Source organism: Metapseudomonas otitidis, from assembly GCF_900111835.1.
In the GTDB taxonomy this organism is placed as follows: Bacteria; Pseudomonadota; Gammaproteobacteria; order Pseudomonadales; family Pseudomonadaceae; genus Metapseudomonas; species Metapseudomonas otitidis.
This window is the reverse complement of sequence record NZ_FOJP01000021.1, coordinates 53889-99855: the sequence shown is the minus strand read 5'-3', so window position 1 is coordinate 99855 and position 45967 is coordinate 53889. Positions and strand designations below refer to the sequence as shown.

The window sequence follows — 45967 nt, the reverse complement described above, 5'->3', positions numbered from 1 at the left end:
TGACCGGGGGCACGAATTCGCCGCCGATGTAGTTGCCGTAGCGGTCCTTGAAGGAAACGACGGCGCCGGGGGTGCCGGGTTGTGCGTAACGCATGGTCTATCTCCTTGGCTCTTGTGCTTGTTGGTGGAGGACGCGCCGAAGCGCTGTGAGCAGCATAGAGCAAGGGGCGGGCCAGGCCAGCGCAAGCCCCGGCCGGCGTGGCCTGCGGCCATTGCCGGGGATATCGCGTCGGTGTGGCTGTGGCAGGGCTGGTACAGGCCGGGTGACAGTTTGTCACGCATCTGGCACAGCCCGATGACCCGTGGGTCATCCGGGCGTTGCAAAGGGCGTGGCGCTGGAGGATGCTGCGGCGACGTGGGTGCCCGTCCTGGGCGCCGGGCTGCCTCCCGGACCCCCGCTGCGGAGAACAACAAGACATGCACGACCACCTGAGCCGCCATGCTCAGCAAGTGCTGACCCTGGCGCAGGGCAAGGCCCAGTCGAGCGGGCCCGCTGCCGACCCTTCCATCGCCCGCTCCTGGCTGCGTTGCCTGGAAGACTACAACCTGGACCCGGCCCTGCCGCGCCCGCCTGCCGTGCTGGAGCACGCGCGGATGCTGGAATGCCGCGAGCGCATGCAGCAGGTGCTGGAGATCGCCAACGGCGAGATGAACAGTCTCTATCACCAGCTCTCCGGCACCGGCCACGCGGTGCTGCTGACCGATGCCCGTGGGGTGATCCTCAACTGTGTGACGGCCGCGGCCGAGCGCAACGCTTTCGAGCAGGCCGGCTTGTGGCTGGGCGCCGACTGGAGCGAGGCCCGCGAGGGCACCAACGGCATCGGCACCTGCCTGGTGGAGCGCCAGGCGCTGACCATCCACCAGGACGAGCACTTCCGCAGCCTGCACACCGGGCTGACCTGCTCGGCGAGCCCGGTGTTCGACCCCCATGGCGAGCTGCTGGCGGTGCTCGATGTCTCCTCGGCGCGGCGTGCCATGTCCCGCCAGAGCCAGTTCCACACCATGGCGCTGGTCAACCTCTCGGCGAAGATGATCGAGAGCTGCTACTTCCTGCGCCGCTTCGAAGGCGAGTGGCTGCTGCGCTTCCACCTGCAGGCCGAGTACGTCGGCCTGTTCAGCGAAGGGCTGATGGCCTTCGACGGCGAGGGGCGCATCCGCGCGGTGAACCAGGGCGCCATCAACCTGCTGGACAGCAGCCGCGAGCGCCTGTTGGGCACCACGGTGGAGGCCTGTTTCGACTGCCGCCTGGACGACCTGCTGGCCCGCGCCCAGCCCCAACCCAATGCCAGCTGGCCGCTGCGGGCACGCAACGGCCGGGTGCTGCATGCGGCGCTGCGCGGCCAGGCGCCCCGGCCGATGCCGGTGGCCCCTCTGGTGGTGGAGCGCCCGGCGGCACCGGGCCTGTGTTTGGGGGATGCGGCGCTGCAGGCGGACTTCCGCCGGGCCGTGAAGGTCTACGAGCGGGACGTGCCGTTGCTGGTAAACGGCGAGACCGGCTCCGGCAAGGAGGCCTTCGCCAAAGCCGTGCACCGGGCCAGCTCCCGGGCCGAGCGACCCTTCATCGCGCTGAACTGCGCGGCGATCCCGGAATCCCTGATCGAGAGCGAGCTGTTCGGCTATCGCGGCGGCAGCTTCACCGGTGCCCGCAAGGAAGGCATGCGCGGCAAGCTGCAGCAGGCCGACGGCGGCACGCTGTTCCTCGACGAGATCGGCGACATGCCCCTGGCCTTGCAGACCCGCCTGCTGCGGGTGCTGGAGGAGCGCCAGGTGGTGCCCATCGGCGGCGAGGCCCAGGCGGTGGACGTGCGCATCATCAGCGCCACCCACCGTGCCCTGGAGGCCCGTGTGCAGGCCGGCGACTTCCGCGAAGACCTGTACTACCGGCTCAACGGCCTGGTCATCGACCTACCGCCGCTGCGCGAACGCAGCGACCGGGAACCGCTGCTGGAGCACCTGCTGCGGGAGGAGGCGCGCGGCCAGGTGGTGCGCCTCGACGATGCCGCCCGCCAGGCCCTGCTGGCGCATCCCTGGCCGGGCAACGTGCGCCAGTTGCGCAACGTGCTGCGCACCCTGGTGGCGTTGTGCGAGGACGGGGTGATCCGCCTGGCCGACCTGCCCCGGGACATCCGCGAGCAGGCTGCACCGGTAACGCCGGCCAACCCGCTGGACGATGCCGAGCGCGCCGCCCTGCTGGGCGCCCTGGAAAGCCAGCGTTGGCACATGACCCGCACCGCCGAGCAACTGGGCATCAGCCGCAACACGCTGTACCGCAAGCTGCGCAAGCACGCTATCGAGACCCGCAGCCTGTGACACGGCCTGCGTAGCCCGGGCTTCAGCCCGGGAACCTCCCGCACGTGAAGAACCCGCCGATTGGCGGGTTCGTTCATTACCGGGGTCACCTGGGGGCAGGGGGATGACGCGCTGTTCATCCACCAGGTGATGCCGCCGGGGGAGTCTCTGCGAGGGCCGCCCCTACGGGTGCCTCGACAGGGGCTTCAAACGGCCTGTGGCATTTCCCCTCGTGCCAGCCGGGCGTTGATGGTGTCGATCACCTTCGGCAGGTCGGCGATGGTGTCGATCAGGTAGTGCGGGCGGGCGCCTTCGAAGAGCTGGCCGATGCGCTGGCGCGCCCGCTCCAGTTCCGTGGGCGAGAGGGCCTTGAACTGGTCCCAGGTCAGGCCCAGGGCGTTGCCGGAGCAGGTGAGGGCCACCGTCCACATGCCGGCCCGGCGGCCTTCGAGGATGCCCGGCCAGGTGTCGTCCACCTTCACGCAGGCGGCCACGTCCTCGATGCCGAGGGCGATGACGTTGGCCAGGGCCTGGGCCGGGTGCGGGCGGCCGTTGGGCACTTCGTCGGTGGCCACCACGTGGTCGGCGATGTAGCCGTTGCCTCGGGCCAGCTCCACCACCTTGTCCATCACCGCCTTGGGGTAGCCGGAGCAGGAGCCGATCTTCAGGCCGCGCTGGCGCAGCGCGGCGATGGCCTCCAGGGCGCCGGGGATGAGCGCCGAGTGGACGCCGATCTTCTCGATCTGCAGCGGCATGAAGCGTTCGTAGATGGCCGTGACGTCGTCGTCGGTCGGCAGCCGGCCGAAGGCGGCGCGGTAGCGTTCGGCGATGGCGGGCAGGTCGCAGAGGGTGCGGATGTGGTCCCACTTGCCCATGCCCATGGGGCCACGGGCTTCTTCCAGGGAGACGGCGACGCCGAACTCGGCGAAGGCTTCGACGAAGATCTGCGTCGGGGCGAAGGAGCCGAAGTCGACCACGGTGCCGGCCCAGTCGAGTACGGCGGCCTGCAGGCGGGTGGGGTGTTGGTAGTTCATGGCGATTCTCCGTCGGGGTTCAGGTTCGGGCGTTGGCCAGGCCGCCTGGGAGCGGTATGGCAGGGGGTGTTTCGGGTTGCGGCCGGCTGTTCCAGAACGGCACCAGCAGCAGGCTGGCCAGCAGGGCGGCGAAGGTGAAGGCGAGGAACACGGTGGTGGTGTCGAAGTAGCCCGGCAGCAGGCCGCCGAGGATGGCGCCCACCGAGCCGCAGCCGTTGACGAAGCCAGCGGCGGTGCCGGCCGCTTCCTGGGTGCCGAAGTCGACGGCGGCGGAGCTGCTGATCATCGAGTCCGGGCCGTAGAGGGTCATGCCCATGAGGAACAGCAGGCCCACCACCAGGTACAGGCTGCCGCTCTGCATGGCCGGCACGAACAGCGCGAGGCACAGGGTGAGGGCCGCCAGGCTGAACACGCAGGCGGGCATGCGGCGGGCGCCGAAGAGCTTGTCCGAGGCGATGCCGATGAGGATCGGCCCCACCAGCCCGGCCACTTCGAACGCCGTGGGGACGATGGCGGAGGCCACCTTGCCGATGGCCGGCATGCGTTCGTAGACGATCACCGGGCCCCACAGGAGGATCGCGTAGCGCGCCGGCTTGAGCAGGAAGTAGGCCAGGCCCAGGGCCAGCACCGGGCGGTTGGCCAGCACCTTGCGCAGCACCCGCCAGTGCCCGGGGCGCACGGCGGTCGGGTCGGCGGCCGCTGCGCTTTCCAGCGGTGGCAGGCCGACGTCCTCCGGGCGGTTGCGCTGCAGCAGCCAGAACAGCACGGCCACGCCCAGCACCACCAGTGCGCAGGAGACGAACGCCGCGCGCCAGTCGTGGAACACCTCGTAGGCCCACCAGCCGGCGAAGGGCGTGGCCACCAGGCCGCCGAAGGCGTAGCAGGTGCTCCAGTAGCCCAGCACTCGGCCGCGCTCCTGGGTGGCGAAGAAGCTGCCGATGTTCTTGCACAGCCCCGACCAGCCGGTGGACTGCGCCAGGCCCTGGACGAGCATGCAGCTGACGAAGATCGGCAGGGTGGCGAAGGTGCCCATGGCCAGGGCCGCCAGGGCCGAGATCAGCAGGCCGCCGAAGACCACGACCCGTGGCCCGAAGCGGTCGGCGAACAGCCCCCAGGTGAACTGGCCCACGGCGTAGGCGCCGAGGTAGAGCGCGTCGAGGTTGGCCATGGCGGCCTTGTCCAGCTCGAAGGTCGGGTCCTCGGCGATGCCGAGCTTGGCCACCGAGAAGGCCTTGCGGGTGAAGTAGAAGGCGGCGTAGGCCAGCCAGGTGATGAGGAAGATCTGGACCCGCCAGCGGTGCAGCGATTGCCAGCCGCGGGCGGTGGAGCCGGGTGAGGTGTGCATGGGTTCTGACCCCTGTGGACAGTGCATGAGGAGAGGTTGTTGTTCTTGTGGTGTGTCCTGGCTGTCTAAACGCCCGGCCTGGTCAGAAGGGCAGCGGTCGGGGCGTCAGGCGTGGGTGGGCTGTGCGCTAGGCAACTCCTCGCCGGCCTGGCCGGCAGTGGGCCGCGCCGGGGCGCGGCCGGTGGGGTTCAGGCCGCCTGGCCGGGGAGGGTGACCTGCATGGCGGCGAGGCTGTCGGCGATGGCGGCCAGCAACTGGCGGACGATGGCCTCGTCGATCTGGCCGATGCAGCCGATGCGGAAGCTCTCCGCCTCGGTGAGCTTGCCGGGGTAGATGACGAAGTGGCGGGCCTTGAGTTCGTCGTAGAAGCGCTTGAAGGCGAAGCGGGGGTGATCGGGGCTGAAGAAGGTGGTGATGATCGGCGACAGCCAGCGGTCCTCCAGCAGCGTGCGGAAGCCCATCTGGCGCATGCCGGCCACCAGCACGTCGCGGTTGCGGGTGTAGCGTGCCAGGCGCCCGGCCACGCCTTCCGCCGCGTGCTGGGCCAGTGCGGCGCGGAACGCCACCACGCTGTGGGTGGGTGGGGTGAAGCGCCACTGGCCGGTGCGCTCCATGTAGCGCCACTGCTCCAGCAGGTCGAGGCTCAGGGAGTGGGCGCGCCCGGCGGAGGCCTCCAGCAGGCTGCGGCGGATGATCACGAAGCCGAAGCCGGGGATACCTTCGATGCACTTGTTGGCCGAGGACACCAGCACGTCGAAGTCCACCGCCTGCACCGTGAGCGGCACGGCGCCGAACGAGCTCATGGCATCGACGATCAGCACCTTGCCGTGGCGACGCACCACGGCGGCGATCTCGGCCAGGGGGTTGAGGATGCCGGAGCTGGTCTCGCAATGGACCAGGAACACGCTGGTGACCTCCGGGTGGTCGCGCAGCAGGGCATCCACTTCCTCCGGCTGGGGCGGCAGGTAGTCGCCCTTGTCGAGGCTGATGTGGGCGCGGCCCAGGTAGTCGAGGATCTTGCCGGCACGCTGGCCGTAGGCACCGTTCATCAGCACCAGGGCCTTGCCGTCGCGGGGGATGGCGGTGGCCAGGGCGGCTTCGACGGCGAAGGTGCCGCTGCCCTGCAGCGGCACGCAGGCGTAGCGGTCGTCGTGCACGCCGGCCATGGCCAGGAGCTGCTGGCGCACCTCGGCGGTGACGCGGTTGAAGTCGGCATCCCAGGAGCCCCAGTCCTGCAGCATGGCCTCCTTGGTGGCGCGGGAGGTGGTCAGCGGGCCGGGGGTCAGCAGGTAGGGCTCGCCCAGCGCCGGAGCGGCCAGCGGGGCATGGGCAGTGGGGAATTCGGCGTGGGTCATGGTCGTCTCCAGCGGATGCGGGGTGGCGGTGCTGAAGGGGATGAGACCCGTTTCAGTGCGATAACTGAAATCGATTTATGGTATTTCACTCAGAAGCTGAGCTTATTTATCGGGGGTGACATGTCGGTTTCCCAGGCCCAACTCAAGGCCTTCCATGCCGTGGCCGTGCACGGCAATTTCACCCGCGCGGCGGAGCAGTTGTTCCTCAGCCAGCCGGCGGTGTCCGACCAGGTGCGCAAGCTGGAAGAACGCTTCGGCATGCTGCTGTTCAACCGCAACAAGCGCTCGGTGCAATTGACCGAACTGGGCGGGCAACTTTTGGCCATCACCCAGCGCCTGTTCGCCGCCGAGCGCGAGGCACTGGAGCTGCTCACCAGCTCCCGCGCCCTGGAGAGCGGCAGTCTGACCCTGGCGGTGGACGCGCCCATGCACCTGCTGCCGCACCTGGCGCGCTTCTGCGAGCGCTACCCCGGCATCCGTGTGCGGCTGGTGACGGGCAACAGCGATGAATCCCTGCGCCGGCTGTTCGACTACCAGGCCGACTTCGCCGTGCTCGGCCGCCCGGTGGACGACGAGCGGCTGATCAGCCACGTCCTTAGCAGCGGCCCCCTGGTGGCCTTCGTCGCCGACAGCCACCCCTGGGCCCACCGCGAGTCCCTGCACCTGGCCGACCTCCACCGCACCCCGCTGGTGCTGCGGGAGGAAGGCTCCATGACCCGGCAGATGCTGGAGGACGAAATGCACCGCGCCGGCCTGGAGGTCCTCCCCGCCATCGAAGTGGAAGGCCGCGAGGCGGTGTTCGAGATGGTCATGGCCGGGCTCGGCGTCGGCATCGTCTCCGCCGCCGAACTCGGCGCCGGGCGCGGCGTGCGTGTCCTGCCCATCCTCGACTTCGAATCGCGCATGACGGAAACGCTGGTGTGCTTGAAGGAGCAGGGGGCGAGGCGGGTGATTGGGGCGTTTTTGGCATCACTTGACCAAGAGGGACAACCGTAGCCGGTCCGCATTCCACGGCGGGCCCCTGTGCTAACCTGCGCCAAGTTTTCCCGGGCCCCGTCGGCCCGTTTCCAGAGGTCATCCATGCATATCCACATCCTCGGCATCTGCGGCACCTTCATGGGTTCGCTGGCGGTGCTGGCCAAGGAGCTGGGCCACCGCGTTACCGGCTCCGATGCGAACGTCTATCCCCCCATGAGTACCCAGCTGGAGGCCCAGGGCATCGAGCTGATGCAGGGCTATGACCCGGCTCACCTGGAGCCGGCGCCGGACCTGGTGGTGATCGGCAACGCGCTGTCACGGGGCAACCCGGCGGTGGAGCACGTGCTGAACAAGGGGCTGCCCTACGTTTCCGGCCCGCAATGGCTGGCGGACCATGTGCTGCAGGGGCGTTGGGTGATGGCGGTGGCCGGCACCCACGGCAAGACCACTACCACCAGCATGCTGGCCTGGGTGCTGGAACACGCGGGCATGAGCCCGGGCTTCCTCATCGGCGGGGTGCCGCAGAACTTCGGCGTCTCCGCGCGCCTGGGCAGCACGCCGTTCTTCGTGGTGGAGGCGGATGAGTACGACAGCGCTTTCTTCGACAAGCGCTCGAAGTTCGTCCACTACCGCCCGCGCACCGCCATCCTCAACAACCTCGAGTTCGACCATGCGGACATCTTCCCGGACCTGGCGGCCATCGAGCGGCAGTTCCATCACCTGGTGCGGACCATCCCCGGCGAGGGGCTGATCATCCATCCCACTGCCGAAAGCGCCCTGGTGCGGGTGCTGGGCATGGGCTGCTGGACCCCGGTGCAGACCACCGGCGAGGGCGGCCAGTGGCAGGCGCGACTGCTCAGCGAGGACGGCTCGCGCTTCGAGGTGCTGTTCGAGGGGCAGGTCGCCGGCACGGTGGACTGGAGCCTCACCGGCCAGCACAACGTGGCCAACGCCCTGGCGACCCTGGCTGCGGCGCGCCATGTGGGCGTGGTGCCGGAGCTGGGCGTGGCGGCGCTGTCGGCCTTCCAGAGCGTCAAGCGACGCATGGAGAAGGTGGCCGAGGTCAGGGGCGTGACCGTCTACGACGATTTCGCCCACCACCCCACCGCCATCGCCACTACCCTGGACGGCCTGCGCAAGCGCGTGGGCAATGCGCCGGTGATCGCGGTGATCGAGCCGCGCTCCAACTCCATGAAGCTGGGCGCCCACCGCGACGGGCTGCCCGACTCGGTGAAGCTGGCCGACCAGGTGTTCTGGTACGCGCCGCCGAACCTTGGCTGGGACCTCGCCGCCACGGTGGCCGGCTCCAGCGTGCCGACCCGGGTGTGCGATTCGCTGGAGGCCATCATCGAGGGCGTGAAGGCACTCGCGGTGCCGGGCACCCAGGTGGTGATCATGAGCAACGGTGGCTTCGGCGGCCTGCACGGCAAGCTGGCCCAGGCGCTGGAGGGCTGAAATGAGCGGCCCTGAACGCGTCACCCTGGCGATGACCGGCGCTTCCGGAGCCCAGTACGGCCTGCGCCTGCTGGACTGCCTGGTGCGGGAGGATCGCGAGGTGCACTTCCTCATCTCCAAGGCCGCGCAGCTGGTGATGGCGACGGAAACCGACGTCACCCTGCCGGCCAAGCCCCAGGCGATGCAGGCGTTCCTCAACGAGTACACCGGCGCCACGCCGGGGCAGATCCGTGTATACGGCAAGGAGGACTGGATGGCCCCGGTGGCCTCCGGTTCCGGCGCACCGGCGGCGATGGTGGTGGTGCCCTGTTCCACCGGCACCCTCTCGGCCATCGCCACCGGGGCCTGCAACAACCTGATCGAGCGGGCGGCCGATGTGGCCCTGAAGGAGCGCCGCCAGCTGATCCTGGTCCCCCGCGAGGCGCCGTACTCCAGCATCCACCTGGAGAACATGCTCAAGCTGTCCAACCTCGGCGCGGTGATCCTGCCGGCGTCGCCGGGCTTCTACCACCAGCCGCAGACCCTCGATGACCTGGTGGACTTCGTGGTCGCGCGCATCCTCAACCTGCTGGACATCCCCCAGGACATGCTGCCGCGCTGGGGCGAGCACCATCGGGTGAGCGATGAATAAAGGCGCACTCGCGCTGTTGCTGGCGCTGGCCCTGCCGGGCTGCGCCAGCGTCACCACCCTCAACGCCGCCAAGCCCGGTGCGCCGATCATCTACTCCGGCACTCGGCTCGATTGGTACGCCCTCCACGACGGTTGTTGCCCCATCGACCGTTTCGGCACCGAACCTCCGGCCTACCCGGCCGTCGACCTGCCCGCCAGCGCGTTGCTGGACACCCTGCTGCTGCCGCTTTCCGTGGCGGCGGAGCTGGGGATAGGGCTGGGGATTCGCGGCGGCAACTGATTGGGCGGGGGGCGTGCTCCCAGGCTGAAGCCCGGGCTACGTCCCTGTCTGGCGCGAGCGTGAGCCGAGGCTCAGGCCAGGTCCTGGCACACGTCCACCCATTGGGCGGCGACCAGGTCGGCCAGGCGTTCGGGGGGGATGCGAACGGCGCTGTGGATGGCGCCGGCGGCGGGGACGACTTCTTCGAAGGCTTGCAGCGAGCGGTCGCAGTAGACCGGCAGCGGGGTGGCCAGGCCGAAGGGGCAGACGCCGCCCACCGGGTGGCTGGTGAGGGCCTCCACGGTTTCGGCATCGAGCATCCGCGCCTTGGCGCCGAAGGTTTCCTTGAACTTGCGATTGTCGATGCGGGCATCGCCGCGGGCCACCACCAGCACGGCATCCTCGCCGACGCGGAACGCGAGGGTCTTGGCGATGCGACCGGGCTCGACACCGTGGGCCTCGGCGGCCAGGGCGACGGTGGCGGTGCTGGTTTCGAGTTCGATGATGGCGATGTCCGGCGCCTTGCTGGCGAAGAAGGCGCGCACGGATTCCAGGCTCATGGGATCGGTCCTTGGTCGTAGGTCAGCACGCCAGGTCGCGGACGTCGGGCAGGCTGTCGGCGAGCCCGTAGCGACCCTTGGCGTCGCGGGTCACCCGGCCGATGGCGACGGCCGGGTCGTGGGTGAAGACCAGGCGGCCATTGCGGGCCAGGAGGTCGGCCAGCAGGGCTTCCTTCTCTTCGATCAGGCCCTCGGGGAAGCGGTCGTAGCCCATGGTGATGGGCAGGTGGACCCAGGGGGCGCCGGGGACCAGGTCGCCGCTGAACACCACCGGGCCGTCGGGCATCTGCACTTCCGGCAGGAGCTGGCCGGGGGTGTGGCCATCGCTCCAGTGGAAGCGCCAGTCGGCGCCGAGGGTGGCGCTCTGTTCGCCGTCTTCCAGCAGCTCCAGCCGCTCGCTGGCCTGCAGCAGCTCCAGCAGTTCGGGAATGTAGGAGGCGCGGTCGCGGGCGTGGGGCGTGCAGGCGCGCTGCCACTGGCGACGGCCGGTGATGAAGCGGGCATTGGGGAACAGCAGGCGCAGCGGCTGGCCGTCTTCCCAGGGGGCGAGCAGGCCGCCGGCGTGGTCGAAGTGCAGGTGGGTGAGCAGCACCACGTCGATGTCGGCATGGTCGAGGCCCACGGCCGCCAGGCTGTCGAGCAGCACGTGGTGGCTCTCCTGCACGCCGTAGCGCTGCTTCAGGTCCGGGGAGAAGAAGGCGCCGATGCCGGTTTCCACCAGCACGTTGCGTTCGCCTTCACGCACCAGCAGGGCGCGGCAACCGAGGTCGATGCGGTTGAGGGCGTCCGGGGCCATCCAGCGTTCCCAGAGGGCGCGCGGGGCGTTGCCGAACATGGCGCCGCCGTCGAGTTTCTGGCTGTTGCCGGTGAGGGTGGTGAGGGTGCGCATGTCGGTCCCTGTCTGCGGGCGGAGCGGGCAAGGCTAACCCGAATGCCGGGGCGCCGGTCAATCCGCCCAGCCGCTGTAGACGAAGGTCATTGGGCGCGGGCCGGGCAGGTAGCGGGTGTTCAGCTCGCCGATGCGGAAGCCGCCGGTCTCGATCAGGCGGGGGATGTCGCGGTCCAGGTGGCAGCCCCCGGCCAGCGGTTTCCACAGCGGGGTGAGGCGTTGCTGCCAGCGCACCACGCCGGGGTCCGGGGCCAGGCCGTGCTCGGCGAAATGCAGGCGGCCACCGGGCTTGAGCACGCGGCGCATTTCCCGCAGGGCGGCGACGGCGTCGGGGATGGTGCAGAGGGTGAAGGTGCAGACGATGCTGTCGAAGCGGCCGTCATCGGCGCGGATCTCGCCCAGTTCCAGGGCGATGGTTTCCACCGGGATGGTGGTGGCGGCTGCGCGCTGCCGGGCCAGGGCCTGCATCTGCGCGGCGGGATCGACGCCGGTTACCCGGCTGACCCGCTGCGGGTCGTAGAAGGCGAGGTTGAGGCCGGTGCCGATGCCGATCTCCAGCACCTCGCCCTCGGCGTTGGGCACCACCTGGGAGCGGGTCTTCATGACGTGGCCCATGCCGCAGGCGTAGTCGATCAGGCGCGGGAGGATGTGGCGGTCGTAGAACTGCATGGGCGTTCCCTTCCTGGGCTGCGGAGCTGTCCACCCTACAGGCGCGGTCGGCTGGGTGTCGCGGGCGTTCCGGCCAAGGCCTGGGGCGCTTCAGCGGCCCAGGCGGCGCAGCTCGTCCGACTCCACCACGCGGGTGCCTTCGCCGGTCTCCAGGGCCAGGCGCCAGAGCGCGCGGGCCAGGGTGCAGGCTTCGATGCCCCGGTACTTGCCGGGGATCAGGCGCATCAGCGGGGCGGCGAGGCGTTCGCCGAGGCGGAATTCCTGGCGCGGGCCGAGCAGCAGTGAGGGGCGGGCAAGGGTGAGTTGCGGCCAGCCCTGGTCGCGCAGGGCGTCTTCCATCTCGCCCTTGACGCGGTTGTAGAAGACCGAGGAGCCCCGGTCCGCGCCGAGGGCACTGATGACCAGGTAGTGCCGTGCGCCCAGCTCCCGGGCGCGGCGGCCGACGGCCACCACCAGGTCGATGTCGATGGCGCGGAAGGCCTCCTGGGAACCGGCCTGGCGGATGGTGCTGCCCAGGCAGCAGAAGGCGGTGTCGACGGGGCCGCCGAGCTGGGGCAGCAGGTTGGTCAGCTCGCCCACCGGGTTTTCCAGGCGTGGGTGGGCGGCGAGTGGGCGGCGCGAGGGGGCGAGCACGCGCTCGACGGTGCGCTCGTTGAGCAGGCGGTCGAGCAGGTGCTCGCCGGTGAGGCCGGTGGCGCCGGCGAGCAGGATGTGCTGGGGCGTCAGGTGCATGGTGGCTGTCTCTCCGCTGACACAGGTACAGCTTAGTGGCTGGCCGGGGTTTTGGCCCCGTCCGCCGGCTTGTCGGCCAGTGCCTGCAGGGCCTGGTTGGCGCGCAGGCGCTTCCAGTGGGCGAGCACGGCCTTGGGGGCCCAGATCTGTGGTTCGGAGGGTTCGAAGTCGTCCTCCTTCTCCCATTTGGCGACTGCCTCCCGGGCGAGCTTGAAGGCGCGCTCGAGGTCGTCGGTCTGGTTCAGGGCGTCGGCCAGCAGGGCGCGGCCGAAGTAGGTGAAGTCGTTGTCGTCGGAGCAGCCGAAGGACACGCGATCGGCGCGGGCGGCGGTCATCACCAGGGTCTTGTCGTCCTTCAGGGCGGGGATGAAGCCGCCGGAATAGCAGGCGGAGATCACCAGCACCTTGTGACGGTCACGCAGGGGGGCGAGGAGGGTGGCCAGGTCGGCGGCGGCGAGGTCGGACAGTTGCAGGCCGGGTTGCTCCAGGGCGAGCTGGTGGTCGGCGGAGCCGTGGCTGGTGAGGTAGATGAACACCAGGTCTTCCGGGCCGGTGCGCTTGGCCAGGGTCTCGACGGCGCGGGCGAGGCTCTCGCGGGTGGCCAGGGGGCGGTCGGCCATGTGATCGCGGTGGTTCACCAGGGTGATGTGGCCACGGGCGGCGAAGCGGTCGCTCATCAGCTTGGCGGCGTAGTCGGCTTCCCGCAGGAACACGCTCTGGCGGCCATCGCCGCCCAGGCTCAGGCTGTACAGCTCGGGGGCCGGGGTGGACGGCGGGACGGCGGCGAGGGCTTCGTCCAGCAGACGCCCCTGTTGCAGCAGGCCGACCTCCAGTGGATCGGGCAGTGCCTGGCCGGCGGCATCCCGCACGCGGCGGCCGTTGCGCCAAGTGCCGCGCTCCTGCTCGCCACTGGCCAGGGTGAGGGTGCCGTCGCCGGCGTAGCGGCCGTTGGCGAAACCGCCGACGTAGTGGCTGCCGTCGGCCAGGCGCAGGTCGCCCTGGCCGTGGTAGCGCCAGGTGCGGAAGGCGCCTTGGTAGTGCTCGCCGTCTGCCCCCTTGTATTCGCCCTTGCCGGTCAGTGCGCCGTTGCGGAACTCGCCGCTCCACACCGCGCCTTCGGCGTTCTGGTAGCGGCCCTTGCCGTTGAAGCGGTTGCTGGCGAAGCCGCCGCTGTAGCGGTCGCCGTCGCTGCCCTGGTAGTCGCCTTCACCGTTCAGCTGTCCCTGCTTGAAGGTGCCGCTGAAGCGGTTGCCTTCGCTGTCGGTGAGCACGCCGGGGCCGTCGGGCTGGCCGTTGCGGAAACGGCCCTGGTGTTCGCTGCCGTCGGGCATGCGCAGGGTGCCGAGGCCGTGGTACTGGTCGTTGCGGAAGCCGCCCTGGTAGACCATCTCGCCCCGTGCGAGGCGGCCTTCGCCGTCGAAGCGGTTGCCCTTGAAGCTGCCTTCGTAGACGGTGCCATCGCGGTAGGTCATGCGGCCCTTGCCGTCGAACAGGCCGTCGCGGAACTCGCCTTCGTACTCCACGCCTTCCGGGCCGTGCCAGCGACCCTGGCCATTGGCCTGGCCGTCCTTGAAGCGGCCTTCGAACCAGGTGCCGTTGGTGTAGTCGAGGCGGCCGGGGCCTTGCAGCAGGCCGTCGACCACCTCGCCCCGGTAGCGGGCGCCATCGGGCAGTCGGGCGTCGGGCGGGGTGATGGGCTCGCCTTCGCCGCAGGCGGCGAGCAACACGGCAAGGCTGAGGGGAAGAAGGGCTTTCATCGGCAGTCCCTGGCTGAATGGCTGCCCTAGTGTGGCGTAAAAAAGCCCGCGTGAGCGGGCTTTTGTAGCGGACGTGCGAGACCGGTCAGGTCCACTGGGTGATCTTGTTGCCCTGTTTGTCGGTGAAGGCGCCGACGATGATCATGATGAAGTCGATCAGGGTCCAGATGCCCAGGCCGCCGAGGGTGACGATCTGCAGGATGGCGGTGCCGATCTTGCCGACGTAGAAGCGGTGGGCGCCGAAGGTGCCGAGGAAGAAGCAGAGCAGGAAGGCGGGCAGGATACGCTTTTCGGTCATGGAACTGTCCTTGTTGACGAGTCGGTTGGGAGTCCCCAGGGCGGGGCGGGCGGCATTCTAGCGAGACGAGACGCTCGGGGCGAGAGGCGCCGGCTGCTTTCGCAGCGGCGCCGGGGGCGTCAGACGAAGCAGAGGCTGAGGGACTCGGCGACGTAGGCCGGCTTGGCCTGGCCTTCGATCTCGAGGGTGGCGCGGGCCTTGATCAGCCACTGGCCGGGGTTCTTCTCGGTGACGTCGAGTACGGTGAGGGCCAGGCGCACCCGCGAGTTCACCGGCACCGGCTGGATGAAGCGGACGCTGTCCAGACCGTAGTTGATGCCCATCTTCAGGCCTTCGGGGAGCACCAGCAGCTTTTCCGACAGCACCGGGATCAGCGACAGGCTGAGGAAACCGTGGGCGATGGTGGTGCCGAAGGGGGTGCGCTTGGCCTTCTCCGGGTCGACATGGATGAACTGGTGGTCGCCGGTGCATTCGGCGAACTGGTTGATGCGTTCCTGATCGATGGTCAGCCACTCGGAGTGACCCAGGTCCTTGCCAATGTAGCTTTTCAGTTCTGCAACAGGTACGAACGGCATGCTTCATCCTCCGTGGACGGTTTTTTTCTTCTTCTTGTGGCGGGCTGGCTCGCCCGGCGCGTTGGCGTAGATCAGCACGGGCCCGGGGCCCGGTCAAGCCGGCATGGCCCCTGCGAATGGCGGGTTATAGCGGGCGGGGCAGGCGTGCCTATAATGGCCCACCCTGGCTCCGGCCCGTCTGCGACGGGCCTGTGGAGACGGAGCGGGGACGGAAGACTGTCTGGAGACCCCTCATGCTGCTGCGTGGCTTGACCTGGCTGGTGCTGTTCCAGTTGCTCGGCACCGGGCTGAACGCCCTGTTCCTGCACATGCTGCCCGGGCCCATTATCGGGCTGGTGCTGCTGTTCGTGTTCCTCGTCGTCCGGGGCGAGGTCGGGGAGCCGCTGACGGTGGCGTCCGGCGCCCTGCTGCGCTACCTGCCGCTGCTGCTGGTGCCGCCGGCGGTGGGGGTGATGGTCTACGCGCGGGCGATCTGGGAAGACGCCTGGGCGGTGGTCGGTGCGCTGGGGCTGTCGGTGTTCTTCTCGTTGCTGTTCGTGGGCTGGCTGATGCAGCGGCTGATCGACCGCCGCGGCGGCGAGGAGGGCAAGGCATGAGCCTGGCATGGCAATCGGCCTGGCAGGCCGTGGCGCACCACCCGCTGTTCGGTGTGGGGCTGACCCTCGCTGCCTACCAGTTGGCCAGCTCGCTGTACGAGCGCTCCCGGCTGATGTTCCTGCAGCCGGTGCTGGTGTCGATGGCACTGGTGATCGCGGTGCTGGTGCCGCTGGGCATCGGCTATGACGAGTACCGCCAGAGCACCACGCTGCTCAACCTGCTGCTGGGCCCCGCCACGGTGGCGCTGGCGGTGCCGCTGTTCCTCAACCTCAAGCGCATTCGCCAGCTGTTCTGGCCGACGTTGCTGACCCTGGCCCTCGGCGGACTGGTGGCGACGGTGATGGGCGTCGGCCTGGCCTGGGCGTTCGGCGCCGAGCACATGGTGTTGATGACCATGGCGCCCAAGTCGGTCACCTCGCCCATCGCCATGCTGGTGGCCGAGCAGATCGGCGGCGTAGCGGCGCTGGCGGCGGTGTTCGTGCTCATCACCGGGGTGATCGGGGCCATGCTCGGCCCGGAGATGCTGCGCCGCATCGGCGTTCACCACCCTGCTGCACAAGGCATGGCGCTGGGCATCACCGCCCATGCGGTGGGTACGGCGCGCGCGCTGCAGGAGGGCGAGGAGTGCGGCGCCTTCGCGGCGCTGGCGATGAGCCTGATGGGGGTGGCGACGGCGGTGCTGCTGCCGTTGGCCGTGGCGATGATCGTGTGAGGGACGAGGGATGGAACTGCCGCTGTTTCCGCTGAATACCGTGTTGTTTCCTGGCTGCATGCTCGACCTGCAGCTGTTCGAGGCGCGCTACCTGGACATGATCGGGCGCTGCATGAAGCAGAGCACCGGCTTTGGCGTGGTGGGCATCCTCGAAGGCGAGGAGGTCGGCAGCGCTGCCCAGCGCATTGCGCCCCTGGGGTGCGAGGCGCTGATCCGTGACTGGCAGCAACTGCCCAACGGGCTGCTGGGCATCCGGGTCGAGGGCGGCCGGCGCTTCACGGTCGAAGGTACGCGTGTGCAGGCCGACCAGCTCACCCTGGGGGATATCGCCTGGCTGGACGACGACGATGCCGACCGGCCGCTGCTGCCGGAGCACGCCGACCTGGCCGCGCTGCTCAATGCCCTGGCCGAGCACCCGCTGGTGAAGGGGCTGGGCATGGGCGGCCTGGCTCACGGCCAGCAGGAGCTGGCCAACCAGTTGGCCTACCTGCTGCCCTTCTCCCTCGACGAGAAGCTGGAGCTGCTGGCCCTGGGCAGCCCGGATGCGCGGCTCGACCACCTGCAGACGCTGCTTAACCGCCTTCAGGGCGACGTCATCGCCTGATCACGCCGGGCGTGGGCCTTCCGCCACGCCCAGGCGCCTATCTATTTGTAGCGATACAGGCTGAAGGCTTCCGGCAGCGCCCAGGTGGCGAAGCCGCCGAGCAGGGCCAGTGCGGCCGGCAGCAACAGCCACCAGACCCGTGGGCTCATCGCCGGCAGCGAGGCCTGGCGCTGGATCAGTGCCAGCCAGCCGGCGCACACGCAACTGGCCAGCAGGGCGCCAGCGATGATGTCGGTCGGCCAGTGCACCCCGAGGTAGACCCGCGACAGCGCGATGCTGGCAGCCGGCAGGCAGGCCAGCAGCATCCAGGTCAGGCGCAGGCGCGGCGGTTGGCCACGGCCTGCCAGCACCCCCAGCACCAGGAAGAAGGCGAACGCGGCGGAGCTGTGGCCGCTGGGGAAGCTGAAGCTGCTCAGCGGTTCGGCCAGTACGTCCGGTCGGGCGCGGGCGAACAGGTGCTTGAGGGCGCCGTTGGCCAGGGCGGTGGTGATCAGCGTGCCCCCGGCGAACAGCGCGTGGCGCCATTGCCGGGCCAGGAGCAGCAGGCCGGTGATCAGCGCGCCGGCGAAGAACTGGGTGCGGAAATCGCCCAGGCGCGTCACCAGCACCGCCAGGCTGTCGAGGGTGGCCTGGCGTTGTTCCTGCACCAGTGCCATCAGGCCCTGGTCGAAGTCATGCAACGACGACCAGCCGAAGAACAGCGCCACCAGCAGCACCAGGCTCAGGCCGGCGGCGAGCGAGGTGGCCCAGCGCTTGTGCCGCAGGCTGCCCTGGACGATCAGGCCGATCATCACCAGCACCGCGACCACCACCACGGCGGCCTCGCTCCAGAACCCTTCCGGCAACGGCAGGCGGAAGGCCGCCCCGGCAGCCCAGCCGGGCAGCAGGTAGGCCACGGACCAGCCGGCCGCCGCCACCAGGCTGACGGCGATGAAGCGCGGCAGCGGCATGTCCAGCATGCCGGCCACCATGGGCAGCATGGGCCGCAGCGGGCCGATGAAGCGCCCCACCAGCAGGCTGGCCACGCCGTAGCGCTGGAAATAGGTCTCGGCCCCGGCCAGCCACTCCGGGTGGTGGCGCAAACCGGGTAGTCGGCGGATGTTCTGGTGGAAGCGCCGCCCCAGCCCATAGGAGATGGCGTCTCCCAGCAGGCCGCCGAGGTAGCCCAGCAGCAGCGTCTCGCCCAGGCCCAGGGCGCCGCTGCCGGCCAGGGCCGCCACGGCGAACAGCAGCACGGTGCCGGGCACGATGATGCCGGCGATGGCCAGGCATTCGACGCAGGCGATGGTGAAGATGGCCAGGCCCAGCCACTGCGGGTTGGCGCTGAGCCAGTCGGTGATGGCGTGCAGCCATTCGGTCATGCGGGCGTTCCTTCGATCAGGTGGTAGTGCTCGCCTTCGACCTGCCCCCGGCGCAACGGGTTGCGCGTGCAGTGGCGGGCGTAGGTGGCGTCGACGAAGCGGTAGGGCAGGTGCTCGTCGCGGCCGCTGGGGATGCCGAGGCGGCTGGTCTGGATGATGACGGTGGGGCGTGCGCCCGTGTCGTCGACGAACAACCGGGCGGGGGCGAAGCGTTGCGCGTCCCAGTCCGGCACCTTCAGCCCCAGCGCCTTGCACAGCAGCGTCTGGCCGTTGCAGAGGCGCTCGGGCGGGCGCGGGCGACCCTGGGCATCGGGGTTGTTGGCCTGCATCACGGCCAGGGCCTCGGGGCCGGACACGGCATCCACCCAGGGGTAGGCGGATTTGATCAGCACCGCGTTGCCGGGCCCCTTGGCGCTGAAGTTCAGCGAGTCGCCACCCCGGGCGTAATACATGTAGATGTGGCCGCCATCGAGGAACAGCGCCCGGCGCTTCTCGGTGTAGCCGAGGGAGGCGTGGCTGCCTTTCTCGGCCAGGTAATAGGCTTCGGTCTCGATGATGCGGGCCGACAGCCAGCGCCCGTCGACGCGGTGGCGGATGACCTTGCCCAGCAGCTCGCGGGCCAGCAGTTGGGCATCGCGGTCGAAGAACCCGTCCGCCAGGGGGCGGGCGCCGGGCCAGGGCAAACTTAGGGTGGGATCGTCGGGCATGGGCTGTTGGTGGGCTATGGCTCGGAATAGGCTGGCGATTATACGGAAGCCCCGCTTGATCGAAGCTGAACGGCGGGGCGGGAACACACCCAGAAAAACAATAAGAGCCTGCCATGCCCCGAGCCGTTCGCGCCGACAGCGCCCATATCACCCCCAGTGCCCATTACACCGGCTATGTCTGGTACCGCCATCGCCTGGCCGAGGCGCCCTTCGCCACGGCGTTCGGGCGCTGGGTCCACGGCGCGCTCAGCCCCATCGCCTGGGGCGCGCGAGCGCTGTTCGGGCTGGACATCGAGCAGTTCCTGCTGCAGCGCCACCTGCTGATCGACGCCCGCCTGGAGCGGGCGATCCGCGACGAGGGTGTGGTGCAGGTGGTGGAGATCGCCTGCGGGCTGTCGCCCCGGGGGCGGCGCTTCTGCCTGCGCCATCCGCAGTTGCGCTACCTGGAGGCGGACTTGCCGCCGATGGCCGCGCGCAAGCGCCTGCTGCTGCATGCCGAAGGCTGGCTGAACAGCCGTCACCAGGTGCGTGCGGTGGACATCCTTGCCGGGGAGGGCGCCCAAGGGCTGGAGGCGCTGTTCTCCGGGCTGGATACCGGGCTGCCGGTGGTGGTGATCACCGAGGGGCTGGTGAACTACTTCCAGTTGCCGGTGATCGAGGGTTTCTGGCAGCGCCTGGCCGAGCAGATGCGCCGCTTCCCCCGCGCCACCTACCTCACCGACCTCTACCCGGACCTGCGCGAGCACCCGCGCTACCGCCAGGTGCGCTGGGGCGTCGGCCTGGTGGGGCGGCTCACGCGTGGGCACTACCCGCTGCACTACCGCAGTGCCGAGGCCATCGTCGAGGGTTTTTCGGCATGCGGTTTCGACCGGGTCTCGGTGCTGGACCCGGCTGAACAAGGGGCCGGGCTTGGTTTGCCCCCCGGGCGCTGGCCTGCCCTGGTACGGGTGGTGGAGGCCCGCACCGGGGCCTGAGCCCCGGTGGCCTACCCGTCAGGCGGCGGCCGCCAGTTGCGCCGGGCGAACGTGCTCGGCAAGGGCGGTGCTGGCGGCGGCGTCCATGTGGGTGAACACCAGGGACAGCGCGTCACCGGCCTGGCGCAGGGGCAGCAGGTCCAGCGCCGGCAGGCCCTCCAACGCCAGTTGCCAGCCCCGCACCGGCAACCCCGTCGGGAATGCGGCCTGCAGGCGGGCACCGAAGAAGCCCAGCTCCTGAACCTCCACCGAGAGGCTGCCCAGCTCGGCGTGGTGCAGCCGACCGGCACGCTGGGCCGGCGCGAGCCGGGGCTCCTGGCGGCGCTCCACCTCATTGAGGCGGCTGCGGGCCAGACGGGTCGCGCCGATGGGCGCGGCTGGCAGCGCCTGGTCGAGGAAGAAGGGTCGGTACAGCTGGGCGCAGGCGTCGCGTCGCTCGAACTGGGCGAGGTGGTCGCCGTTGTGGATCAGCGCGCAGTCGGCTTGGGTGCAGGCGGCGGCGAAGGCGGCGTGCTCCCAGGGCTGGGTGAAGTGGTCGAACTCGCCGGCCAGCACCAGGGTCGGGCAACTGGGGTAGTGCGTGAACCCGGCGAAATCCAGTAGGCGGCGGCTGTTCTGCCGGTAGCGCTCGCGCTCGGCGCCGGTCAGGCGTTGCAGCTGGCGCAGCATGGCCTTGCGAAAGCCGGGGCTGATGCCGGTACGTTCCAGTCGCAGCGGGTTGATCAGGCCGGTCAGCGAACCCTGGGCGAACTCCGCCAGGCGCTCTTCTTCCAGCAGGCGCAGGCTCTCCTCCAGCAGGGCGCGGGCGCCGGGGCGGCCGAAGGTGGTCACGCCCGCCAGCAGCAGGCGTGCACAGCGCTGGGGATGGCGGCTGGCGAACAGCGCCGCCAGGGCCGATCCGTAGGACAGGCCGATGGGCATCAGCGGCGGCAGCGCGAGGGCCTCGGCGAAGTCGGCGATCAGGTCGGCCAGCGCCTCCAGCCCCAGTTCCGGGGCCAGTTGCAGGTTGCCGCCCTGGCCGGGCAGGTCGAGGAGGATCACGGGGTGGTGCTCCAGCAGTTCCTCCACCTCGGCGGCGAAGGAGCGGAAGCTCTGGAACGCGCCTCCCAGCATCAGGACGGGAGGGCGGGGGTCGTGGGCGTTGCGGGACCAGGCCTGGTAATGCAGGCGCCAGGACCCTGTTTCGAGGACGGACGGGGGCGTGCCGAGCTGGTCGGCGTGGTAACCGGTGCGGTAATGCATGGCGATTCTCCGGCGCTCGGGCGCCTTGTTGTTGTTCTCGCCGCGGTTCGGGGCGCGGTGGCACGCTTTGAAGGTAAACACCGGTGACGATTTTGTTTACCCATCCTTCGGGCGGGTTCGGTGGGGTGCGGTGTGGCCGGGTGTCACCGTCTCGCCCCGGCCTGCGTGGCCTGGGCGTTCGGGTGGGGTTCGCCGGGGCGCCGGAACGGGCTGTCTACCATCCGCCCGGCGCCGCTGGGCGGCGGCGGCGCGCGCGGGCTATAATCGCCCACTTTTCCCAACCGCCAGACGCCGAGACCATGACCGAGTCCGTTCTCGATTACATGACCCGCCTGGGCCGCGCCGCGCGCGCCGCCTCGCGCGTGGCCGCTCGTGCCAGCACCGCGCAGAAGAACCGCGCCCTGCTGGCCGCCGCCGATGCCCTGGACGCCGCCCGTGCGGAGCTGTCCGCTGCCAACGAGCTGGACCTGGCCAATGGCCGGGCCAACGGCCTGGAGCCAGCCATGCTGGACCGCCTGGCGCTCACCCCGGCACGCATCGACGACATGATCGAGGGCCTGCGCCAGGTGGCCGGGCTGCCGGACCCGATCGGCGAGATCCGCGACATGCGCTACCTGCCCTCCGGCATCCAGGTGGGTAAGATGCGCGTGCCGCTCGGTGTGATCGGCATCATCTACGAGTCGCGCCCGAACGTGACCATCGACGCGGCCAGCCTGTGCCTGAAGTCGGGCAACGCCACCATCCTGCGCGGCGGCTCCGAGGCCATCCACTCCAACCAGGCCATCGCCCGCTGCATCCAGCAGGGCCTGGCAGACGCCGGCCTGCCCGCCGAGCTGGTGCAGGTGGTGGAAACCACCGATCGCGCCGCCGTGGGCGCGCTGATCAGCATGCCGGAGTACGTGGACGTGATCGTCCCCCGTGGCGGCAAGGGCCTGATCGAGCGCATCAGCCGCGACGCCAAGGTGCCGGTGATCAAGCACCTGGACGGCATCTGCCACGTCTACATCGACGTCGCCGCCGACATCGACAAGGCAATCCGCGTGGCGGACAACGCCAAGACCCAGCGCTACGCGCCCTGCAACACCATGGAGACCCTGCTGGTGCACCGCAGCATCGCCGAGCGCGTGCTGCCGCCGCTGGCCGCCATCTACCGCGACAAGGGCGTCGAACTGCGTGGCGATGCGGCCACCCGCGCGCTGCTGGGCAGCGACGTGCTGGAGGCGACCGAGGACGATTGGCGCACCGAGTACAACGCGCCGATCCTGTCCATCCGCATCGTCGATGGGCTGGAGCAGGCCATCGAGCACATCAACACCTACGGCTCGCAACACACCGACGCGATCATCACCGAGAACTTCAGTGATGCGCGGCGCTTCCTCACCGAGGTGGATTCCGCCTCGGTGATGGTGAATGCCTCCACCCGCTTCGCCGACGGCTTCGAGTACGGCCTGGGCGCGGAGATCGGCATCTCCACCGACAAGCTGCACGCACGCGGCCCGGTCGGCCTGGAAGGGCTGACCAGCGAGAAGTACGTGGTCTTCGGCGACGGGCACATCCGCACCTGATGAGCCAGCGTATCGGCCTCTTCGGCGGCACCTTCGACCCGGTCCACATCGGCCATCTGCGGGGCGCCCTCGAGGTGGCCGAGCTGATGGCGTTCGACCAGCTGCGCCTGATCCCCAGCGCCCGCCCGCCGCATCGCGAGGCGCCGCAGGTGTCGGCGGCCGACCGGCTGGCGATGGTGGAGCTGGCGGTGGCCGACCTGCCGCCGCTGCGGGTGGACGACCGCGAGCTGCGCCGCGAGCGGCCGTCCTGGACCATCGACACCCTGGAGTCGCTGCGCGCCGAAGTGGGCGAGTCCGACCAGCTGTTCCTGATGCTCGGCTGGGACGCCTTCTGCGGCCTGCCGGGCTGGCACCGCTGGGAGGAGTTGCTTAACCACTGCCACATCCTGGTGCTGCAGCGGCCGGATGCGGACGCCGAACCGCCCGAGGAGCTGCGCGACCTGCTGGCGGCGCGCAGTGTGGCCGATCCCCTGAGCCTGAGCGGGCCTGGTGGGCAGATTTCATTCGTCTGGCAGTCCCCGCTGGCGGTTTCCGCCACGCAGGTCCGCCAGTTGCTGGCCGACGGGCGCTCGGTGCGCTTCCTTGTGCCCGACGCGGTGCTGGCCTATATCCACGCGCACGGCCTGTACCGTGCGGCGAACTGATTCATCCGAGGTAATTGAACCGATGCAAAACGAAGAACTGGTCAAGATCGCCCTCGCGGCGCTTGAAGACATGAAGGCCCAGGACATCACCACCATCGATGTACGCGGCAAGACCAGCGTCACCGACTTCATGGTGATCGCCAGCGGCTCCTCCAGCCGCCACGTCAAGTCCCTGGCGGAGAACGTGCTGGAGAAGGTGAAGGAAAACGGCGTGCGCGCGCTGGGCAGCGAAGGCCTGGACGGCGGCGAGTGGGCCCTGCTGGACCTGGGGGATGTGGTCGTGCATGTGATGCAGGTCGCCACCCGCCAGTTCTACGACCTGGAGCGCCTGTGGCAGGGCGCCGAGCAGAGCCGCGCCCAGCATCCCCAGGAATAACGGAGCACCGCCTTGCGTCTGCGTCTGATCGCCGTCGGCTCACGCATGCCCCGCTGGGTGGAGGAGGGCTGGAACGAGTACGCCAAGCGCCTGCCGTCCGAGCTGTCCCTCGACCTGGTGGAGATCCCCCTGACCACGCGCGGCAAGAATGCCGACGTGGCGCGGATGATCCGCCAGGAAGGCGAGGCGATGCTGGCCAAGGTCCAGCCTGGGGAACGCATCGTCACCCTGGAAGTCGAAGGGCGCGCCTGGAGCACCGAGCAACTGGCTGCCGAGCTCGACCGCTGGCGCCTCGATGCGCGCACCGTGAACCTCATGGTGGGCGGCCCCGAGGGTCTGGCACCGGAGGTTTGCGCGCGCAGCGAGCAACGCTGGTCGCTGTCGCCGCTGACCCTGCCGCACCCGTTGGTGCGGATCCTGGTGGGCGAGCAGATCTACCGCGCCTGGACCGTGCTCTCCGGGCACCCCTACCACAAGTAAGCCGTACCGATGCCGCAACCGATCCGCCTGAAGGACCACGAGAAGGATGCCCGCCTGGTGCGTCGGCGCGTCGTGGTGGGCGCCGTTGCGGTGCTGCTGCTGACCTGCACGCTGATCGCCCGCCTGTATTACCTGCAGGTGATCCAGTACGAGTACCACTCCACGCTGTCGGAAAATAACCGGGTGCATGTGCAGCCGATCCCGCCGACACGGGGGCTGATCTTCGACCGCAACGGCCTGATCATCGCCGACAACCGCCCCAGCTTCAGCCTGACCGTGACCCGCGAGCGCGCTGGCGACTGGAAGAGCGTGCTGGACGTGATCGTCGAGGTGCTGGAGCTGACGCCGGACGACCGGGCGCTGTTCGAAAAGCGCATGAAGCAGGGCCGGCGCCCCTTCGAACCGGTGCCGGTGCTGTTCGAGCTGACCGAAGAGCAGATCGCCCGCATTGCGGTGAACCAGTTCCGCCTGCCCGGCGTGGAGGTGGCGGCCCAGCTGGTGCGCCACTACCCGCAGGGTGCGCACTTCGCCCACTCGGTGGGCTACGTCGGGCGGATCAACGAGAAGGAGCTCAAGGAGCTCGACCCGATCAACTACAGCGGCACCCACCACATCGGCAAGACCGGCATCGAGCGCTTCTACGAAGACACGCTGCACGGCGAGGTGGGTTACGAGGAAGTCGAGACCAACGCCCGTGGCCGTGTGCTGCGGGTGCTCAAGCGCACCGATCCGAAGCCCGGCAAGGACCTGGTGCTGACCCTCGACGCACACCTGCAGGAAGCGGCGGAGAACGCCCTGGGTGGGCGCCGTGGCGCCATCGTGGCCATCGAGCCGTCCAGCGGCGACGTGCTGGCCATGGTCAGCCAGCCGAGCTTCGACCCGAACCCCTTCGTCACCGGCATCAGCTTCAAGCAGTACGCCGAGCTGCGCGACTCCATCGACCGGCCGCTGTACAACCGCGTGCTGCGCGGGCTCTACCCGCCGGGCTCGACGGTCAAGCCGATGGTGGCGGTGTCCGGCCTCGAAGCCGGGGTGGTGACGCCGGATTCGCGGGTGTTCGACCCGGGCTATTACCAACTGCCCAACTACGACCACAAGTACCGCAACTGGAACCGCTCCGGTGACGGCTGGGTGAACCTGGAGACCGCGATCATGCGGTCCAACGACACCTACTTCTACGACCTTGCCCACAAGATGGGCATCGATCGCCTGCACAAGTCCATGAGCCGCTTCGGCTTCGGCCAGAAGGTGGCGCTGGACATGTTCGAGGAAACGCCGGGCCTGATGCCCTCCCGCGACTGGAAGCGTTCGCGCTATCGCCAGGCCTGGTTCCCGGGGGAGACGCTGATCCTCGGCATCGGCCAGGGTTACATGCAGGCCACGCCGTTGCAGCTGGCCCAGGCCACCGCGCTGATGGCCAGCCGTGGCAAGTGGATTCGTCCGCACCTGGCCAAGAGCATCGGCGGCGAACTGCCGGTGGACGAGAACCCGATGCCCGACATCACCCTGCGCGACCCGAAGTACTGGGACTACGCACGTTCCGGCATGGAGCAGGTGGTGCACGGCGCGCGAGGCACCGCCCGCAAGGTGGGCGATACCTCCGTCTACCGCATCGCCGGCAAGTCTGGTACCGCGCAGGTGGTGGCCATCAAGCAGGGCGAGAAGTACGACCGCTCGAAGGTCCAGGAGCGCCACCGCGACCACGCGCTGTTCATCGGCTTCGCCCCCGCTGACGACCCCAGGATCGCCGTGGCGGTGATGGTGGAGAACGGCGAGTCCGGTTCCGGGGTGGCGGCGCCGGTGGTCAAGCAGGTGATGGACGCCTGGCTGCTCGGCCCGGATGGCCAGCTCAAGCCTGAATTCCGTCCCGCAGGCGCGCCTGCGACCGCTGATGCGAGTGTTCGCCGATGAACAGCAACTTCGACCGTACCCTGTCCAACGAAGACGTGATGCGCCGCCGGGCCAGCCTGCTGCAGCGCCTGCACATCGACGGCCAGTTGCTGCTGCTGTTGCTGTTGCTGGCGGTGGGCAGCCTGTTCGTCCTCTATTCCGCCAGCGGCAAGCACTGGGACCTGCTGATGAAGCAGGCCTCGTCCTTCGGCATCGGCCTGGCGGCCATGTGCGCCATCGCTCAGTTCGAGCCACGCTTCCTCGCCCGCTGGGTGCCCCTGGGCTATGCCGGCGGCGTATTGCTGCTGGTGGCGGTGGACGTGATGGGCCACAACGCGATGGGCGCGACCCGCTGGATCAACATCCCCGGGGTGATCCGCTTCCAGCCGGCGGAATTCATGAAGATCCTGATGCCGGCGATGATCGCCTGGTACCTGTCCAAGCGGACCTTGCCGCCCAAGCTCAAGCACATTGTGGTCAGCCTGGCGCTGATCGCCGTGCCCTTCGTGCTGGTGGTGCGCCAGCCGGACCTGGGCACGGCGCTGCTGATCCTGGCCTCGGGGGCCTTCGTGCTGTTCATGGCCGGCCTGCAGTGGCGCTGGATCCTCGGCGCGGTGGCGGCGGTGGTCCCGGTGGCGGTGGGCATGTGGTACTTCGTGATGCACGACTACCAGAAGCAGCGCGTGCTGACCTTCCTCGACCCCGAGAGCGACCCCCTGGGCACGGGCTGGAACATCATCCAGTCCAAGGCGGCCATCGGGTCCGGCGGGGTGTTCGGCAAGGGTTGGCTGCTGGGCACCCAGTCGCACCTGGATTTTTTGCCCGAAAGCCACACGGACTTTATCATTGCCGTCCTCGGCGAAGAGTTCGGGCTCGTGGGCATCTGCATCCTGTTGCTGGTCTACCTGCTGCTGATCGGGCGCGGGCTGGTCATCACCGCCCAGGCCCAGACGCTGTTCGGCAAGCTGCTGGCGGGCAGCCTGACCATGACCTTCTTCGTCTACGTATTCGTCAACATCGGCATGGTCAGCGGTCTGCTGCCGGTCGTGGGGGTACCCCTTCCCTTCATCAGCTACGGTGGCACCCACCTGGTGACGCTGCTGTCGGGCTTCGGGATTTTGATGGCGGTCCATACCCATCGCAAATGGATCGCCCAGGTTTGAAACGAGTGGAAGCATTGAACGTACTGCGTAGCTGGATGGTGCAAGGCGCCGCCGGAATCGGCCTGGCAGGCCTGCTGGGCCTCGCCGGCCCGGCATCGGCAGGGGATTACGACGGCAGCCCGCAGGTCGCCGAGTTCGTCTCGGAGATGACCCGCGACTACGGCTTCGCCGGGGAGCAACTGGTCGCCCTGTTCCGCGAGGTGCAGCGCAAGCAGGCCATCCTCGATGCGATCTCGCGCCCGGCCGAGCGGGTCAAGCCGTGGAAGGAATACCGGCCGATCTTCATCACCGATGCCCGTATCCAGAAGGGCGTGGCGTTCTGGAACCAGCACGCCGAGGCCCTGGCCCGTGCGGAGCAGGAGTACGGCGTGCCGGCCCAGGTGATCGTCGCCATCATCGGCGTCGAGACCTTCTACGGCGGCAACACCGGCAGCTACCGGGTGATGGATGCGCTGTCCACCCTGGGCTTCGACTACCCGCCCCGCGCGGACTTCTTCCGCAAGCAGCTCAAGGAGTTCCTGCTGCTGGCCCGTGAAGAGCAGATCGATCCGCTCAGCGTGAAAGGCTCCTACGCCGGCGCCATGGGCCTGCCGCAGTTCATGCCGAGCAGCTTCCGTGCCTATGCCGTGGATTTCGACGGCGACGGCCACATCGACATCTGGGGCAACCCGGTGGACGCCATCGGTAGCGTCGCCAGCTACTTCAAGCGCCATGGCTGGGTCGCCGGTGCACAGGTGGTCAGCCGCGCCCAGGTGCGTGGCGAGCAGGCCGAACAGGGCCTCAGCGAAGGCCTGGAACCGACGAAAAGCGTGGGTGAACTGCGTGCCCTGGGCTGGGCAAGCGGCGATGCCTTGCGCGATGATCTCGCGGTCACTGCGTTCAAGCTCGACGGCGCCGATGGCCTGGAGTACTGGATGGGGCTTCCCAACTTCTACGTGATCACCCGCTACAATCGCAGCGCGATGTATGCCATGGCGGTGCATCAGCTTTCCGAATCCCTGGTCAAAGCGCGGGGCGGGCGTTAATCCATGCGGTCTCTTCCGATCCGAATTGCCACCTACGGCACCCTGGCCCTGTTGCTGGCCAGCTGTTCCAGCAGCCGCAGCCCCCAGTACACCCAGCCGGGCGGCCAGATCTCCGGCCCCGGTGACTACTCCCGCCCGCACAGGGACGGCGCGCCCTGGTGGGACGTGGACGTCTCGCGCATCCCCGACGCGGTGCCGATGCCCCACTACGGCAGCATCAAGGCCAACCCCTACACCGTGATGGGCAAGACCTATTACCCGATGGCCGACGCCCGCCGCTACCAGGCCGTGGGCACCGCCTCCTGGTACGGCACCAAGTTCCACGGCCAGGCCACCGCCAACGGCGAGGCCTATGACCTCTACGGCATGACCGCCGCCCACAAGACCCTGCCGTTGCCCAGCTACGTCCGCGTGACCAACCTAGAGAACGGCCGCAGCGTGATCCTGCGGGTCAACGACCGCGGGCCGTTCTACTCCGACCGCATCATCGACCTGTCCTTCGCCGCGGCGAAGAAGCTCGGCTATGCCGAGGTCGGCACCGCGCGGGTGAAGGTCGAGGGCATCGATCCCCATGAGTGGTGGGCTGCCCAGGGGCGTCCGGTGCCCATGGTGCTGGCCCAGCCGCAGCAGGTGGCCAAGCCCCAGCCGGCGCCTGCCGCTCAGGCGCCCATCGTGGCCGCCTCCACGGTCGAGCAGTACACCCCGCCGCCGGAGCAGCATGCCGCTGCCGTGCTGCCGGTGCAGATCGACTCAAAAAAAAACGCTTCACTCGGAGCCTCTGGCCTGTATCTCCAGGTTGGCGCCTTCGCCAATCCGGACGCTGCGGAACTCCTGAAGGACAAGCTCAGCTCGATGGTGGCTGCCCCGGTGTTCATCAGCTCGGTGGCCCGCAACCAGCAGATCTTGCATCGGGTGCGCCTGGGGCCGATCGACACCCAGGGTGAAGCCCAGCAGCTCCAGGACAGCATCAGGCTGGCGAACCTGGGTCAGCCGACCCTGGTCAAACCGGACTGACGCCGGATGGCGGACCCGGAGCAGTGCGCGGTTCCGGGGTCGCCCTCCTTCTTCCCGCAAGGGACTGTTTCACCTTCAACCAATTCAGAGAGACGGATGAACATCATCAGCTTCGCGAAACGCCTCCTACTGCCAGCCGCTCTGCTCATCGCCATGCCGGTGTCGCAGGCCGCCGAGCAGATCCTTCCCGCCCCCCCGCAACTGGCTGCCAAGTCCTATGTGCTGATGGACGCGCAGAGCGGCCAGGTGCTGGTGGAGAACAACGGTGACGAGCGCCTGCCGCCCGCCAGCCTGACCAAGCTGATGACCGCCTACATCGCCACCCTGGAGATCCGCAAGGGCCAGATCGGCGAGAACGACCCGGTCACCATCAGCGAGCACGCCTGGCGCACCGGCGGCTCCCGCATGTTCGTCAAGGTCAACACCCAGGTGGCCCTGAGCGACCTGCTGCACGGCATCATCATCCAGTCCGGCAACGACGCCAGCGTCGCGGTGGCCGAGCACATCGCCGGCAGCGAAGACGCCTTCGCCGACATGATGAACACCACGGCGGAAAAGCTGGGCATGAAGAACAGCCACTTCATGAACGCCACCGGCCTGCCCAACCCCGAGCACTTCTCCTCGGCCCACGACATGGCTCTGCTGGCCCGCGCGATCATCTACGAGGATCCGGCCCACTACGCCATCTACTCCCAGAAGGAGTTCTTCTGGAACAACATCAAGCAGCCCAACCGCAACCTGCTGCTGTGGCGTGACAAGACCGTCGACGGCCTGAAGACCGGCCACACCGACGAGGCCGGCTACTGCCTGGTGGCCTCCGCCGTGCGTGACAACCAGCGCCTGATCGCCGTGGTGTTCGGCACCAACAGCGAGCAGGCCCGCGCCGCCGAGACCCAGAAGCTGCTGACCTACGGCTTCCGCTTCTTCGAGACCAAGACCTTCTACCAGAAGGGCACCGAGCTGGCCAAAGCCCAGGTCTGGAAGGGCACCGCCCGCGAAGTGAAGGCCGGCCTGGCCAACGACCTGACCATGACCCTGCCGAAGGGCCAGCTGCAGAAGCTGCAGGCCGCCATGACCCTGTCGCCCCAACTGGTCGCTCCGATCAAGCAGGGTGACGTGATCGGCAAGGTCGAAGTGAAGCTGGACGACAAGGTGGTGCACAGCGCCGACCTGGTTGCCCTGGAAGCTGTCGAGGAGGGTGGTTTCTTCCGCCGCCTGTGGGATAGCATCCGCCTGTTCTTCTTCGGCCTGTTCAACTGAGCCGATCCCACCACTGACCCAGTGCCGAAGCCCCGTACTCCGCCCGGAGACGGGGCTTCCGCCTCGCGGACTACGGGTCCGCCGCCGCCATGACCGATACCGACGTACAAGCCCCGAAAATCGAATTCCCCTGCGAGCGCTACCCGATCAAGGTGATCGGCGATGCCGGTGAAGGCTTCGCCGACCTGGTGATCGAAGTGATCCAGCGCCACGCCCCCGACCTCGACGTCACCACCCTGGTGGCCCGCGACAGCCGCAACGGTCGCTTCCTCTCCGTGCAGGTGCTGATCACCGCCACCAGCGTCGACCAGCTGCAGGCGATCCACGTCGACCTGCGCGCCACCGGCCGCGTGCACATGGTGCTGTAGTGGCGCCCGAGCTGATCGTGCGTCGCCTCGGGCTGGTCGAGTACCTGCCCACCTTCGAGGCGATGCGCCGCCTGACGGCAGAGCGTAATGAGCAGACGCCCGACGAGATCTGGCTGCTGCAGCACCCCCAGGTGTTCACCCAGGGCCAGGCCGGCAAGGCCGAGCACCTGCTGGCACCGGGGGACATCCCGGTGATCCAGGTGGACCGGGGTGGCCAGGTGACCTACCACGGCCCCGGCCAGCTGGTGGCCTACCTGATGCTGGACCTGCGCCGCCTCGGCCTCGGTGTGCGCGAGCTGGTCACCGCCATGGAACAGAGCCTTGTGGATGCGCTGGCCACCTACGGCATCGAGGCGGCCCCCAAGGCCGACGCGCCGGGCGTCTACGTGAACGGCGACAAGATCGCCTCGCTGGGCCTGCGGGTCAGCCGTGGCTGTTCCTTCCACGGCCTGGCGCTGAACGTCGACATGGACATGTCGCCCTTCTGGCGCATCAACCCCTGTGGCTATGCCGGGCTGAAGATGGTCCAGCTGAAGGACCTGCTGGCGCAGCCCGCGCCCTTCGACGAGGTGGCGGAGCGCCTGGAGCAGGCCCTGCGTGTCCGGCTTGGCTACGCCGGCTGACCTCATTGCCGCTGCCATGAAAAAGCCCCCGCCGGCCTGCGCCGACGGGGGCTTTTTACTGAGCGCGGATCAGTTCAGGTTGAGTGCCGGGATCAGGCTCTCGTCGGTGGACTGGCCGGGAACCGGTACCGGCGCCGCGAGGCCCAGGTTGTTCTTCTCGAATACGCGGTCGGCGCGGTAGCTGGAGCGCACCAGCGGGCCGGCGGCGACCTCCATGAAGCCCTTCTCCAGGCCGATGTCGCGGAAGCGGTTGAACTCTTCCGGGCTGACCCAGCGCTGCACCGGCAGGTGGTTGCGGGTCGGCTGCAGGTACTGGCCGAGGGTGAGGATGTCGACACCGATGGCGCGCAGGTCGTCCATGGTCTCGATGATTTCCTCATCGGTCTCGCCCAGGCCAAGCATCAGGCTGGTCTTGGTCAGGACCGACGGGCGATGGCGCTTGGCGTGGGCCAGCACGTCGAGGGTCTTCTCGTAGCCGGCGCGGGGGTCACGGACGATGTGGGTGAGGCGCTTCACCGTCTCGACGTTCTGGGCGAACACTTCCAGTCCCGAATCCACCACGCGCTCGATGGACAGCAGGTCGCCGTCGAAGTCCGGCGTCAGCGCCTCGACCACCACTTGGGGGGTGCGCTCCTTGATGGCGCGCACGCAGGCGGCGTAGTGGCTGGCGCCGCCGTCGTCGAGGTCATCGCGGTCCACCGAGGTCAGCACGATGTAGCGCAGGGCCATCAGCTCGACGGATTTGGCGGTGTTCTGCGGCTCTTCCAGGTCCAGCCAGCCGTTGGGGTTGCCGGTGTCCACGGCGCAGAAGCGGCAGGCCCGGGTGCACACGGAGCCCATCAGCATGATGGTGGCGGTGCCGTTGGACCAGCATTCACCCATGTTCGGGCAGTGGGATTCCTGGCACACGGTGCTCAGGCGGTGTTCGCCGACGTTGCGCTTGACCGCTTCGAAGCGGCTGCCACCGGGTGCCTTGACCCGCAGCCACTTGGGCTTGGGTTCGAACACCTGGGGCTCGGCGGAGTTGCGGCGCTTCTGGCCGTCCTTGATTGCGGTGATCCCCTGGGCCGTACGGAACTTCTCGCCACTGGCGACGGGTTTGGACGGGCTGGTATCGGACATCGGACGGGCTCCGCTAGAGGCTGATCAGGCTGCCGCAGGGGGCAAGGAGGGTGGCGGATTCTACCACAAAGGCGGCGCCGGTCTGGCAGCCGCCGGGCCGCTCGGGCCCGGCGACAGAAGGGGGTCAGCGACCGTTGCGCAGTTGCAGCAGCAGGGCTGGCGTGGGGTAGCCGTCGGCGGGCCAACCCAGGCGCTGCTGGTAGCCGCGGATGGCCTTGCGGGTGTTGGCGCCGATGATGCCGTCGGCGCTGCCCGGGCTGTAGCCGCTGCTGGCAAGGGCTTCCTGAAGCTCGATGCGCTCGGTGCGGCTGAGGGGGCGGTCCTCCTTCGGCCAGGCGCCGGCGATCTGCCCCGCGCCGTCGAAACGCTGGGCCAGCAGGCCCACGGCCAGGGCGTAGGAGGAGGAGTTGTTGTAGCGCAGGATGGCGCGGAAGTTGTCCAGCACCAGGAAGGCCGGGCCGCGATGGCCGGCGGGCACCAGCAGCGAGGCGCGGTCCAGGTCGAGGCCCGGTGCCAGGGGCACCTGGACTCCGAGCTGGCGCCACTCGCCGACCGTCTTGCGGATGTCCGCGTCGGCCTGGGCGTAGTCGAAGCCGGCCGGCAGCCGCACCTCGGCGCCCCAGGGCTTGCCCATCTGCCAGCCGGAGGCCTTGAGGTAGTGAGCGGTGGAGGCCAGGGCGTCGGCGGTGGAGTTCCAGATGTCGCGGCGACCGTCGCCGTCGAAGTCCACGGCGTGGCTGTTGTAGGTGGTGGGGATGAACTGGGTCTGGCCCATGGCGCCGGCCCAGGAGCCGCGCATGCCGGCGGGCTGGATGTCGCCGTGCTGGATGATGCCGAGGGCGGCGATCAGCTGTTCGTGGGCGAAGGCCGGGCGACGTCCTTCATACGCCAGAGTGGCGAGGGAGCGGATCACCGACTTGTCGCCCATGAACTGGCCGAAGCTGCTCTCCATACCCCACACCGCCACCAGGGCTTGGCGGTCGACGCCGTAGCGGCTCTCGATGGCACTGAGCAGGGTGACGTGCTGTTTCAGCAGGCCCTGGCCCTTGCGCACGCGGTAGGGCGACAGTGCGCCGTCGAGGTATTCCCAGACGGGGCGGGTGAACTCGGGCTGGCTCTGGTCGGCGGCCACCACGCTCGGGTCGGGGGTGACGCCGACGAAGGCCTGGTCGAGGATGGTGGCGCGGATGCCGGCTGCCAGGGCTTCCTGGCGGAAACGGTCACGCCATTGTTCGAAGCTCTCGCTGGGCTGGGCGATCACCGGGGACGGGGTTGCGGCCGTGCTCGATGGGCCGGGCGTGGCCAGCACGGTGGTGGCCGTGGCGGTATTGGGCTGCGGGGCGGGCGCGGTGGCAGTGGGTGTTTCGGCGCAGGCGCTCAGGGCTGCGAGGGTGGAAGCCACGGCCAGGCTGCGGAGCATGGGGCCGGGGGCTGGTGCGCGGAACATGGAGAGGTCTCGACGGCAGGCCAAACAAGCCGCGACCTTAGCACGGATGCCGGGTTTTCAGGCGGCCAGAAGCGAAGAAGCCTCCCAGTTACGGGAGGCTTCTCTGCGGTAGCTGCCTTTGCCTTTCAGTGGCTGTTCCTGGCGGCTGCGGAACAGGGGCTGGGCGACGATGCTCTTCGCTTTGTTGGGTTTCTTGCGTTGCTTGGCCATGGCCGGTTCTCCACTGGGCGCCTGCGGGGTTGCAGGCGCGCGCATCTTGCGCCCGCGTGCGGGCGATGTCCAGTGTCAGGCGGCGGGGATGGGCAGGCGCTGGCCGGCGAGGCTGAGGGCCAGGTGTGCGAGGCCGATCCACGGATCACCGGGGGCCTGGCCCTTGATCTGCGCATCGATGCGCTGGGCATCGCTGAGCAGCTGGTTCCAGCGTGAGGCCGGGTGGCGTTGCAGGGCGCGGCTGACCAGGGGGCGGCGCTTGTCCCAGATGGGGGGGCGGGCCGAGGCGAAGGCTTTCTCCAGCGGGACGCCCTGGGCGTACTGCTGGGCGATGCCGGCCAGCTGGCGCAGCTCACGGGCGAGGGCCCAGAGGATCACCGGGGTTTCCACCCCTTCGCCCCGCAGGCCTTCGAGGGTGCGCAGGGTGTGCGCGGGTTCGCCGTTGAGTGCGGCGTCGATCAGGCCGAAGACATCGAAGCGTGCACTGTCGGCAACGGCCGCCTGGACCGTGGCGGCATCCACCTGGGCACCTTCGGCGAGCAGCTTGAGCTTTTCGATCTCCTGGGCGGCGGCCAGCAGGTTGCCTTCCACCCGGGCGGCGATCAGGTCCACCGCTTCCTGGCTCGCGGCCAGGCCGGCCTGGGCCATGCGCTGGCGGATCCACTGGGGCAGCTGGTGGGCGTCCACCGGCCAGATCTGGATGAACTGGGCGTCCGCGCCGTCGATCAGGGCCTTGGCCCATTTGGTCTTCTGCGTGCTGCCATCCAGCTTGGGCAGGCTGACCAGCAGGACGGTGTCTTCCGGCGGTCGGGCCAGGTATTCCATCAGGGCTGCTGCGCCCTTGTCGCCGGGCTTGCCGGAGGGCAGGCGCAGCTCGATCAGGCGGCGCTCGGCGAACAGCGACAGGCTGGCTCCGGCCTCCAGCAGCAGGCCCCAGTCGAAGTTGTTCTCGGCGTTGAACACCTGGCGCTCGCTGAAGTCGCGGGCGCGGCAGGCGCTGCGGATGGCGTCGCAGGCTTCCTGGCAGAGCAGGGGCTCGTCACCGCTGACGACATAGACAGGGGCGAGGTTGCCTTGCAGGTGCTTGCTGAGCTGGGCGGCGTTGAGCTTCATGGGGGAGGGCTGCCCGGCGGCGCGATCGCGCAACCGGGCGGGGCGCTTACTTGATGGGCAGTTGCAGCGGGGATTGCTGCGGCTGCTGCGCTTCTTCCGCGCGACGGGCGGCTTCCAGTGCTTCTGCTTCGGCCTGGGCCTTGGCTTCGGCCTGGGCCTGCAGCGTGTCCAGCTGCTCAGGGGTGATCAGCTGCAGGCGCATGGCCACTTGCTGGATCAGGTCGCGGCGCATTTCCTGGCGCAGTTGCGCGGATTCCTGGTCGGAGGCGATCAGGTTGTTGCTGTCGTGGGTGTAGTAGCGCTGTACGTCGACGCGGTCCTGCAGCAGCAGCAGGTCTTTCTGGCCGCCACGGATCTCGTAGTCCAGGGTGTTGCTCAGCTGGTATTCGGAGGTGCGCGAGTTGCCGCTGTAGCTGGCGGAACGGCTTTCTTCCTGTTCGCGGGTCAGAACGATGCGGTAGGGCGCACCGGCATGCACCTTGACGTGACTGTGCTTGAGCAGCTGGCGCAGTTGCTTGACGGTTTCGCCGTAGGAGTTGCGGGCGGTGACGTCCACTTCCTTGAGGGCGAACTGGGTGTCGCCGGTGCCGCGCAGCTGGAAGCCGCAGGCGCCGAGTGTCAGCGTCAGGCCCAGGACCAGCAGATTCCGTTTCTTCATCGTTGGTTTTCCCCTTGGCGAATCGCCGGGGCTGCGCGGCAGCCCCGGTGTGAAGTCAGTTGGCGACAATGTTGACCAGCTTGCCCGGGACCACGATCACCTTGCGGATGGTCAGGCCTTCGGTGAAGCGCAGCACGTTCTCGTTGGCGCGGGCGATTGCCTCGACGGTCTCGCGGCTGGCGTCGGCCGCCACCTCGATCTGGCCACGGAGCTTGCCGTTGACCTGCACCACCAGTTGCAGGGTGTCCTGCACCAGGGCGCTCTCGTCGACCTTCGGCCAGGCGGCGTCGATGACGGCGTCCGCATGGCCCAGTTCACGCCAGAGTTCGTGGCAGATGTGCGGGGTGATCGGGGCCAGCAGCAGGGCCACGGTCTCCAGGCCCTCCTGGAGCAGGGCGCGGTCCTGGGCGTCAGCCTGGGGCGCTTTCTCCAGCACGTTCATCAGGGTCATCACGGCGGCGATGGCGGTGTTGAACTTGTGGTGCTGGCCGACATCCTGGCTGGCCTGCTTGATGGCCAGGTGGATCGCGCGGCGCACGTCCTTCTGGGCGTCGGAGAGGGCGGCGGTGTCCAGCGCAGCCGGCAGGCCGGCGTTGACGTGGGCCTGGGCCAGGCGCCAGACGCGGCGCAGGAAGCGGCTGGCGCCTTCGACGCCGGCGTCGGACCATTCCAGGCTCATGTCCGGCGGGGAGGCGAACATCATGAACAGGCGGCAGGTGTCGGCGCCGTAGGCGTCGATCATGGCCTGCGGGTCCACGCCGTTGTTCTTCGACTTGGACATCTTCTCGGTGCCGCCGATTTCCACCGGCAGGCCGTCGGTCTTCAGGCGCGCGCCGATGACCTTGGCCTTGCCGTCACGCTCGACTTCGACGTCGGCCGGGTTGAACCAGTCCTTGCCGCCGTTGGAGGCGGTGCGGTAGTAGGTCTCGGCGACCACCATGCCCTGGGTCAGCAGGTTCTTGAACGGCTCGTCGGAGCTGACCAGGCCTTCGTCACGCATCAGCTTGTGGAAGAAGCGCGCGTAGAGCAGGTGCAGGATGGCGTGCTCGATGCCGCCGATGTACTGGTCCACCGGCAGCCAGTGGTTGGCGGCAGCCGGGTCGACCATGCCCTTGTCATAGGTGGGCGAGGCGTAGCGGGCGAAGTACCAGGAGCTTTCCACGAAGGTGTCCATGGTGTCGGTTTCGCGCTTGGCCGCCGTGCCGCATTTCGGGCAGGTGCATTCGTAGAACTCGGGCATCTTCGCCAGCGGGCTGCCGGCGCCGTCCGGCACCACGTCTTCGGGCAGCACGACGGGGAGCTGGTCCTCGGGGACCGGCACGTCGCCGCAGCTCGGGCAATGGATGATCGGGATCGGGCAGCCCCAGTAGCGCTGGCGGCTGATGCCCCAGTCGCGCAGGCGGAACTGGGTGCGCGACTGGCCGAGGCCCTTCTTCTGCAGGGCCACTTCGATGGCGTCGAAGGCACCCTGGAAGTCCAGGCCGTCGAATGCGCCGGAGTTGATCAGCTGGCCGTGCTCGCCGTAGGCGTCCTGCCAGGGGGCGGGGGTCTCGTCACCGGCGCTGGTGCGCACCACCGGCTTGACCAGCAGGTTGTACTTGGCGGCGAAGGCGAAGTCGCGCTCGTCGTGGGCCGGGACGGCCATCACGGCGCCTTCGCCATAGTTCATCAGCACGTAGTTGGCGACCCACACCGGGAGCTTCTCGCCGGTCAGCGGGTGCTCGACGAACAGCGGGGTGGCCAGGCCTTTCTTCTCCTGGGTGGCGATGTCGGCTTCGGCGACGCCGCCGCGCTTGCACTCGTCGATGAAGGCCTGCAGCTCGGCGGCCTTGTCGGCCGGCAGCTTGGTCAGGGCGATGGCGGCCAGCGGGTGCTCGGCGGCCACGGCCACGTAGGTGGCGCCCATCAGGGTGTCAGGGCGGGTGGTGAAGACCTTCAGCGCGCCGTCCTGGCCGATGCTGGCGGCGTCATAGGGGAAGCTGACTTCCATCCCGCGGGACTTGCCGATCCAGTTGCGCTGCATGGTCTTGACCTGCTCGGGCCAGCCCGGCAGGTCGTCGAGGCTGCTGAGCAGCTCTTCGGCGTAGGCGGTGATCTTGAAGTAGTACATCGGGATTTCGCGCTTCTCGATCAGCGCGCCCGAACGCCAGCCACGGCCGTCGATGACCTGCTCGTTGGCCAGTACGGTCTGGTCCACCGGGTCCCAGTTCACGGTGCCGTTCTTGCGGTAGATCACACCCTTCTCGAACAGGCGGGTGAACAGCCACTGTTCCCAGCGGTAGTAGTCCGGCTTGCAGGTGGTGACCTCGCGGGACCAGTCGATCGCCAGGCCCAGGCTCTTCAGCTGGGCCTTCATGTAGGCGATGTTCTCGTAGGTCCACTTGGCCGGGGCGACGTTGTTCTTCATGGCGGCGTTTTCCGCCGGCATGCCGAAGGCGTCCCAACCCATGGGCTGCAGCACGTTCTTGCCCTGCATGCGGTGGTAGCGGGCAATCACGTCGCCAATGGTGTAGTTGCGCACGTGCCCCATGTGTAGCTTGCCGCTCGGGTAGGGGAACATGGACAGGCAATAGAAGGTGTCCTTGCCGGCCTGTTCGCTCACTTCAAAGGATTTGTGCGCGTCCCAATGGGCCTGCGCGGCGGCTTCGATATCACGGGGCTGGTAGTTTTCGTGCATGGCTACTTGCGCTGATAAATGGGCATCGGATCGGGGCCGCGAAGGGCGCTGAACCGCGTGCGAAACGTAAATTCAAGCGCAGTAGCATACATGAGCGCCATTGGCAGAGGGAAACCCTGATTGCGCGCGGGCCGCGCCCCGCCGCCGTTTGTCGCGGCCACCCTGCGGGGGCCCTGGTGACCGCTAAGCTTCTGCTTCATGAGGGCGCTGCAGTGTGTATCGAGGTGCTGCATGGTGGAGACGAGGCGAGCAGAAACGGCGGGTGGGCTCTATGAGCGGCTGCTGCATCGTCTGGCCCTGGCGCTGGACGAGGCGGACACGGCTGAGCGCCTGCGCAACGAACACCCGAGCGAGCTGGAGCTCAAGGGGCTGAGCCCCGCCGAGCTGGCGTTGATTCGGGCTTATCTCGACAAGGACCTCAACTGGTTGCGCGGCTGGCACGCGGCAGCCGAGGAACTCGCCCTCATCGAGCAGCAACCCACCCGTGCGGCGAAGCCTGTGCGTAATCCCAAGAGCGCACCCAAGAGCACTCCGCCCGCCCGCGCGGCCCGTCCGCTGTTCAAGCGTCGGCAGCAACTGCTCTGTGCCCTGTGTGGCGCGCCGGCCAACTGGCAACGTGGCCAGGGCGTCCAGGCCTGCGGTACCTGCGGGTCCCAGCTTTTCCGCGCTGGCAATCCCCGATAGGCTTCGCGCACCCTGGAGGTGCCGATGCCGATTCGTTATCTGTTCAAACAACTGCTGATGCCGCCGGGCATCCTTTTGGTCCTGCTGTTGCTGGCCTGGTGGTGGCGTGCGCGTCGCCCCCGCCTGGCGCTCGCCTGTTTCCTGATGGGGTTCGGTGGCCTGTGGACGATGAGCCTGCCGGTGACGGTGGAAACCCTGGCCGGCTGGCTGGAAACCGAACCGCCCTTGCAGGAAGCGCGCTGGGCCGAACTGCCCGGACGCGCCCAGGCCATCGTCGTGCTGGGTGCCGGGCGGGTTCGCGATGACCCCGCCTGGGACGGCGACCAGCCCAGCCTGCTGGCCATGGAGCGCATGCGCTACGCCGCGCGGATCGCCAAGGCCACCCAGCTACCGGTGTTGGTCACTGGCGGGTTCCACTACGGCCAGCCGCCCAGCGAGGCGGCGATCATGGCCGAGTCGTTCGAGCGTGATCTGGGCGTGCCGGTGCGCTGGCTGGAAGAGGCGAGCCGAACCACCTGGGAGAACGCCGTGGAGTCGGCGCGCATCCTCAAGGCCGAGGGCGTCGAGCGAGTGGTGCTGGTGACCCAGGGCTTCCACATGCAGCGCGCACGCTGGTGCTTCGAGCAGGCGGGGCTGGAGGTGGTCACGGCGCCGTCGTCGTTCCTGTCCTCGCCCAATTCACGGCCGTTTGGCGGTTGGCTGCCGGAGACGGTGGCGGTGTGGCACAGCGGGATGTTGCTCAACGAGGCGCTGGGCCTGTTGGCCTACCCGCTGGCATACCGCCCGGGAGCGGTTGCCAGCGAGTGAGCTGGGTCAGACGGTCTTGGCGATGCGGCTGGCCAGCAGGGCCCAGCCGAACAGCAGGCCACACAGAATGGCCAGCGGCCAGGAGCGCCATTTCAGGTACGGGGTGAGGCCCTGCATGGGCTCCACCTGGCCGTAGAGCGAGGCCTTCTCGAACTGCGGGATGGCGGTTTCGATGCGGCCGAAGGGGTCGATCAGCACGGTGACGCCGTTGTTGGTGGCGCGGATCATCCAGCGCCCGGCCTCCAGCGCCCGCATCTGCGCCATCTGCAGGTGCTGCAGCGGCCCGATGGAGGTGCCGAACCAGGTGTCGTTGGACACGGTCAGCAGCAGGTCGCTCTGGGCGGCAAGCCTGGCGGCGAACTCGGGGTAGACCACTTCGTAGCAGATGTACGGCGCGATCCTGTAGCCCTTGGCCAGCAGCGGTTGCTGGTCGGCGGGGCCGCGGGCGAAGTCGGACATGGGCAGGTCGAAGAAGGCGATCAGCCCGCGCAGCACATCCTGCAGCGGTACGTATTCGCCGAATGGCACCAGTTGCTGCTTGAGGTAGGTGCCCTGGCCGTCGCCGACCACGGTGATGCCGTTGTAGTAGCGCTTCTCCCCCCGCTCGTTGGCCTGGCGGATCGGTACGCCGGTGATCAGCGCGGCCTGGCGGTCGTGGGCGACGCGGCCCATGACGGAGAGGAAGCCCTCGGCGTGTTCCTTCAGTACCGGTACGGCGGTTTCCGGCCAGATGATCAGGTCGGTGCGGCGCGCCGCCAGGGTCATGTCGCGGTAGAGCGCCAGCTGGGCTTCCAGCTGTGCCGGGTCCCATTTCAGGTTCTGCTCCACGTTGCCCTGCAGGGCGACCACGTCGAGCTTCTCGCCCAGCGGTCGGGTCCAGGCGTGGTCCTTGAGGGCCAGCCCGGTGATCCAGGGGGCTGCCAGCAGGCCCAGGGCCGCCACCAGGAAGGCCGGGGCCCGGCGCAGGCGCACCAGGTTGACCAGCAGGGCAGCGCTCAGGGCGAGGGCGAACGACACCAGCCAGACACCGCCGAGCGGGGCCAGGCCCGCCAGGGGGCCGTCCAGCTGGCTGTAGCCGGCGTAGAGCCAGGGGAAACCGGTGAGGAACCAGCCACGGAAGGCCTCCTGGGCCAGCCACAGCGCGGCGAAGGCCAGGGCGTCGGCCAGCGGGGCCTCGTTGCGGCGGAACCAGCGTGCCCAGAGCGCGGCGGGAATGGCGAAGAATAGGGCCACGCCGGCGCTGAAGCCGCCGGTGAGCAGTGCCGCCAGCGGCGCCGAGGCGCCGCCGTAGTCATGGATGCTGACGTAGATCCAGCTGGTGCCGGCGATGAACAGGCCGAAGCCGTAGCACCAGCCCCGGCCGAAGGCGGCCTTGGGGCCGAGCCCGCGCAGGCCGAGGTAGAACAGGGCGAGTGACAGCAGCGACAGCGGCCAGTAGTCGAAGGGCGCCATGGCCAGTGGGGTGAGGGCGCCGGCAGCCAGGGCCAGCAGGTTGCCCGGCCAGCCGGGGCGGGTGATCCAGTTCATGCGCAATCCTTGGGCGGGGCAGTGGAGGGCCCGGAACGCCGCGCAGTCTAGCCGGGCCACGCCCGCGCCGGGAAGCGACGGGCGTGGTGGCGGTCAGCGGTTGATCGGGCTGAGGCGCAGCAGGTGCAGGCGGCGGCTGTCGGCGTTGAGCACGCGGAAGCGGAAGCCGCCGATCTCGGTGGTCTCGTTGCGCTTGGGCAGGTGCCCGAAGGCGCCCATGACCAGACCGCCGATGGTGTCGAACTCGTCTTCGGAGAAGTCGGTTTCGAAGAAGCTGTTGAAGGCATCCACCGGGGTCAGCGCCTTGACGATGAAGTCGCCGCTGGGCAGCGGCTTGATGTAGCTGTCTTCCTCGACGTCGTGCTCGTCCTCGATGTCGCCAACGATCTGCTCCAGCACGTCCTCGATGGTCACCAGGCCCGCCACGCCGCCGTATTCGTCGATGACCACGGCCATGTGGTTGTGGTTGGCGCGGAATTCGCGAAGCAGCACGTTGAGGCGCTTGGACTCGGGCACGAAGGTGGCCGGGCGCAGCAGCTCCTTGATGTTGAAGGGGCGCTCGGGGTCCTGGAGGATCAGCGGCAGCAGGTCCTTGGCCAGGAGGATGCCCATGACGTCGTCCAGGCCTTCGCCGATCACCGGGTAGCGCGAGTGCGCGGCGTCGATGATGGCGGGGAGGAACTCGCGGGGTGTCTGGGTGGCCTTGATGCTGATCATCTGCGAGCGCGGCACCATGATGTCGCGCACCTGCAGGTCAGCCACCTGGATGGCGCCCTCGACGATGGACAGCGCCTCGCTGTCCAGCAGTTTGTTCTGGTGGGCTTCGCGCAGCAGCTCCAGCAGCTCCTGGCGGCTTTTCGGCTCATGGGCAAAGGCCTGGGTCAGCTTTTCCAGCCAGGACCTGTGCCCGTTGCTCGATCGATCTTCGCTCATATGTCCTTGCTCGGGGTTCTCACTCGTCGTCGCGGTACGGGTCGGGGTGGCCGAGTTCGGCCAGCAGTTCCCGTTCCAGCGCTTCCATTTCTTCGGCTTCCTCGTCCTCGATGTGGTCGTAACCCAGGAGGTGCAGGCAGCCGTGAATCACCAGGTGCGCCCAGTGGGCGTCGAGGGCCTTGCCCTGCTCGGCGGCCTCGCGGGCCACCACCGGGGCGCAGATCACCAGGTCGCCCAGCAGCGGGATGTCGAGGAACTCCTCGGGCACGTCGGCGGGGAAGGACAGCACGTTGGTGGCGTAGTCCTTGTGCCGCCAGGTGCGGTTCAGTTCGCGGCCCTCAGGCTCGTCCACTAGGCGGATGGTCAGCTCCGAGTCGCCCTGGCGCTGGCGCAGGGCCAGGGTGCACCAGCGGCGGAAGTCGGCTTCGCCGGGCAGGTCACTGGCCTCGCTGGCCAGTTGCAGGTCGAGTTCAAGCATCGGGATTGACCGCACCCGGATCGTTGTCGGCAGGACGCGGCTTGGCCTGGGCGCGGTTGTCGTAGCGGTCGTAGGCTTCGACGATGCGCTGCACCAGTGGGTGGCGGACCACGTCGTGGGACTTGAAGTGGGTGAAGGCGATGCCGGGCACGTCACGCAGCACGTCGATCACGTGGGCCAGGCCGGAGCGGGTGCCCCGGGGCAGGTCGACCTGGGTGATGTCGCCGGTGATGACGGCCGTGGAGCCGAAGCCGATACGGGTCAGGAACATCTTCATCTGCTCGACGGTGGTGTTCTGACTCTCGTCGAGAATGATGAAGCTGTTGTTAAGGGTGCGCCCACGCATGTAGGCCAGCGGGGCGACCTCGATCACCTGCTTTTCGATCAGCTTGGCCACCTGCTCGAAGCCGAGCATCTCGTAGAGGGCGTCGTAGAGCGGGCGCAGGTAGGGGTCGATCTTCTGGGTCAGGTCGCCGGGGAGGAAGCCCAGCTTCTCGCCGGCTTCCACCGCCGGGCGTACCAGCAGGATGCGGCGCACCTGCTCGCGCTCCAGGGCGTCCACGGCGCAGGCGACGGCCAGGTAGGTCTTGCCGGTGCCGGCCGGGCCGATGCCGAAGTTGATGTCGTGGTCGAGGATGGACTTCACATAGCGCTGCTGGTTGATGCCGCGCGGACGGATCATGCCCTTGCGGGTGCGCAGGGCGACACTGGCTTCCATCTTGGGGTTGGCCAGCTCGTCCATGCCGGTTTCCCGGAGGAACAGGTGGACCATGTCCGGGGACAGCTCGGTGGCTTCGGTCTCACGGTAGAGGCGGCGCAGCAGGTGCTCGGTGGCCTGGGTGCGCTGGGGGTCGCCCACCAGCTCGAACTGGTTGCCGCGGTTGCGGATCTCGATGGCCATGCGCTGTTCGATCAGCCGCAGGTGTTCGTCGAACTGGCCACAGAGGTTGGCGAATCGACGTGCTTCGAAGGGCTCCAGGGTGAAACGGTGCAAATCCAGGGGTGCGTTCAATGTCGTGGGTTCTTGGTCGCCGTTGGCAGGTCAGGAGATGGAGCATAAACCCAGGTGCCCGGCTGCGGAAGCACGGGCACCGGGATTTCAGTGCAGGGTGTCCTCGATCAGCGTGCCGCGCAGGGAGTGGGGCAGGGCGTCGTCGATGTGCACGTCGACGAACTGGCCGATCAGGCGCGGGTTGGCGCTGCGGAAGTTGACGATGCGGTTGTTCTCGGTGCGGCCCTGGAGCATGCCCGGGTCCTTCTTGGAGAAGTCGCTCACCAGGATGCGCTGGACGGTGCCGACCATGCGGCGGCTGTTCTCGAAACCCTGCTGGTGGATGCGGGCCTGGAGGATCTGCAGGCGCTGCTTCTTCACTTCTTCCGGGGTGTCGTCGGGCAGGTCGGCGGCCGGGGTGCCGGGGCGCGAGCTGTAGACGAAGGAGAAGGAGAAGTCGAAGCCGACGTCTTCCACCAGCTTCATGGTGGCCTCGAAGTCCTTGTCGGTCTCGCCGGGGAAACCGACGATGAAGTCGGAGCTGATGCAGATGTCCGGTACCGCTGCCTTGAGCTTGCGGATGCGCGACTTGTATTCCAGCGCGGTGTGGTTGCGCTTCATCGCCGCGAGGATGCGGTCCGAACCGGCCTGCACCGGCAGGTGGACGAACTTCACCAGCTCCGGCACTTCGGCGTGGGCCTGGATCAGCGCGTCGGAGAACTCCAGGGGGTGGGAGGTGGTGTAGCGGATGCGGTCGATGCCGTCGACGGCGGCCACCACGCGGATCAGCTCGGCGAAGTCGGCGATGCGCCCGTCGTGGGTCTGGCCGCGGTAGCCGTTGACGTTCTGGCCCAGCAGGGTGGCCTCGCGCACGCCGTTCTCGGCCAGGTGGATCACCTCGGCCAGCACGTCGTCGAAGGGCCGGCTGACTTCCTCGCCACGGGTGTAGGGCACCACGCAGAAGGTGCAGTACTTGCTGCAGCCTTCCATCACCGAGACGAAGGCGCTGGGGCCGTCGACGCGGGGCTCGGGCAGGCGGTCGAACTTCTCGATCTCGGGGAAGCTGATGTCCACCTGGGGCGCGCGGGTGGTGCGCGCGGCGTCGATCATCTCCGGCAGGCGGTGCAGGGTCTGCGGGCCGAAGACCACGTCGACGTAGGGCGCGCGCTCACGGATGGCGGCGCCTTCCTGGCTGGCCACGCAGCCACCGACGCCGATCACCAGCTCGGGGTTCTGGCGTTTCAGCTCCCGCCAGCGACCGAGTTGCGAGAACACCTTCTCCTGCGCCTTCTCGCGGATAGAGCAGGTGTTGAGCAGGATGACGTCGGCCTCCTCGGCACGTTCGGTCATTTCCAGCGCCTGGTGTTCGCCCAGCAGGTCGGCCATGCGCGAGGAGTCGTACTCGTTCATCTGGCAGCCGTGGGTTTCGATATAGAGCTTCTTGGCCATGCAGGTCAGGGTCGGGTGGTTCGAAGAACCGCGCATTATAGTCGCGGCCTGCCCGCGTTCCTAGGGTGGTGCGACCGGTCGCCGTGCTATGCTTCGCGCCCCCATTTTCCTGCCGTACCGACCTTTACATGAGCAAGCACGAACCGATCTTCAAGGTGATCTTCCTCAACCAGGGCCAGGTCTACGAGATCTACGCCCGGCAGATCTTCCAGAGCGAGCTGTGGGGATTCCTGGAGATCGAGGAGCTGGTCTTCGGCGAGCGCAACCAACTGGTGGTGGACCCCAGCGAGGAGAAGCTCAAGGCGCAGTTCGAGGGCGTGGTGCGCAGCTTCGTGCCGATGCACGCGATCATCCGCATCGACGAGGTGGAGCGCCTGGGCACGGCGAAGATCAGCGAGGCCAAGGGCACGGGCAACGTCATGCCGTTCCCCATGCCGCCC

General features: G+C 68.6%; 48 protein-coding genes (1 of these 48 running past the window's edge). 23 read left to right on the top strand and 25 right to left on the bottom strand.

Annotated features, from left to right (window positions below):
- The coding region (locus BM198_RS30575; RefSeq protein ID WP_244165684.1) for a hypothetical protein at window positions 1-94 on the bottom strand (94 nt) is incomplete at its 3' end.
- A 323-nt stretch (window positions 95-417) separates the two neighbouring features.
- Here BM198_RS30575 and BM198_RS24815 point away from each other — a divergent pair.
- A complete protein-coding gene (locus BM198_RS24815) occupies window positions 418-2310 on the top strand; it encodes a sigma-54-dependent Fis family transcriptional regulator (RefSeq protein WP_074973220.1) in 1893 nt (630 codons plus the stop codon).
- A gap of 185 nt (window positions 2311-2495) precedes the next feature.
- Here the strand turns inward: BM198_RS24815 and phnX are convergent, their stop codons facing one another.
- The 3 genes from phnX to BM198_RS24800 all read right to left on the bottom strand — a co-directional run bounded on the left by phnX (window position 2496) and on the right by BM198_RS24800 (window position 6023).
- Window positions 2496-3323 carry a phosphonoacetaldehyde hydrolase gene (phnX, locus tag BM198_RS24810; protein ID WP_074973218.1) on the bottom strand — a complete coding sequence of 276 codons (828 nt, stop codon included), beginning with the start codon at window positions 3321-3323 and terminating at the stop codon, window positions 2496-2498.
- A gap of 19 nt (window positions 3324-3342) precedes the next feature.
- Entirely contained in the window at window positions 3343-4668 is a 1326-nt protein-coding gene (locus BM198_RS24805; protein WP_074973216.1) for an MFS transporter, read from the bottom strand.
- Between the two features lie 188 nt (window positions 4669-4856).
- Window positions 4857-6023 carry a 2-aminoethylphosphonate--pyruvate transaminase gene (locus BM198_RS24800; RefSeq protein WP_074973214.1) on the bottom strand — a complete coding sequence of 389 codons (1167 nt, stop codon included), beginning with the start codon at window positions 6021-6023 and terminating at the stop codon, window positions 4857-4859.
- 120 nt (window positions 6024-6143) lie between these two features.
- On the opposite strand from BM198_RS24800, the gene BM198_RS24795 reads away from it, so the two are divergent.
- The 4 genes from BM198_RS24795 (at window position 6144) to BM198_RS24780 (ending at window position 9367) form a co-directional block, all read left to right on the top strand.
- Window positions 6144-7019: a LysR substrate-binding domain-containing protein gene (locus BM198_RS24795; protein ID WP_074973212.1), complete on the top strand. Its 876-nt coding sequence runs from the start codon at window positions 6144-6146 to the stop codon at window positions 7017-7019.
- A gap of 84 nt (window positions 7020-7103) precedes the next feature.
- Entirely contained in the window at window positions 7104-8456 is a 1353-nt protein-coding gene (gene mpl, locus BM198_RS24790; protein WP_074973210.1) for a UDP-N-acetylmuramate:L-alanyl-gamma-D-glutamyl-meso-diaminopimelate ligase, read from the top strand.
- 1 nt (window position 8457) lies between these two features.
- Window positions 8458-9087 carry a flavin prenyltransferase UbiX gene (gene ubiX / locus BM198_RS24785; RefSeq protein ID WP_044410813.1) on the top strand — a complete coding sequence of 210 codons (630 nt, stop codon included), beginning with the start codon at window positions 8458-8460 and terminating at the stop codon, window positions 9085-9087.
- Window positions 9080-9367: a YceK/YidQ family lipoprotein gene (locus BM198_RS24780; RefSeq protein ID WP_074973208.1), complete on the top strand. Its 288-nt coding sequence runs from the start codon at window positions 9080-9082 to the stop codon at window positions 9365-9367. Before ubiX ends, BM198_RS24780 begins: the two co-directional genes overlap by 8 nt.
- 71 nt (window positions 9368-9438) lie before the next feature.
- On the opposite strand, the gene BM198_RS24775 is transcribed toward BM198_RS24780, so the two are convergent.
- The 7 genes from BM198_RS24775 to BM198_RS24745 all read right to left on the bottom strand — a co-directional run bounded on the left by BM198_RS24775 (window position 9439) and on the right by BM198_RS24745 (window position 14826).
- Window positions 9439-9906 carry a YbaK/EbsC family protein gene (locus tag BM198_RS24775; RefSeq protein ID WP_074973206.1) on the bottom strand — a complete coding sequence of 156 codons (468 nt, stop codon included), beginning with the start codon at window positions 9904-9906 and terminating at the stop codon, window positions 9439-9441.
- A 22-nt stretch (window positions 9907-9928) separates the two neighbouring features.
- A complete protein-coding gene (locus tag BM198_RS24770; protein WP_074973204.1) occupies window positions 9929-10795 on the bottom strand; it encodes an MBL fold metallo-hydrolase in 867 nt (288 codons plus the stop codon).
- Between the two features lie 57 nt (window positions 10796-10852).
- Window positions 10853-11464: a class I SAM-dependent methyltransferase gene (locus BM198_RS24765; RefSeq protein WP_074973202.1), complete on the bottom strand. Its 612-nt coding sequence runs from the start codon at window positions 11462-11464 to the stop codon at window positions 10853-10855.
- A gap of 90 nt (window positions 11465-11554) precedes the next feature.
- Window positions 11555-12196, bottom strand: coding sequence for an oxidoreductase (locus BM198_RS24760; RefSeq protein WP_074973200.1), 642 nt, complete (start codon window positions 12194-12196; stop codon window positions 11555-11557).
- A 32-nt stretch (window positions 12197-12228) separates the two neighbouring features.
- The gene (locus BM198_RS24755) at window positions 12229-13953 is read right to left on the bottom strand and encodes a C13 family peptidase (RefSeq protein WP_074973198.1); all 1725 of its coding nucleotides are present in this window, start codon (window positions 13951-13953) and stop codon (window positions 12229-12231) included.
- An 85-nt stretch (window positions 13954-14038) separates the two neighbouring features.
- Complete coding sequence (locus tag BM198_RS24750) at window positions 14039-14251, bottom strand: TM2 domain-containing protein (protein ID WP_074973197.1); 213 nt, start codon at window positions 14249-14251, stop codon at window positions 14039-14041.
- 119 nt (window positions 14252-14370) lie between these two features.
- Window positions 14371-14826, bottom strand: coding sequence for a MaoC family dehydratase (locus BM198_RS24745; protein WP_044410793.1), 456 nt, complete (start codon window positions 14824-14826; stop codon window positions 14371-14373).
- Between the two features lie 233 nt (window positions 14827-15059).
- On the opposite strand from BM198_RS24745, the gene BM198_RS24740 reads away from it, so the two are divergent.
- The 3 genes from BM198_RS24740 to BM198_RS24730 are packed head-to-tail and all read left to right on the top strand — an operon-like array spanning window position 15060 to window position 16739.
- Complete coding sequence (locus BM198_RS24740; protein WP_074973195.1) at window positions 15060-15422, top strand: CidA/LrgA family protein; 363 nt, start codon at window positions 15060-15062, stop codon at window positions 15420-15422.
- Window positions 15423-15424: 2 nt separating this feature from the next.
- Complete coding sequence (locus tag BM198_RS24735; protein WP_139233705.1) at window positions 15425-16135, top strand: LrgB family protein; 711 nt, start codon at window positions 15425-15427, stop codon at window positions 16133-16135.
- 10 nt (window positions 16136-16145) lie between these two features.
- Complete coding sequence (locus tag BM198_RS24730) at window positions 16146-16739, top strand: LON peptidase substrate-binding domain-containing protein (protein WP_074973193.1); 594 nt, start codon at window positions 16146-16148, stop codon at window positions 16737-16739.
- A gap of 41 nt (window positions 16740-16780) precedes the next feature.
- Here the strand turns inward: BM198_RS24730 and BM198_RS24725 are convergent, their stop codons facing one another.
- Window positions 16781-18100, bottom strand: coding sequence for a bifunctional DedA family/phosphatase PAP2 family protein (locus tag BM198_RS24725; protein ID WP_074973191.1), 1320 nt, complete (start codon window positions 18098-18100; stop codon window positions 16781-16783).
- Window positions 18097-18807 (bottom strand): DNA-3-methyladenine glycosylase, encoded by a 711-nt coding sequence (locus tag BM198_RS24720; RefSeq protein ID WP_074973189.1) that lies wholly within the window; start codon window positions 18805-18807, stop codon window positions 18097-18099. Before BM198_RS24720 ends, BM198_RS24725 begins: the two co-directional genes overlap by 4 nt.
- Before the next feature lie 113 nt (window positions 18808-18920).
- Between BM198_RS24720 and BM198_RS24715 the strand changes: the two genes are divergently transcribed.
- Window positions 18921-19781 (top strand): class I SAM-dependent methyltransferase, encoded by an 861-nt coding sequence (locus tag BM198_RS24715; RefSeq protein WP_074973187.1) that lies wholly within the window; start codon window positions 18921-18923, stop codon window positions 19779-19781.
- Between the two features lie 18 nt (window positions 19782-19799).
- On the opposite strand, the gene BM198_RS24710 is transcribed toward BM198_RS24715, so the two are convergent.
- Window positions 19800-21023, bottom strand: a complete 1224-nt coding sequence (locus BM198_RS24710) for an alpha/beta fold hydrolase (RefSeq protein ID WP_074973185.1) — start codon at window positions 21021-21023, stop codon at window positions 19800-19802.
- Window positions 21024-21322: 299 nt separating this feature from the next.
- On the opposite strand from BM198_RS24710, the gene BM198_RS24705 reads away from it, so the two are divergent.
- The 11 genes from BM198_RS24705 to lipB all read left to right on the top strand — a co-directional run bounded on the left by BM198_RS24705 (window position 21323) and on the right by lipB (window position 31431).
- Window positions 21323-22588, top strand: coding sequence for a glutamate-5-semialdehyde dehydrogenase (locus BM198_RS24705; RefSeq protein WP_044410774.1), 1266 nt, complete (start codon window positions 21323-21325; stop codon window positions 22586-22588).
- Window positions 22588-23232 (top strand): nicotinate-nucleotide adenylyltransferase, encoded by a 645-nt coding sequence (gene nadD, locus BM198_RS24700; protein WP_074973183.1) that lies wholly within the window; start codon window positions 22588-22590, stop codon window positions 23230-23232. The genes BM198_RS24705 and nadD overlap by 1 nt, the downstream gene beginning before the upstream one ends.
- Before the next feature lie 22 nt (window positions 23233-23254).
- On the top strand, window positions 23255-23608 hold the full coding sequence (gene rsfS / locus BM198_RS24695; protein WP_044410769.1) for a ribosome silencing factor: 354 nt from the start codon (window positions 23255-23257) through the stop codon (window positions 23606-23608).
- A gap of 12 nt (window positions 23609-23620) precedes the next feature.
- A complete protein-coding gene (gene rlmH, locus BM198_RS24690; protein ID WP_044410767.1) occupies window positions 23621-24088 on the top strand; it encodes a 23S rRNA (pseudouridine(1915)-N(3))-methyltransferase RlmH in 468 nt (155 codons plus the stop codon).
- Between the two features lie 9 nt (window positions 24089-24097).
- Window positions 24098-25999, top strand: a complete 1902-nt coding sequence (gene mrdA / locus BM198_RS24685; RefSeq protein WP_074973181.1) for a penicillin-binding protein 2 — start codon at window positions 24098-24100, stop codon at window positions 25997-25999.
- Window positions 25996-27141 (top strand): rod shape-determining protein RodA, encoded by a 1146-nt coding sequence (gene rodA, locus BM198_RS24680; protein ID WP_044410762.1) that lies wholly within the window; start codon window positions 25996-25998, stop codon window positions 27139-27141. The genes mrdA and rodA overlap by 4 nt, the downstream gene beginning before the upstream one ends.
- A gap of 14 nt (window positions 27142-27155) precedes the next feature.
- Window positions 27156-28166: a lytic murein transglycosylase B gene (mltB, locus tag BM198_RS24675; protein WP_044410758.1), complete on the top strand. Its 1011-nt coding sequence runs from the start codon at window positions 27156-27158 to the stop codon at window positions 28164-28166.
- Between the two features lie 3 nt (window positions 28167-28169).
- Window positions 28170-29180 (top strand): septal ring lytic transglycosylase RlpA family protein, encoded by a 1011-nt coding sequence (locus BM198_RS24670; protein ID WP_044410755.1) that lies wholly within the window; start codon window positions 28170-28172, stop codon window positions 29178-29180.
- 96 nt (window positions 29181-29276) lie between these two features.
- Complete coding sequence (locus tag BM198_RS24665; protein ID WP_074973179.1) at window positions 29277-30440, top strand: D-alanyl-D-alanine carboxypeptidase family protein; 1164 nt, start codon at window positions 29277-29279, stop codon at window positions 30438-30440.
- 89 nt (window positions 30441-30529) lie between these two features.
- Window positions 30530-30808, top strand: a complete 279-nt coding sequence (locus BM198_RS24660; RefSeq protein WP_044410750.1) for a DUF493 domain-containing protein — start codon at window positions 30530-30532, stop codon at window positions 30806-30808.
- Window positions 30808-31431 carry a lipoyl(octanoyl) transferase LipB gene (gene lipB, locus BM198_RS24655; RefSeq protein WP_074973177.1) on the top strand — a complete coding sequence of 208 codons (624 nt, stop codon included), beginning with the start codon at window positions 30808-30810 and terminating at the stop codon, window positions 31429-31431. Before BM198_RS24660 ends, lipB begins: the two co-directional genes overlap by 1 nt.
- 69 nt (window positions 31432-31500) lie before the next feature.
- Here lipB and lipA read toward each other — a convergent pair whose 3' ends face one another.
- The 6 genes from lipA to leuS all read right to left on the bottom strand — a co-directional run bounded on the left by lipA (window position 31501) and on the right by leuS (window position 38658).
- Window positions 31501-32553, bottom strand: coding sequence for a lipoyl synthase (lipA, locus tag BM198_RS24650; protein WP_074973175.1), 1053 nt, complete (start codon window positions 32551-32553; stop codon window positions 31501-31503).
- 124 nt (window positions 32554-32677) lie between these two features.
- A complete protein-coding gene (locus tag BM198_RS24645; protein ID WP_074973173.1) occupies window positions 32678-34000 on the bottom strand; it encodes a lytic murein transglycosylase in 1323 nt (440 codons plus the stop codon).
- A gap of 57 nt (window positions 34001-34057) precedes the next feature.
- The gene (gene arfA / locus BM198_RS24640) at window positions 34058-34210 is read right to left on the bottom strand and encodes an alternative ribosome rescue factor ArfA (protein WP_044410741.1); all 153 of its coding nucleotides are present in this window, start codon (window positions 34208-34210) and stop codon (window positions 34058-34060) included.
- 75 nt (window positions 34211-34285) lie between these two features.
- On the bottom strand, window positions 34286-35323 hold the full coding sequence (holA, locus tag BM198_RS24635; protein ID WP_074973171.1) for a DNA polymerase III subunit delta: 1038 nt from the start codon (window positions 35321-35323) through the stop codon (window positions 34286-34288).
- A 46-nt stretch (window positions 35324-35369) separates the two neighbouring features.
- The gene (locus BM198_RS24630; RefSeq protein ID WP_044410736.1) at window positions 35370-35981 is read right to left on the bottom strand and encodes an LPS-assembly lipoprotein LptE; all 612 of its coding nucleotides are present in this window, start codon (window positions 35979-35981) and stop codon (window positions 35370-35372) included.
- Window positions 35982-36036: 55 nt separating this feature from the next.
- Window positions 36037-38658, bottom strand: a complete 2622-nt coding sequence (gene leuS, locus BM198_RS24625; RefSeq protein ID WP_074973169.1) for a leucine--tRNA ligase — start codon at window positions 38656-38658, stop codon at window positions 36037-36039.
- A 231-nt stretch (window positions 38659-38889) separates the two neighbouring features.
- On the opposite strand from leuS, the gene BM198_RS24615 reads away from it, so the two are divergent.
- Both BM198_RS24615 and BM198_RS24610 read left to right on the top strand, forming a co-directional pair.
- Window positions 38890-39342, top strand: coding sequence for a hypothetical protein (locus BM198_RS24615; protein WP_074973165.1), 453 nt, complete (start codon window positions 38890-38892; stop codon window positions 39340-39342).
- Window positions 39343-39366: 24 nt separating this feature from the next.
- Window positions 39367-40149 (top strand): YdcF family protein, encoded by a 783-nt coding sequence (locus BM198_RS24610; RefSeq protein ID WP_074973163.1) that lies wholly within the window; start codon window positions 39367-39369, stop codon window positions 40147-40149.
- A 6-nt stretch (window positions 40150-40155) separates the two neighbouring features.
- On the opposite strand, the gene lnt is transcribed toward BM198_RS24610, so the two are convergent.
- From lnt to miaB, 5 genes are all read right to left on the bottom strand, one after another.
- Window positions 40156-41676 (bottom strand): apolipoprotein N-acyltransferase, encoded by a 1521-nt coding sequence (lnt, locus tag BM198_RS24605; protein WP_074973161.1) that lies wholly within the window; start codon window positions 41674-41676, stop codon window positions 40156-40158.
- Window positions 41677-41769: 93 nt separating this feature from the next.
- Complete coding sequence (locus tag BM198_RS24600; protein WP_044410721.1) at window positions 41770-42609, bottom strand: HlyC/CorC family transporter; 840 nt, start codon at window positions 42607-42609, stop codon at window positions 41770-41772.
- A gap of 19 nt (window positions 42610-42628) precedes the next feature.
- On the bottom strand, window positions 42629-43087 hold the full coding sequence (gene ybeY / locus BM198_RS24595; RefSeq protein ID WP_044410718.1) for an rRNA maturation RNase YbeY: 459 nt from the start codon (window positions 43085-43087) through the stop codon (window positions 42629-42631).
- Window positions 43080-44099: a PhoH family protein gene (locus BM198_RS24590; protein ID WP_074973159.1), complete on the bottom strand. Its 1020-nt coding sequence runs from the start codon at window positions 44097-44099 to the stop codon at window positions 43080-43082. Before BM198_RS24590 ends, ybeY begins: the two co-directional genes overlap by 8 nt.
- A gap of 87 nt (window positions 44100-44186) precedes the next feature.
- Window positions 44187-45527: a tRNA (N6-isopentenyl adenosine(37)-C2)-methylthiotransferase MiaB gene (gene miaB, locus BM198_RS24585; RefSeq protein ID WP_074973230.1), complete on the bottom strand. Its 1341-nt coding sequence runs from the start codon at window positions 45525-45527 to the stop codon at window positions 44187-44189.
- A 128-nt stretch (window positions 45528-45655) separates the two neighbouring features.
- Here miaB and BM198_RS24580 point away from each other — a divergent pair, with 128 nt between their 5' ends.
- A protein-coding gene (locus tag BM198_RS24580) for a DUF1820 family protein (protein WP_044410713.1) crosses the window boundary here: on the top strand, window positions 45656-45967 show its 5' portion. The gene runs 21 nt beyond the window's last position; 312 of the gene's 333 nt are visible here — the first part of the coding sequence; the start codon lies at window positions 45656-45658; the stop codon falls past the right edge of the window.

Excerpts from the sequence above, each read along its gene's own strand:
- BM198_RS24815 (WP_074973220.1), top strand. The coding sequence starts at position 418 with ATGCACGACCACCTGAGCCGCCATGCTCAGCAAGTGCTGACCCTGGCG.
- phnX (WP_074973218.1), bottom strand. The coding sequence starts at position 3,323 with ATGAACTACCAACACCCCACCCGCCTGCAGGCCGCCGTACTCGACTGG.
- BM198_RS24805 (WP_074973216.1), bottom strand. The coding sequence starts at position 4,668 with ATGCACACCTCACCCGGCTCCACCGCCCGCGGCTGGCAATCGCTGCAC.
- BM198_RS24800 (WP_074973214.1), bottom strand. The coding sequence starts at position 6,023 with ATGACCCACGCCGAATTCCCCACTGCCCATGCCCCGCTGGCCGCTCCG.
- BM198_RS24795 (WP_074973212.1), top strand. The coding sequence starts at position 6,144 with ATGTCGGTTTCCCAGGCCCAACTCAAGGCCTTCCATGCCGTGGCCGTG.
- mpl (WP_074973210.1), top strand. The coding sequence starts at position 7,104 with ATGCATATCCACATCCTCGGCATCTGCGGCACCTTCATGGGTTCGCTG.
- ubiX (WP_044410813.1), top strand. The coding sequence starts at position 8,458 with ATGAGCGGCCCTGAACGCGTCACCCTGGCGATGACCGGCGCTTCCGGA.
- BM198_RS24780 (WP_074973208.1), top strand. The coding sequence starts at position 9,080 with ATGAATAAAGGCGCACTCGCGCTGTTGCTGGCGCTGGCCCTGCCGGGC.
- BM198_RS24775 (WP_074973206.1), bottom strand. The coding sequence starts at position 9,906 with ATGAGCCTGGAATCCGTGCGCGCCTTCTTCGCCAGCAAGGCGCCGGAC.
- BM198_RS24770 (WP_074973204.1), bottom strand. The coding sequence starts at position 10,795 with ATGCGCACCCTCACCACCCTCACCGGCAACAGCCAGAAACTCGACGGC.
- BM198_RS24765 (WP_074973202.1), bottom strand. The coding sequence starts at position 11,464 with ATGCAGTTCTACGACCGCCACATCCTCCCGCGCCTGATCGACTACGCC.
- BM198_RS24760 (WP_074973200.1), bottom strand. The coding sequence starts at position 12,196 with ATGCACCTGACGCCCCAGCACATCCTGCTCGCCGGCGCCACCGGCCTC.
- BM198_RS24755 (WP_074973198.1), bottom strand. The coding sequence starts at position 13,953 with ATGAAAGCCCTTCTTCCCCTCAGCCTTGCCGTGTTGCTCGCCGCCTGC.
- BM198_RS24750 (WP_074973197.1), bottom strand. The coding sequence starts at position 14,251 with ATGACCGAAAAGCGTATCCTGCCCGCCTTCCTGCTCTGCTTCTTCCTC.
- BM198_RS24745 (WP_044410793.1), bottom strand. The coding sequence starts at position 14,826 with ATGCCGTTCGTACCTGTTGCAGAACTGAAAAGCTACATTGGCAAGGAC.
- BM198_RS24740 (WP_074973195.1), top strand. The coding sequence starts at position 15,060 with ATGCTGCTGCGTGGCTTGACCTGGCTGGTGCTGTTCCAGTTGCTCGGC.
- BM198_RS24730 (WP_074973193.1), top strand. The coding sequence starts at position 16,146 with ATGGAACTGCCGCTGTTTCCGCTGAATACCGTGTTGTTTCCTGGCTGC.
- BM198_RS24725 (WP_074973191.1), bottom strand. The coding sequence starts at position 18,100 with ATGACCGAATGGCTGCACGCCATCACCGACTGGCTCAGCGCCAACCCG.
- BM198_RS24720 (WP_074973189.1), bottom strand. The coding sequence starts at position 18,807 with ATGCCCGACGATCCCACCCTAAGTTTGCCCTGGCCCGGCGCCCGCCCC.
- BM198_RS24715 (WP_074973187.1), top strand. The coding sequence starts at position 18,921 with ATGCCCCGAGCCGTTCGCGCCGACAGCGCCCATATCACCCCCAGTGCC.
- BM198_RS24710 (WP_074973185.1), bottom strand. The coding sequence starts at position 21,023 with ATGCATTACCGCACCGGTTACCACGCCGACCAGCTCGGCACGCCCCCG.
- BM198_RS24705 (WP_044410774.1), top strand. The coding sequence starts at position 21,323 with ATGACCGAGTCCGTTCTCGATTACATGACCCGCCTGGGCCGCGCCGCG.
- nadD (WP_074973183.1), top strand. The coding sequence starts at position 22,588 with ATGAGCCAGCGTATCGGCCTCTTCGGCGGCACCTTCGACCCGGTCCAC.
- rsfS (WP_044410769.1), top strand. The coding sequence starts at position 23,255 with ATGCAAAACGAAGAACTGGTCAAGATCGCCCTCGCGGCGCTTGAAGAC.
- mrdA (WP_074973181.1), top strand. The coding sequence starts at position 24,098 with ATGCCGCAACCGATCCGCCTGAAGGACCACGAGAAGGATGCCCGCCTG.
- rodA (WP_044410762.1), top strand. The coding sequence starts at position 25,996 with ATGAACAGCAACTTCGACCGTACCCTGTCCAACGAAGACGTGATGCGC.
- BM198_RS24670 (WP_044410755.1), top strand. The coding sequence starts at position 28,170 with ATGCGGTCTCTTCCGATCCGAATTGCCACCTACGGCACCCTGGCCCTG.
- BM198_RS24665 (WP_074973179.1), top strand. The coding sequence starts at position 29,277 with ATGAACATCATCAGCTTCGCGAAACGCCTCCTACTGCCAGCCGCTCTG.
- BM198_RS24660 (WP_044410750.1), top strand. The coding sequence starts at position 30,530 with ATGACCGATACCGACGTACAAGCCCCGAAAATCGAATTCCCCTGCGAG.
- lipA (WP_074973175.1), bottom strand. The coding sequence starts at position 32,553 with ATGTCCGATACCAGCCCGTCCAAACCCGTCGCCAGTGGCGAGAAGTTC.
- BM198_RS24645 (WP_074973173.1), bottom strand. The coding sequence starts at position 34,000 with ATGTTCCGCGCACCAGCCCCCGGCCCCATGCTCCGCAGCCTGGCCGTG.
- arfA (WP_044410741.1), bottom strand. The coding sequence starts at position 34,210 with ATGGCCAAGCAACGCAAGAAACCCAACAAAGCGAAGAGCATCGTCGCC.
- holA (WP_074973171.1), bottom strand. The coding sequence starts at position 35,323 with ATGAAGCTCAACGCCGCCCAGCTCAGCAAGCACCTGCAAGGCAACCTC.
- BM198_RS24630 (WP_044410736.1), bottom strand. The coding sequence starts at position 35,981 with ATGAAGAAACGGAATCTGCTGGTCCTGGGCCTGACGCTGACACTCGGC.
- leuS (WP_074973169.1), bottom strand. The coding sequence starts at position 38,658 with ATGCACGAAAACTACCAGCCCCGTGATATCGAAGCCGCCGCGCAGGCC.
- BM198_RS24615 (WP_074973165.1), top strand. The coding sequence starts at position 38,890 with ATGGTGGAGACGAGGCGAGCAGAAACGGCGGGTGGGCTCTATGAGCGG.
- BM198_RS24610 (WP_074973163.1), top strand. The coding sequence starts at position 39,367 with ATGCCGATTCGTTATCTGTTCAAACAACTGCTGATGCCGCCGGGCATC.
- lnt (WP_074973161.1), bottom strand. The coding sequence starts at position 41,676 with ATGAACTGGATCACCCGCCCCGGCTGGCCGGGCAACCTGCTGGCCCTG.
- BM198_RS24600 (WP_044410721.1), bottom strand. The coding sequence starts at position 42,609 with ATGAGCGAAGATCGATCGAGCAACGGGCACAGGTCCTGGCTGGAAAAG.
- ybeY (WP_044410718.1), bottom strand. The coding sequence starts at position 43,087 with ATGCTTGAACTCGACCTGCAACTGGCCAGCGAGGCCAGTGACCTGCCC.
- miaB (WP_074973230.1), bottom strand. The coding sequence starts at position 45,527 with ATGGCCAAGAAGCTCTATATCGAAACCCACGGCTGCCAGATGAACGAG.